57 protein-coding genes and 1 tRNA gene (2 of these 58 only partly in view) are annotated in these 57671 nt (G+C 63.2%); 24 read left to right on the forward strand and 34 right to left on the reverse strand.

The window, feature by feature from the left end; translation table 11 throughout:
* The 4 genes from H351_RS00490 to cspE form a co-directional block, all read right to left on the reverse strand.
* A protein-coding gene (locus H351_RS00490) for a DNA polymerase III subunit delta' (protein ID WP_029254347.1) crosses the window boundary here: on the reverse strand, nt 1-1093 show its 5' portion. Its footprint begins 137 nt before the window's first position; 1093 of the gene's 1230 nt are visible here — the first part of the coding sequence; it begins with the start codon at nt 1091-1093; its stop codon lies off the left edge, out of view.
* Between the two features lie 33 nt (nt 1094-1126).
* A complete protein-coding gene (topA, locus tag H351_RS00495; protein ID WP_019746651.1) occupies nt 1127-4063 on the reverse strand; it encodes a type I DNA topoisomerase in 2937 nt (978 codons plus the stop codon).
* A 215-nt stretch (nt 4064-4278) separates the two neighbouring features.
* Nucleotides 4279-4863 carry a hypothetical protein gene (locus H351_RS00500; protein WP_003946106.1) on the reverse strand — a complete coding sequence of 195 codons (585 nt, stop codon included), beginning with the start codon at nt 4861-4863 and terminating at the stop codon, nt 4279-4281.
* 183 nt (nt 4864-5046) lie between these two features.
* Nucleotides 5047-5250, reverse strand: a complete 204-nt coding sequence (gene cspE, locus H351_RS00505) for a transcription antiterminator/RNA stability regulator CspE (protein WP_003946117.1) — start codon at nt 5248-5250, stop codon at nt 5047-5049.
* A gap of 456 nt (nt 5251-5706) precedes the next feature.
* Between cspE and H351_RS00510 the strand changes: the two genes are divergently transcribed.
* Entirely contained in the window at nt 5707-7995 is a 2289-nt protein-coding gene (locus H351_RS00510; protein WP_029254346.1) for a DEAD/DEAH box helicase, read from the forward strand.
* A gap of 22 nt (nt 7996-8017) precedes the next feature.
* Here the strand turns inward: H351_RS00510 and H351_RS00515 are convergent, their stop codons facing one another.
* From H351_RS00515 to ssd, 7 genes are all read right to left on the reverse strand, one after another.
* Nucleotides 8018-8368, reverse strand: coding sequence for an Rv3654c family TadE-like protein (locus H351_RS00515; protein ID WP_020968275.1), 351 nt, complete (start codon nt 8366-8368; stop codon nt 8018-8020).
* A complete protein-coding gene (locus tag H351_RS00520; RefSeq protein WP_029254345.1) occupies nt 8365-8724 on the reverse strand; it encodes a TadE family type IV pilus minor pilin in 360 nt (119 codons plus the stop codon). The genes H351_RS00515 and H351_RS00520 overlap by 4 nt, the downstream gene beginning before the upstream one ends.
* Nucleotides 8724-8927: a DUF4244 domain-containing protein gene (locus tag H351_RS00525; protein ID WP_029254344.1), complete on the reverse strand. Its 204-nt coding sequence runs from the start codon at nt 8925-8927 to the stop codon at nt 8724-8726. The genes H351_RS00520 and H351_RS00525 overlap by 1 nt, the downstream gene beginning before the upstream one ends.
* 65 nt (nt 8928-8992) lie before the next feature.
* Nucleotides 8993-9577 (reverse strand): type II secretion system F family protein, encoded by a 585-nt coding sequence (locus H351_RS00530; protein WP_029254343.1) that lies wholly within the window; start codon nt 9575-9577, stop codon nt 8993-8995.
* Complete coding sequence (locus H351_RS00535) at nt 9574-10362, reverse strand: type II secretion system F family protein (protein WP_029254342.1); 789 nt, start codon at nt 10360-10362, stop codon at nt 9574-9576. Before H351_RS00535 ends, H351_RS00530 begins: the two co-directional genes overlap by 4 nt.
* Nucleotides 10359-11540, reverse strand: a complete 1182-nt coding sequence (locus H351_RS00540) for a TadA family conjugal transfer-associated ATPase (protein WP_029254341.1) — start codon at nt 11538-11540, stop codon at nt 10359-10361. Before H351_RS00540 ends, H351_RS00535 begins: the two co-directional genes overlap by 4 nt.
* Nucleotides 11537-12631, reverse strand: a complete 1095-nt coding sequence (gene ssd, locus H351_RS00545) for a septum site-determining protein Ssd (RefSeq protein WP_020905980.1) — start codon at nt 12629-12631, stop codon at nt 11537-11539. The genes H351_RS00540 and ssd overlap by 4 nt, the downstream gene beginning before the upstream one ends.
* Nucleotides 12632-12943: 312 nt before the next feature.
* Between ssd and H351_RS00550 the strand changes: the two genes are divergently transcribed.
* Nucleotides 12944-13762, forward strand: a complete 819-nt coding sequence (locus H351_RS00550) for an HAD-IB family hydrolase (protein ID WP_019746641.1) — start codon at nt 12944-12946, stop codon at nt 13760-13762.
* Nucleotides 13763-14152: 390 nt separating this feature from the next.
* Here the strand turns inward: H351_RS00550 and H351_RS00555 are convergent, their stop codons facing one another.
* The 5 genes from H351_RS00555 to H351_RS00575 form a co-directional block, all read right to left on the reverse strand.
* Nucleotides 14153-14902, reverse strand: a complete 750-nt coding sequence (locus H351_RS00555; RefSeq protein WP_020905979.1) for a Fic family protein — start codon at nt 14900-14902, stop codon at nt 14153-14155.
* A gap of 56 nt (nt 14903-14958) precedes the next feature.
* Nucleotides 14959-16683 carry a dipeptide ABC transporter ATP-binding protein gene (locus tag H351_RS00560; protein ID WP_095973517.1) on the reverse strand — a complete coding sequence of 575 codons (1725 nt, stop codon included), beginning with the start codon at nt 16681-16683 and terminating at the stop codon, nt 14959-14961.
* 5 nt (nt 16684-16688) lie between these two features.
* Entirely contained in the window at nt 16689-17645 is a 957-nt protein-coding gene (locus H351_RS00565) for an ABC transporter permease (protein WP_019746638.1), read from the reverse strand.
* Nucleotides 17638-18564 carry an ABC transporter permease gene (locus H351_RS00570; protein WP_019746637.1) on the reverse strand — a complete coding sequence of 309 codons (927 nt, stop codon included), beginning with the start codon at nt 18562-18564 and terminating at the stop codon, nt 17638-17640. The genes H351_RS00565 and H351_RS00570 overlap by 8 nt, the downstream gene beginning before the upstream one ends.
* Before the next feature lie 125 nt (nt 18565-18689).
* A complete protein-coding gene (locus H351_RS00575; protein ID WP_020968269.1) occupies nt 18690-20306 on the reverse strand; it encodes a peptide ABC transporter substrate-binding protein in 1617 nt (538 codons plus the stop codon).
* 364 nt (nt 20307-20670) lie between these two features.
* On the opposite strand from H351_RS00575, the gene acs reads away from it, so the two are divergent.
* A complete protein-coding gene (gene acs, locus H351_RS00580; protein ID WP_029254340.1) occupies nt 20671-22602 on the forward strand; it encodes an acetate--CoA ligase in 1932 nt (643 codons plus the stop codon).
* A 37-nt stretch (nt 22603-22639) separates the two neighbouring features.
* Here acs and H351_RS00585 read toward each other — a convergent pair whose 3' ends face one another.
* The gene (locus H351_RS00585) at nt 22640-23065 is read right to left on the reverse strand and encodes a MarR family transcriptional regulator (protein WP_037120096.1); all 426 of its coding nucleotides are present in this window, start codon (nt 23063-23065) and stop codon (nt 22640-22642) included.
* Nucleotides 23066-23172: 107 nt separating this feature from the next.
* Between H351_RS00585 and H351_RS00590 the strand changes: the two genes are divergently transcribed.
* The 5 genes from H351_RS00590 to H351_RS00610 all read left to right on the forward strand — a co-directional run bounded on the left by H351_RS00590 (nt 23173) and on the right by H351_RS00610 (nt 28934).
* On the forward strand, nt 23173-24252 hold the full coding sequence (locus tag H351_RS00590) for a substrate-binding domain-containing protein (protein WP_029254338.1): 1080 nt from the start codon (nt 23173-23175) through the stop codon (nt 24250-24252).
* Nucleotides 24253-24362: 110 nt separating this feature from the next.
* A complete protein-coding gene (locus tag H351_RS00595) occupies nt 24363-24983 on the forward strand; it encodes an AmiS/UreI family transporter (protein WP_019746631.1) in 621 nt (206 codons plus the stop codon).
* 26 nt (nt 24984-25009) lie between these two features.
* Nucleotides 25010-26047 carry an aliphatic amidase gene (locus H351_RS00600; protein ID WP_029254337.1) on the forward strand — a complete coding sequence of 346 codons (1038 nt, stop codon included), beginning with the start codon at nt 25010-25012 and terminating at the stop codon, nt 26045-26047.
* Nucleotides 26048-26057: 10 nt separating this feature from the next.
* The gene (locus H351_RS00605) at nt 26058-27113 is read left to right on the forward strand and encodes an AAA family ATPase (RefSeq protein ID WP_029254336.1); all 1056 of its coding nucleotides are present in this window, start codon (nt 26058-26060) and stop codon (nt 27111-27113) included.
* A 135-nt stretch (nt 27114-27248) separates the two neighbouring features.
* The gene (locus H351_RS00610) at nt 27249-28934 is read left to right on the forward strand and encodes a purine-cytosine permease family protein (RefSeq protein WP_021342683.1); all 1686 of its coding nucleotides are present in this window, start codon (nt 27249-27251) and stop codon (nt 28932-28934) included.
* A gap of 55 nt (nt 28935-28989) precedes the next feature.
* Here the strand turns inward: H351_RS00610 and H351_RS00615 are convergent, their stop codons facing one another.
* Nucleotides 28990-30381 (reverse strand): MFS transporter, encoded by a 1392-nt coding sequence (locus H351_RS00615; protein ID WP_029254335.1) that lies wholly within the window; start codon nt 30379-30381, stop codon nt 28990-28992.
* Nucleotides 30382-30554: 173 nt separating this feature from the next.
* Between H351_RS00615 and nhaA the strand changes: the two genes are divergently transcribed.
* From nhaA to H351_RS00630, 3 genes are read left to right on the forward strand one after another with little or no spacing between them, the layout of a single operon-like run.
* On the forward strand, nt 30555-31889 hold the full coding sequence (gene nhaA, locus H351_RS00620) for a Na+/H+ antiporter NhaA (RefSeq protein WP_019746626.1): 1335 nt from the start codon (nt 30555-30557) through the stop codon (nt 31887-31889).
* Entirely contained in the window at nt 31886-32395 is a 510-nt protein-coding gene (locus tag H351_RS00625) for a phage holin family protein (protein ID WP_019746625.1), read from the forward strand. The genes nhaA and H351_RS00625 overlap by 4 nt, the downstream gene beginning before the upstream one ends.
* Before the next feature lie 15 nt (nt 32396-32410).
* On the forward strand, nt 32411-33346 hold the full coding sequence (locus H351_RS00630; RefSeq protein WP_019746624.1) for an alpha/beta fold hydrolase: 936 nt from the start codon (nt 32411-32413) through the stop codon (nt 33344-33346).
* A gap of 3 nt (nt 33347-33349) precedes the next feature.
* Here H351_RS00630 and H351_RS00635 read toward each other — a convergent pair whose 3' ends face one another.
* From H351_RS00635 to nth, 4 genes are read right to left on the reverse strand one after another with little or no spacing between them, the layout of a single operon-like run.
* Nucleotides 33350-34540 carry a MarP family serine protease gene (locus tag H351_RS00635; RefSeq protein ID WP_019746623.1) on the reverse strand — a complete coding sequence of 397 codons (1191 nt, stop codon included), beginning with the start codon at nt 34538-34540 and terminating at the stop codon, nt 33350-33352.
* On the reverse strand, nt 34537-35256 hold the full coding sequence (locus H351_RS00640) for an NUDIX hydrolase (protein ID WP_019746622.1): 720 nt from the start codon (nt 35254-35256) through the stop codon (nt 34537-34539). Before H351_RS00640 ends, H351_RS00635 begins: the two co-directional genes overlap by 4 nt.
* A complete protein-coding gene (locus H351_RS00645; RefSeq protein WP_020905971.1) occupies nt 35253-35906 on the reverse strand; it encodes a TlpA family protein disulfide reductase in 654 nt (217 codons plus the stop codon). The genes H351_RS00640 and H351_RS00645 overlap by 4 nt, the downstream gene beginning before the upstream one ends.
* Nucleotides 35907-35912: 6 nt before the next feature.
* Complete coding sequence (gene nth / locus H351_RS00650; RefSeq protein WP_003943471.1) at nt 35913-36698, reverse strand: endonuclease III; 786 nt, start codon at nt 36696-36698, stop codon at nt 35913-35915.
* An 80-nt stretch (nt 36699-36778) separates the two neighbouring features.
* Here nth and H351_RS00655 point away from each other — a divergent pair, with 80 nt between their 5' ends.
* The 6 genes from H351_RS00655 (at nt 36779) to H351_RS00680 (ending at nt 41513) form a co-directional block, all read left to right on the forward strand.
* Nucleotides 36779-37051 carry a hypothetical protein gene (locus tag H351_RS00655; RefSeq protein WP_019746620.1) on the forward strand — a complete coding sequence of 91 codons (273 nt, stop codon included), beginning with the start codon at nt 36779-36781 and terminating at the stop codon, nt 37049-37051.
* A 255-nt stretch (nt 37052-37306) separates the two neighbouring features.
* Entirely contained in the window at nt 37307-37981 is a 675-nt protein-coding gene (locus H351_RS00660) for a Crp/Fnr family transcriptional regulator (protein ID WP_003943506.1), read from the forward strand.
* A gap of 130 nt (nt 37982-38111) precedes the next feature.
* On the forward strand, nt 38112-38582 hold the full coding sequence (locus H351_RS00665; protein WP_019746619.1) for a nuclear transport factor 2 family protein: 471 nt from the start codon (nt 38112-38114) through the stop codon (nt 38580-38582).
* Nucleotides 38583-38597: 15 nt separating this feature from the next.
* Nucleotides 38598-39158 carry a TetR/AcrR family transcriptional regulator gene (locus tag H351_RS00670; protein WP_029254334.1) on the forward strand — a complete coding sequence of 187 codons (561 nt, stop codon included), beginning with the start codon at nt 38598-38600 and terminating at the stop codon, nt 39156-39158.
* 85 nt (nt 39159-39243) lie between these two features.
* Nucleotides 39244-40536, forward strand: a complete 1293-nt coding sequence (locus H351_RS00675) for a carboxylesterase family protein (RefSeq protein ID WP_029254333.1) — start codon at nt 39244-39246, stop codon at nt 40534-40536.
* Between the two features lie 50 nt (nt 40537-40586).
* Complete coding sequence (locus H351_RS00680) at nt 40587-41513, forward strand: LysR substrate-binding domain-containing protein (protein ID WP_019746616.1); 927 nt, start codon at nt 40587-40589, stop codon at nt 41511-41513.
* A gap of 60 nt (nt 41514-41573) precedes the next feature.
* Here the strand turns inward: H351_RS00680 and H351_RS00685 are convergent, their stop codons facing one another.
* The 9 genes from H351_RS00685 to H351_RS32220 all read right to left on the reverse strand — a co-directional run bounded on the left by H351_RS00685 (nt 41574) and on the right by H351_RS32220 (nt 48926).
* Entirely contained in the window at nt 41574-42932 is a 1359-nt protein-coding gene (locus H351_RS00685; protein WP_029254332.1) for an MFS transporter, read from the reverse strand.
* A 184-nt stretch (nt 42933-43116) separates the two neighbouring features.
* Nucleotides 43117-44112 carry an amidohydrolase family protein gene (locus H351_RS00690; protein ID WP_029254331.1) on the reverse strand — a complete coding sequence of 332 codons (996 nt, stop codon included), beginning with the start codon at nt 44110-44112 and terminating at the stop codon, nt 43117-43119.
* A gap of 3 nt (nt 44113-44115) precedes the next feature.
* The gene (locus H351_RS00695) at nt 44116-44637 is read right to left on the reverse strand and encodes a 3-hydroxyanthranilate 3,4-dioxygenase (RefSeq protein ID WP_003943511.1); all 522 of its coding nucleotides are present in this window, start codon (nt 44635-44637) and stop codon (nt 44116-44118) included.
* Nucleotides 44634-45086: a RidA family protein gene (locus H351_RS00700; RefSeq protein ID WP_029254330.1), complete on the reverse strand. Its 453-nt coding sequence runs from the start codon at nt 45084-45086 to the stop codon at nt 44634-44636. The genes H351_RS00695 and H351_RS00700 overlap by 4 nt, the downstream gene beginning before the upstream one ends.
* Nucleotides 45083-45856, reverse strand: coding sequence for a 2-keto-4-pentenoate hydratase (locus tag H351_RS00705; protein WP_042950503.1), 774 nt, complete (start codon nt 45854-45856; stop codon nt 45083-45085). The genes H351_RS00700 and H351_RS00705 overlap by 4 nt, the downstream gene beginning before the upstream one ends.
* A 42-nt stretch (nt 45857-45898) precedes the next feature.
* Entirely contained in the window at nt 45899-47374 is a 1476-nt protein-coding gene (locus H351_RS00710; protein ID WP_020905966.1) for a 2-hydroxymuconic semialdehyde dehydrogenase, read from the reverse strand.
* A gap of 126 nt (nt 47375-47500) precedes the next feature.
* Nucleotides 47501-48286 carry an MBL fold metallo-hydrolase gene (locus tag H351_RS00715; protein ID WP_029254328.1) on the reverse strand — a complete coding sequence of 262 codons (786 nt, stop codon included), beginning with the start codon at nt 48284-48286 and terminating at the stop codon, nt 47501-47503.
* The gene (locus H351_RS00720) at nt 48286-48756 is read right to left on the reverse strand and encodes a RidA family protein (protein ID WP_003943508.1); all 471 of its coding nucleotides are present in this window, start codon (nt 48754-48756) and stop codon (nt 48286-48288) included. Before H351_RS00720 ends, H351_RS00715 begins: the two co-directional genes overlap by 1 nt.
* A gap of 5 nt (nt 48757-48761) precedes the next feature.
* Nucleotides 48762-48926, reverse strand: a complete 165-nt coding sequence (locus tag H351_RS32220; protein WP_003943454.1) for a Sp36 family protein — start codon at nt 48924-48926, stop codon at nt 48762-48764.
* Between the two features lie 53 nt (nt 48927-48979).
* On the opposite strand from H351_RS32220, the gene bagA reads away from it, so the two are divergent.
* Nucleotides 48980-49993 (forward strand): ATPase BagA, encoded by a 1014-nt coding sequence (bagA, locus tag H351_RS00725; protein WP_019746607.1) that lies wholly within the window; start codon nt 48980-48982, stop codon nt 49991-49993.
* Nucleotides 49993-51171 (forward strand): ATPase BagB, encoded by a 1179-nt coding sequence (gene bagB, locus H351_RS00730; RefSeq protein ID WP_029254327.1) that lies wholly within the window; start codon nt 49993-49995, stop codon nt 51169-51171. Before bagA ends, bagB begins: the two co-directional genes overlap by 1 nt.
* 19 nt (nt 51172-51190) lie before the next feature.
* On the opposite strand, the gene H351_RS00735 is transcribed toward bagB, so the two are convergent.
* A complete protein-coding gene (locus H351_RS00735; RefSeq protein WP_019746605.1) occupies nt 51191-51514 on the reverse strand; it encodes a WhiB family transcriptional regulator in 324 nt (107 codons plus the stop codon).
* 293 nt (nt 51515-51807) lie between these two features.
* Between H351_RS00735 and H351_RS00740 the strand changes: the two genes are divergently transcribed.
* Nucleotides 51808-54177, forward strand: coding sequence for a penicillin-binding protein (locus H351_RS00740; RefSeq protein WP_003943525.1), 2370 nt, complete (start codon nt 51808-51810; stop codon nt 54175-54177).
* Between the two features lie 92 nt (nt 54178-54269).
* On the opposite strand, the gene H351_RS00745 is transcribed toward H351_RS00740, so the two are convergent.
* A complete protein-coding gene (locus H351_RS00745; protein WP_003943491.1) occupies nt 54270-54746 on the reverse strand; it encodes a GatB/YqeY domain-containing protein in 477 nt (158 codons plus the stop codon).
* Between the two features lie 132 nt (nt 54747-54878).
* Between H351_RS00745 and H351_RS00750 the strand changes: the two genes are divergently transcribed.
* The 4 genes from H351_RS00750 to H351_RS00765 all read left to right on the forward strand — a co-directional run bounded on the left by H351_RS00750 (nt 54879) and on the right by H351_RS00765 (nt 56803).
* Nucleotides 54879-55847, forward strand: a complete 969-nt coding sequence (locus H351_RS00750; RefSeq protein ID WP_003943461.1) for a metallophosphoesterase — start codon at nt 54879-54881, stop codon at nt 55845-55847.
* Between the two features lie 54 nt (nt 55848-55901).
* Nucleotides 55902-55975: transfer RNA gene (locus tag H351_RS00755), tRNA-Pro, on the forward strand.
* Between the two features lie 74 nt (nt 55976-56049).
* Nucleotides 56050-56373, forward strand: coding sequence for a hypothetical protein (locus H351_RS00760; RefSeq protein ID WP_020968253.1), 324 nt, complete (start codon nt 56050-56052; stop codon nt 56371-56373).
* Nucleotides 56374-56449: 76 nt separating this feature from the next.
* Nucleotides 56450-56803: a VOC family protein gene (locus H351_RS00765; protein WP_029254326.1), complete on the forward strand. Its 354-nt coding sequence runs from the start codon at nt 56450-56452 to the stop codon at nt 56801-56803.
* A gap of 1 nt (nt 56804) precedes the next feature.
* Here the strand turns inward: H351_RS00765 and H351_RS00770 are convergent, their stop codons facing one another.
* Nucleotides 56805-57671, reverse strand: partial view of an acyl-CoA synthetase gene (locus tag H351_RS00770; RefSeq protein ID WP_029254325.1) — the 3' portion only. 690 nt of this gene lie beyond the right edge of the window; 867 of the gene's 1557 nt are visible here — the last part of the coding sequence; its start codon lies beyond the right edge, outside the window; the stop codon is at nt 56805-56807.

A 57671-nucleotide genomic window follows, 5' to 3' on the forward strand; every position in this document is an offset into this window, starting at 1 on the left:
ACCCCTCCGGGGACGTTCGTGCAGCCAACTCGGCAGCCTGCCGAGCCATGTCGGGATGGGTCGCCGTCGACGTCGACCCCAGCGAATAGGAAAGCGCGTCCCGGTACATGCCGGCCAGGTCGATCAGCGTCCGGTCGAGAAGATCGCGGCGGGCCCGGGTGTCGCGCGATTTCTGGCGCGCTTCGAGGTCCTTGATCAGACCAGCCGATCCGCGCAGAGTCCCGGCTGTTCCCTTGCCGGTTCCACCGCCACCCAAGGAGACCTTGAGCTCCTCGAGTTCCTGTTCCTTGAGTTCGGCGTAGAACGCCTTGGTGTCAGCCTCGATCGACTTCACCAAGTTCTCTGCGGCCTTGTACGCCGTCGAAGCACCGATCGCGTCTGCGGCCAGCCGAAGCGAACGCTGACGCTCGCCCCGCGCGCTCTCATCGGTGGCGAGGCGCCGCGCCCGACCGACATGTCCGCCGCTGATCGATGCGGCGATTCTCGCCCGCTCCGGATCCAGCCCGTCGCGGTCGATCAGTACCTGAGCGATCGATTCGACGGACGGCGTCACCAACGGCATGTGCCTACACCGCGAACGGAGGGTGACAGACATGTCTTCCGGATCGGTCGTCGGCGCGCAGAGCAGGATGACCGTGCGGTCCGGTGGCTCCTCGACAACCTTCAGCAGGGCGTTGGCTGCGCCTTCGGTCAAACGATCGGCATCCTCGACCACGATGACCTGCCACCGCCCCGTCGTCGGCCGACGCGAAGCGATGTTGACTATCTCGCGCATGCCTTTGACGCTGATGCTCAGGCCGTCGGGGATGATCCGTCGTACGTCACCGTGGGTTCCACCCATCGTCGTCGTACACGCATGACACTCACCGCACCCTGGTGCACCGTCGGAGGTGCATTGCAGGGCTGCGGCAAAGCAGAGAGCAGCAACCGAACGACCAGAGCCGGGTGGCCCCGTGAAGAGCCACGCGTGGGTCATCTCCGAGCCGCTGGAATCGCCACGAGCCGACAGCGCAGCATCACGCAGGCTCTGCTCGACGTCGTGCTGACCCACCAGCCGACCGAACACACCTCGTTCGGCCACTTCAGTACTCATGCAAAAACCCTAACCGTCGGCACCGACGAAGCCTTACGAATCCTTCTTCGCCGGAGCCTTCTTGGCGGCGGCCTTCTTGGCCGGGGCCTTCTTTGCGGCTGTTTTCTTGGCAGCGGCCTTCTTTGCCGGAGCCTTCTTGGCTGCTGCCTTCTTCTTGACCGGGCCGCGCGCACGACGATCAGCCAGCAACTCCGACGCACGAGCATCGGAAATGGATTCGACGTCGTCATCCTTGCGAAGGCTGGCGTTGGTCTCGCCGTCGGTGACGTACGGACCGAAACGGCCGTCCTTGATCACCATCGGCTTCTCGCTGACCGGATCGACGCCCAACTCACGCAACGGAGGCGTTGCCGACGCCTGACGCCCACGACGCTTCGGCTCGGCGTAGATCTTGAGGGCCTCGTCGAGCGTGACGGTGAACATCTGCTCTTCGTTGGCGAGCGAGCGTGAGTCCGTGCCCTTCTTCAGGTACGGACCGTAACGGCCGTTCTGCGCGGTGATCTCTTCCTTGGATTCGGGGTCGACACCCACCACGCGCGGAAGCGACAGCAGACGAAGCGCATCTTCCAAGGTGATCGTCGCCAAATCCATGGACTTGAGCAGCGATCCCGTCCGCGGCTTGGGGCCCGCGACCTTCTTGGCAGCCTTCTTCGCGGGTGCCTTCTTGGCTGCGGCCTTCTTCACCGCAGTCTTGGTACTGCCCGAACTGATTTCTTCCGGCTCGGGAGCGGAGACGGGAACGATGTCCGGTTCCGGCTCGGCCGGCGGTTCGGGCAGGATCTCGGTCACGTAGGGACCGAAGCGGCCTTCCTTCGCGACGATCTCGTGGCCGGTCAGTGGATCGACGCCCAGCTTGCGGCCCTCTTGAGGCGTCGAGAACAGCTTCTCGGCGTACTCGGGAGTGAGCTCGTCCGGCGGCAGGTCGTCAGGAAGATTTGCCCGCTGCGAGATCAGATCGCCTTCGGGATCGTCCGGGTTCTGAACCATGCGCTCGAGATACGGGCCGAACCGGCCGACGCGGACGTGAACCTCGCGGCCCTCGGCGTCGTCGAAGAGACGGATGGAGTTGACCTCGCGAGCGTCGATCTCCTCGAGGTTGACACCGACCATCTTCTTCAGCCCGCCCTCGCGGGCGACCGAACCCTCTGCGCCTGTCTCGCCGCCGAAGTAGAAGCTGCTCAGCCAGTTGCCACGCTGCTCACGGCCGCCGGCGATCGCGTCGAGATCGTCTTCCATTCCTGCCGTGAAGTCGAAGTCGACCAGCCGGCCGAAGTGCACCTCGAGCAGTCCGATGACGGCAAACGCCACCCAGGACGGAACCAGCGCGCTGCCACGTTTGTAGACGTATCCGCGATCGAGGATGGTCTTGATGATCGACGAGTAGGTCGAAGGACGGCCGATGCCGAGTTCTTCGAGCGTCTTGATCAGGCTGGCTTCTGTGTAGCGAGCGGGCGGGTTGGTGCTGTGCCCGTCCGGATCGAGCTTGGTGGCCGTGACTTCCTGGCCCTTGACCAGTACCGGAAGCCTGGATTCGGCGTCGTCGGACTGACCGCCGGCTTCTTCGTCGACACTTTCGACGTAAGCCTTGAGGAAGCCGGCGAACACGATGGTGCGACCCGAAGCGGAGAACGTGCAGTCCTCGCCGGTGCCTGCCGTGCCGGAGATGCGGAGCGTCAGCGTCGTACCGCGGGCGTCGGCCATCTGTGAAGCGACGGTCCGCTGCCAGATCAGTTCGTACAGCTTGAACTCGTCGGAATCGAGCTTGGAATGCAGCTGACCCGGGGTCTGGAACACGTCGCCGGCGGGGCGGATCGCCTCGTGAGCTTCCTGCGCGTTCTTGACCTTGCGGGTGTACTGACGCGGCGTCGGATGGACGTACTCCGGACCGTACAACTCGGTGGCCTGCGCACGAGCGGCTGCGATCGCCGACTCCGAGAGCGTCGTCGAGTCGGTACGCATGTAGGTGATGTAGCCGTTTTCGTACAGACGCTGCGCGATACGCATGGCGCGCTCGGACGTGAAACGAAGTTTGCGTCCGGCTTCCTGCTGGAGCGTCGACGTCATGAACGGCGGGTAAGGCTTGCGCGTGTACGGCTTGTCCTCGGCGGAGGAAACCGTGAGGTCGACGCCCTGCAACGCTTCCGCGAGACGACGCGCGTACGCCTCGTCGAGCACGGTGACCGCGCTGCCCTTGAGCTTTCCGTCAGCTCCGAAATCGCGACCGGAGGCGACACGCGAACCGTCGACGGAGACCAGGCGAGCACCGAAACTACGCGGGCTGGCCTCTGCACCGGCGTCGAGCGTCGCGGAAATGTCCCAGTACGACGCCGACTTGAACGCCATGCGCTCGCGTTCACGCTGGACGATGACGCGAGTGGCCACCGACTGGACGCGGCCGGCCGAGAGCTTCGGCATGACCTTCTTCCAGAGAACCGGGCTGACCTCGTAACCGTAGAGACGGTCGAGGATGCGGCGGGTTTCCTGAGCATCGACGAGGTCGGTGTCGAGTTCGCGGGTGTCTTCGGCGGCAGCACGGATTGCCGGCTCGGTGATCTCGTGGAAGACCATTCGACGAACCGGAATCTTGGGCTTGAGAGTCTCGAGGAGATGCCAGGCGATTGCCTCGCCCTCGCGGTCGGGGTCAGTTGCGAGGAAGAGCTCGTCGGCGTCCTTCAACAGAGACTTGAGTTCGGCGACCTTGCCCTTCTTTTCCGGGCTCACGACATAGAGCGGCTCGAAGTCGTGATCGACGTTGACGCCGAGACGGGCCCATGACTCGCCCTTGTACTTGGCCGGAACGTCTGCTGCGCCTCGCGGCAGGTCGCGAATGTGACCGACCGATGCCTCTACGACGTAGTCCTTACCGAGGTAGGGAGCGATTTTGCGCGCCTTGGTCGGTGACTCGACGATCACGAGGCGACGAGGGTTACCGGACGCTCCCTGACCGCTGCCGTTGTCCGCTTTAGCCACCTGCTGCCCGAGCCTTCCTTTGGACGTTCACTGCCGTCGGCAGATCTTCAGAACTAGACGTGTGGAGCAAGTTATACCCCGTGTCTCTCTTTACAGAGTGACATACCCGCAAGACATTCGTGCAGATCAGTACAGTATGGGCTCCGTCGGACACGCGGCATGAGCACCGTCGGACACGCGGCATGAGCACCGTCGGACGCGAGGCAAGAGCACTGTCAGACGTGCGGCCAGGCGACCGAAGTGTCGACGTGTTTCGGCGCCTCACCGAGGTATTCGACGAGCTTTGTCAGTCTCTTCTTTCCCGACACACGGAGCCCCGGGCCCGGTGTCCGGTTACCCAGTTGAGTCGGCGCGATACCAACCCGCATCAAGGCCTGAGCCAGCGGTGCGTGCGTCTCCTTGGCATGGGGGTCGAGGCCGAACACGAATCGCTCGCCGCCTTCTTCGAGCCTGCCGGCGGCGACGGCCCACACCCGGAGTTGGCGGGAGTTCGGTACCCAACCGACCGGCACCGCCTTCACAGCTCCCTTGGTCCACTGCACGGACAGCGGAAGGAGTGCGGGCGTCGACTGAGTGCGGACCAATGGGCTGCCTTCTTCACTACGCGTCACCTCGGCCCCGAGTCCGCACTGCGCGATCAACTCGGCAACGGCCTGCGCTCTCCAGTCCCGATCCACGACGATCGAGATCCGGGCACGGTCCTCCGAGGTCACGACCTGACCCGGTCCGGCCAGCATTCCGGCGAGGTCCGTCACGGCAGGTGGAATCGACTCGGCAGAGAAAAAGGACAGTTGGCTCACAGAGTGAAACGTAAGCCACGAAGGTACTGACGGCATAGACGACCGGCCGTGGTCGAACAGCTGCGTGCATTACCTCGGACAGAGAAAGACTGGCTCAGCCCGAAAAGATTTGTCCCCCACCGCACGGATGCGATGGGGGACAAATACTGTCCGAACTAATCGCTCAGCGAGTGAGCGGAAAAATCAGACCGCGCGAACGCCGGTAGCCTGGGGACCCTTGGTGCCCTGGCCGACCTCGAACTCCACACGCTGGTTCTCCTCGAGGGTACGGAAGCCGTTGCCCTGAATTTCGGAGTAGTGAACGAAGACGTCTGCGGAACCGTCTTCGGGAGCGATGAAGCCGAAGCCCTTTTCAGCGTTGAACCACTTCACAGTGCCCTGTGCCATGCTTTTCCTTCTCTTTCTAACACCGGATTCGGTGAACAGCCCTTACAGTCCACCGGGCCGGTTCCGACCGCTGTACGTCTTTATTTCCCCCTCAGGAAAGGCAGAGCACCGCGCCCGCAACAACGATCCTGCGAGCGTGCACTTTCTCAAGCCTACGAACACAGAAGCTGCGACCGATTGTCAGTCAACCATGTTCTCCGCGTGCACAACAGTCGAAAAGGGAACTAAAAACGTTAAAAGTTCGCTACGAGAAAAACGGCCCACGATCGTGGCTTCCCGCTTGCGCGCCGACCACCCGGTTCCACCAAGACCGCCGGCCGTTGCGTATCATCAAAACTGCAGGTAGCGACAGTTTCCGATTGCCGCCACACCCCAACGCCGAGCCCGGAGAGTCACGTGAACGCACCTTCCCCGATCCCCGCCCCGGGAGGGAAGCCTGGCGACACCTACGGGCAGATGCTGCTCGATCGCGTCGTCGCCGGGGTCAGTGGAAGCGAAAAACCACTGATGTTCACCGCGCAGTTGCCTGCTCGCGTAGCCGAGTTCACCGAATGGCCGGAGTGGGTGCACCCCAGCGTCGTACGCGCGCTCGCCGAGCACAGCGTGCGGTCCCCGTGGATCCACCAGAGTGAGGCCGCCGACCTCGCTCACGAGGGAAAACACGTGGTCGTGGCCACGGGTACGGCGTCGGGTAAGTCACTGGCATACCAACTCCCGGTGCTGACGGCCATGGCGACCGATCCGCTCGCAACTGCCCTGTACCTCTCCCCCACCAAAGCGCTGGGCTCGGATCAACTGCGAGCAGTGCTGTCCCTCACCGACTTCGACGTCGAACTTCGCAGTACGAACGCCAGTGCGTACGACGGCGACACCTCGCAGGAACTCCGCACCTGGGCACGCGAGAACTCACGCTGGCTCTTCACCAACCCCGACATGATCCACATTTCGCTGCTCCGCACCCATCAGCGATGGGCGCACTTCTTCCGCAACCTGAAATACGTGATCATCGACGAATGCCACTCCTACAGGGGAGTCTTCGGATCCAACGTCGCGCTCGTGATCCGGCGGCTACGCAGGATTGCAGCGCGTTACGGCGCCGAACCTACCTTCATCCTGGCCAGCGCGACCACGGCAGATCCCGGCGCGGCGGCCTCGCGGCTCATCGGCGCACACTGCACCGAGGTCACGGAAGACGGATCGCCGCACGGCCCACGCACCGTCGCACTGTGGGAGCCTCCGCTACTCGAGGCATTGACCGGCGAAAACGGTAGCCCGGTACGACGTCCCGCGGGCGCGGAAGCAGCGCGGATCATGGCCGACCTCATGATCGAGGGCGCCCGTACTCTCACCTTCGTCCGCTCCCGCCGCGGTGCCGAACTGACCGCGATGGCCACCAAACGTCTACTCGCCGAGGTGGACCCGGACCTCGCCGAGCGAGTCGCGTCGTATCGCGCCGGATATCTGGCCGAGGACCGTCGCGAACTGGAAGCTGCGCTCGCCGACGGCACGCTGCTGGGCGCAGCCACCACCAACGCGCTGGAGCTCGGCGTCGACATCGCAGGCCTCGACGCCGTTGTCGTGGCAGGCTTCCCGGGGACCGTTGCCTCGTTCTGGCAGCAGGCCGGTCGCTCCGGGCGACGCGGCGAGGGTTCACTCGTCGTGTTGATCGCCCGCGACGATCCACTCGACACCTACCTCGTTCACCATCCGTCGGCGGTACTCGACAAACCCGTCGAGGCGACGGTGACAGATCCCGGAAATCCGTACGTCCTGGGACCACAACTTCTCTGCGCTGCAATGGAACTCCCACTTTCCGATGCCGAGGTCGACGCTTTCGGGGCTCTCGAGGTTCTGACCAGGCTGTCGGAGGAAGGCAAGATCCGGCGCCGAAAGCACGGATGGTTCGTCACCGCCGATTCGAACCCCCACGGCTCTTTGGACATTCGCGGCGGTATCGGAACTCAGGTGGCCATTGTCGACGGTGAATCCGGCCGGATGCTGGGTACTGTCGATGCGGGCCGCGCTCCGGCCACAGTTCATCCCGGTGCCGTGCACATTCATCAAGGCGAGACCTATGTCGTCGACGAACTGGACCTCGACGTCGGACTCGCATTGGTGCACACCGAGAATCCGGACTGGACCACCTCGGCCCGCGAGACCACCGAAATCACGATCACCGAACAACTCGAGCACAAGAACTACGGCGACATCGCCGTCGCTCTCGTCCAGGTCGAGGTGACACATCAAGTCGTCGGGTACCTACGACGGTTGACTTCGGGTGAAGTCCTCGACTCGATCGAACTCGACATGCCCGCTCACACTTTGCCCACCAGGGCAGTGATGTACACGGTCACGCCGGAACTTCTCGAATCCATCGGGGTGCCGCCCGAACGGTTCCCCGGATCACTGCATGCCGCCGAACATGCCGCGATCGGCCTGCTGCCACTGGTGGCGATCTGCGACCGCGGAGACATCGGCGGCGTATCGACGGCGATGCACGCGGACACCGGACTCCCGACTGTCTTCGTCTACGACGGTCATGCCGGTGGCGCCGGGTTCGCCGACCGGGGGCACAGCGAACTGTCACGGTGGCTCACCGCGACGCGCGACGCCATACTTTCCTGCGAGTGCGCTCACGGATGCCCGTCCTGCGTCTATTCACCCAAGTGCGGCAACGGAAACGACCCACTCGACAAAGACGGCGCGGTCAAGGTTCTGACCGCCGTCATCGAGACGATCAGCTGAGACACGATCAGCCGAGACACGATCAGCTGACCGGACCCGCACGAGCGTAGGCCTGCGCATCGCCGATCCCGAAGCCCGACAACAACACCGGTGCACGTATCTCGACAACTACATCCCACCCCTGCACCTCACATTCCGCGAGCACCGTACGCATACGCTCCGCGATCGCCGCGGACTTCGCACACGCAGACGCCTCACCTCCGTCCAAGGCGCCCGCACCGCCGAGAGCCGAAAGATCGGCGGCCGACTGAGCAGTGTGCCGGGCCACCACCGCGGACCCGACATGCAGCATCCCACCAGTCACCATCACGATCGCTGCCAAAACGCAGCACGCCAGAACAGTGGCAACACCTTCGTCGTCACGTAGGTTCACCCCTCTTCCACCCCTGACTCCACAGCTGCCACAGCCTCGGAAGAAATGTCGACCAGCGGCAGCAACGTACTCTCGGCGCTGACAACGGCAACGGCAAAGCCGTCAACGATCTCCACCGTGATCGACGCATCTTGGGGTGCGATCCGGCGGGCCGTGGCGACCGCAGACTCACGATCACCACGTGCCACCAACCGCGCGGCCTCACGAGCTGCGTCGACACACCGCACCTGCATCGACACCGCGAGGACGCCACCGATACACAGCACGACCACCGTGACGATCGAAGCCAGAGCAATCGCAGCCTCCACCGTCACGGCGCCGTCGTCGGCTTGCCGAATACCTCTCGTGGACAACATCACACAGCTGTCTTGAGTGCCTTGTCGATGATGCCCGTCAGCGCCGAGACAATGGAGTCGCCGGTGACAACCGTGTACAGGACGGCACCGAATGCGGCGGCCGCAATCGTGCCGATCGCATACTCCGCGGTAGACATACCGTCGTCCTTCGTTACCAACAGCGCAAATCTGGCCGACACCGTCCTGAGCGTCTTCGAAATCATTTCTCCCCCTTCAATCGAAACCTGTGGCAGCATCTCTGCCACAGGAGCTTTCACACGGATCCGGCTCACAACAGGCCGTTACCGAGCACAGTCGTGGCAAGCCCGATCACCACCGGGACGATGCCCAGGGCGATGAACGCCGGCAGGAAACACAGTCCGAGTGGACCGCTGATCAGCACTCCCGCACGTTCGGCCGCGGCAGCAGCCAGATCCTCGGCGTCACCTCGACTGCGCTCGGCGAGTTCGGCCATGGACGAGGACAGCGACGAACCCGAACGGGCGGAACGCCGAGCCATTCTGGCGAGCGCCTCGGTATCGGGATCGAGAGCGGCTTCGCTCCACGCGGCGTCGGGATCAGCACCGAGCGTGAGAAGGTCGGCGACGCGACTGAGCTTGTCGGCCATCGGTTTCGGTGCCGTCGACGCCATCGCTGTGATCGCGGCGGAGACGGGAAGCCCCGCTCGCAGGCAGGCCCCGAGCAGGTCGAGACTTGCGGCAACTGCGAGTGGATCCGGCTTGTCCGGGGCTGAAACCGAATTTTCTGTTGTTGTGTCCGCGAACAGAATTTCTGCCGCCCTGGCCGAAGCGCCGCGGCGAGCGGGAATGATCGCGAGCGCCAACGCGATCATCGCCACGGATGCCCAACTCACGACGTGACCTTCGCAGTTATCCGGTCGGTCCAGAGCAAACCAGCTGAGACACACGCAGTTCCGATCACGAGCAGCACGCCGCCGAGCCCACCCCCGAACAGCACGCGCAGAGGCGACGCCCCCATCAACTGGCCGAGGCCGATCCCCAACAGCGGTAGAAAAGCCAGCACCGCAGCCGTCGCCCGAGCGCCCGCCAACCCGGCCTCGGTGCGCTGACGAAAGCGTCTACGCCCCAACATGTCCGTCCGGACGGCGCCGAGTAGTTCAGCCAGAGCCAGACCGTGTTGGTCTGCGACCCGCCAGACGGATCCGATACGGAAGAACTCACGCTCGATGCACGAATCCGGTACCGCGAAGGCCGCTGCGGCAGAACCACCGAGACGCGCCCTGGCCCCAGCGGACCGGAACACCGCACTTACTTCGCCGCTACATTCCTCGCCTGCAACAGAACTGGCAACTGCGGGATGCGCGCCGACGCTCAGCTCGGCGATCAGCACCTCCAGACCGGAGAGCAGCATCTTCTGTGAGAGGTCCCGGTTTTCGGCCGCCTTCGCGCGGCGCCCACGAAAGATCAAGGTTCCGGCGAGGACGACCGCCGCGCATCCTGCCGACAAGCCTCCGATTACCCATGCGGCCGACACCGCGAAAAATGCGGCGACGAACTCCCACGGAGTGCGCCGGGCGGGCCTGTGGATAGTCGGCCTGTACGTAGCGAGCCGCGCACGTGAATCCCGCACGGGTGCAAGCACGACCGCCAACGCGAGGACCAGGAAGGAAACTGTCACGTCCCGACCTCTCGATTGCGAAGCCGGAACATCCGCTCGAGCCGCTCACGACCCGAACCGCCGTCCGGCCATGCCTGCATGATTTGTACGTATCCGTCCGCACCGCGGTCGATGACGCCGATCTGTTCGAGACGCCTCGATCCGTCGGCCAACCGGTGCACGTGCAGGATCACTTGAACTGCCGCGGCAAGTTGACTGTGCAACGCGTGGCGATCCATACCGCCGAGCGCAGCCAACGCCTCGAGTCTGGCCGGCACCTCTTCGGGCGAATTGGCGTGAACTGTGCCGGCGCCGCCGTCGTGGCCGGTGTTCATCGCCGTGAGCAGATCCGTCACCTCTGCACCGCGGACCTCACCGACGACGATGCGATCGGGACGCATCCGCAGTGCCTGCCGAACCAGATCGCGCACCGTCACCTCTCCGACGCCCTCGACGTTGGGAGCCCTGGCGACGAGGCGGACGACGTGCGGATGCGGCGGCGCTAGTTCGGCCGCGTCCTCGACGCAGACGATTCGCTCGCGCGGGTCGACGGCGCCGAGCATGGCGGACAACAACGTGGTCTTTCCCGCGCCGGTCCCGCCGATCACCAGGAAGGCCAAGCGAGAAGAGATGATGCGATCGAGGAGTTCGCGCGCGTCCGGTTCCACGGCGCCGTGAGCACACAGCGCGTCGAGACCCTGAGTTGCGGGCCGCAGCACTCGCAGTGACACGCAGGTTCCGCCCTGGGCCACCGGTGCGAGTACGGCATGAAGTCGTACCCCGAAGTGCCCGTCGCCGACGCCCCGCAGACGGCCGTCGACCCACGGTTGGGCGTCGTCGAGGCGTCGACCTGCCGACAGTGCCAACCGCTGCGCCAGTCGACGCACCGCTGCCTCGTCGGTGAACCGCACCCCTGACCTTTCGAGGCCGACCCCGCGGTCCACCCAGACCTGATCCGGCGCGGTCACCAGTACGTCGGCGACACCGGGTTCGTGCAGCAGTGGTTCGAGCGGCCCTGCGCCTGTCAGTTCCGTCTGGAGCACCCTGACGACCTCCAACAGATCCGTGTCCGCCAGAACGCCGGAGGACTCGGCTCGCACGGCGTCGGCAACGGTGGCCGCCGTCGGCTCGGCGACCGACGACGCCGTCAGCCGCTCGCGAACTCGGTCGAGCAGTTCTGTCGTGACCAACGCACTCATGCCGCAGCCCTGCGCGGGCGTGCGCCGGATTCGACGGCGTCGAGTACCGCTGTTGCCACCGCACTCAGCGGACAACCTCGGGTCAATTCGAGGCCACCGCGCTCGAGCATCGGCGCCAGCGAGCGGTGGCCGCGCATCACGGCCGTCAGCGGCAGGCCGAGCATGTCTGCCACATCGGCGCCGCGTAGGCCTCCCGGCGCCGGCCCACGCACGACGAGCCCGACATTGGAGTTGTGTCGCACCACCCAGGCTCCGACCTTCTCGGCAGCGACGCACGCAGCCACGGTGGCCGGAACCACCACGAGAACCAAATCCGACATCTCCAACGCGGCCTGACCTACCTCGCTGGGATGACGTGGCACGTCGCAGACCACGAGTCCGCCGGAACTGCGACCTGCGTCCAGCACGGCGCGAACGGCGGTCACTGTCGGACCGTCGATCTCGCGGCGACTGCTCGCCAGAACCCTCAAGAACTTTCCCTTTGCCGGCAGGGCATCGCGCAGCGCATCCGGGGCCAACCGCCCGCCCTCGACGGTCAGTGCACCCCAACGCAATCCGGGGGTCGTCTCGATGCCCAACAGCACATCAGCGCCGGAGCCGAGGGCGTCGACGTCCACCAGTAACGTCGGGACGTGACGTGCCGCCGACGTCAACGCGACAGCCGCCGCAGTTGCCGAGGCTCCGCCGCCGCCACAACCACCCACCACGCTCACGACGGTGCCGTCACCACTCACGTCTACGTGGTCGGCCAGAACTGCGACCAACGCGTTCTCCTCTTCCGGCAGGGACAGAACGCTGTCGGCTCCGATCGCGGTGGCGCTCTTCCAGTCGTCGACGGTCGGTGTGCCGTCGCACACGAGGAACACTCGCGTTCGTTTAGGGGAACGAGTCAGAGCATCCCGCGCAGCCGACGCGTCCAACACGACCGCCGAGGCCCGGTTCCACTGTTGCCGGGAAACGGGATGCTCGGCCTCGTCCAGACAGCGGTCCACCGCGGCAGCGACGCGGCGCACGCTCGCGAGGACCTTCGCGTCGTCGACGAGAACCAGAATGGGAGCCCCGGTTTCCCGAGAGTTGATCGTCGTGTTCATGACTGCAGAGCCTGAACGAGCACCGGCACCGAAAACAGTGGGTCGAGAGAGTCTGTGGACAACTGGGAAGTTGTGGAGAAACAGGCCTGAGACAGAGGACGACCCCCGCCAATGGGGGGAGGAGGCGGGGGCCGTCTGAGTTCAGCCCCGGGGGGTCGGGCTGAACTAGTTCGAACGAATCGAACAGCAACGATCTTACACCCGCCATTGGCGAGAAATGCAAGCCTGAGCTGCACTGAACTGCTGTTTTTCGCCGAAAGAGGACGCTTGCCGAGGAGCACACGAACCGCCTGTCGGACTATCCTCATTCCTGTGACCGACAAGCCTGCGAACGGACTGAATACCGGGCGGACAGCCGCTTTCTTCGATTTGGACAAAACGATCATCGCGAAGTCGAGCACCCTGGCGTTCAGCAAGCCATTCTTCGCCCAGGGTCTGATCAATCGACGCTCGGTTCTCAAGAGCAGCTATGCGCAATTCCTGTTTCTTCTGTCCGGCGCCGATCACGATCAGATGGAGCGCATGCGCGAGCACCTGACTGCGATGTGCGCGGGCTGGGACGTGGAACAGGTGAAGGCCATCGTCGCGGAGACTCTGCACGACATCGTCGACCCACTCGTCTTTGCCGAGGCGGCCGATCTGATCGCCGATCACAAGCTGCGTGGACACGACGTCATCGTGGTGTCGGCGTCGGGCGAGGAGATCGTCGCGCCGATCGCCCGCGCCCTCGGCGCCACCCATTCCGTGGCGACGTCGATGAGGGAAGAAGACGGCCACTACACCGGCGAGGTCGACTTCTACTGCTACGGTCCGGGCAAGGTCGAGGCGATGGAAAAACTCGCCGCGGAATACGGCTACGACCTCGCCGCCAGTTACGCCTACTCCGACTCGGTGACCGATTTGCCCATGCTCGAGGCGGTCGGACATCCCACCGCAGTCAACCCCGATCGTGCATTACGCAAGGAAGCGGCCGTAAACGGTTGGCCCATACTGACTTTCTCGAACCCGGTCTCGCTTCGCGCGCGATTGTCAGCCCAGTCCACGACGACGGTGGCCACTACTGCAGCGGTGGGAATCGCAGCTCTGGTGGCCGGCGCCATGACCTTCGGGCTACTGCGTCGGAAACGCTGAAATCCAATGCCCACAAACAAAAATTGGTACTTGCTGTGAGCCCGGACACAGGGTACAAAGGAGTTACGGAAGAACGGAAGGCCAGGAACGGCTCGGAAGAGAAGGACCGTTTCCCCAACTGAAATTCCTAGCACGGGCACTAGGGCACCCACGCGGAGCACAAGCCACTATAAGGGCAGAAGCGTTGTGGGCCTGCGAGATTCGTTCTATTTGAGCGAGGACCCCGCACCGGTTGCGGGGACGACCTCAGAAAGTGCGATCCCTCGCCGAGGCCACCCACACAACCCACCGAGCACGCTTGGTAACGAGTAGTCCGTGCTGACGGGCGGCGAAGTCGATTTATCGGCAGCGCCGCCCGTTCGTTATGTGCCGGCCCCGCCCTGTTGCAGACTATCCAGTCGCCGCGTCGGCGATCGAAGTCGCTTCTCGCGCACCGGCTTCGAGAGCTCCGCAGCACAAGATCACCCAACTGCCGACACCCGCTGGATTTCCCGAAGCGAATCCAGCCGCGCCGTCCGTGTACGCCTGCGGCCGCCGAAGCCAACTGACCTCGGGGACTCCCAGATTGTGCGGATCCAACCCGGACGAGACCGCAACCAGACGCGAAGCCGCACGTGCAACAATGCCGTCAGCGGTGCCGAACGGGCTCAGCGCCAAGAGTTCTCCGTGCACGACGGCCGCCAGAACCGGCGCCGGTGCACTGGTTCCGCCGGTAACGAGTTGCGCGAGAGCGTCCAACCGCTCCCCCACTCCGCGATCCGAACGTGGCCGCCCCAGTTGATCCGCGTCCTCGACGAGGTCTGCCGCGGCCAGCAGGTGCAGCCGGGCCAAAGCCTGCAGCGGGGCGCGCTTCCACGTCGACTCCATGAGGGGAAGACTGTCGCCGTCCAGAGCCTGAGCCACGCGCAGAGCACCCGCGAGAATCGGATCACCGGCCATGCCCTCGGCCGGCAATTCGGTGGTGCCACCGGCCAGCGATGCGGAAGCTCGCGCAGCGCGAACCGCGGCTTCGGCGGCAGTGGTGGGCCAACCGCGACGGTTGGTCTTGTGCCGATGAACCTCACCCAGAGCGTCGCGCGCATGATCGGCGGCGGCGCGTACGCCTGGAAGATCGACGAGGGGCTGCAAGGGGTCCGTCACGATCAACGACGGTACCCTTGCAGCCCCTCTGCGGACTTGCCTACCTACCTGTTGCGTCAGCTTCCCAGCGTGATGGACCCGCCGGGAATCGCGTCGAGCAACTTGCGGGTGTAGTCCTGTTGCGGATTGCCGAACACGTCGTCGATCGGTGCCGATTCGACGATCGAGCCACGCGACATCACCAACACGTTGTCCGCGATCTGACGAACCACGGCCAGGTCGTGCGTGATGAAGAGGTACGTCAACCCGAACTCTGCCTGCAGGTCGTTGAGCAGGGTCAAGATCTGATCCTGCACGAGCACGTCGAGAGCGGAGACCGCCTCGTCGCAGATCACGACCTCCGGTTGCAGTGCCAACGCTCGCGCAATTGCGACGCGCTGACGCTGTCCGCCGGAGAGCTCGTTCGGGAACCGTCGCATGACCGACTGGGGCAGACCGACCTTGTCGAGAAGTTCGCGGACGCGAGCCTCCCGTTCTGCTTTGGTCCCGACCTTGTGGGTACGCAGCGGCTCTTCGATCGTGCGGTAGATCGAGTACATCGGGTCGAGCGTGCCGTAAGGGTTCTGGAAGATCGGCTGCACTCGACGACGGAACGCAAAGGTTTCCTTCGCTCCGAGTTTCGCCACGTCCTGACCGTCGAAGACCACGTTGCCTGCGGTGGGCTCGAGCAAGCCGAGGACCATCTGCGCGACCGTCGACTTACCGGAACCAGATTCACCGACGATCGCCGTCGTGGTTCCGCGGCGGACCTTGAATGACACGTCGTTCACGGCTGTGAAGTCGGTGGTCTTGCGGAAACCCTTGCGCAGCTTGAACACCTTGGTCAGATGATCGACGACAAGAACGTCGTCGGTCGCCTTGCCGAAGGACTCTGCCGCACTTTCCTCGGCCTTGACCGCTTCGGCGACCTCTTCCGCCTGTTCGCGAATCTCGGCGCGTGCCACTGACGAGCTGAGCCGCTTCGACGCCAACGACGGCGCAGCAGCGACCAGCTTCTGCGTGTACGGATGCTGCGGGCGCTTCAGAATCTCCAGCGCCGGACCGGATTCGACGATACGACCCTTGCTCATCACGATCAGATGCTCGGCGCGCTCGGCGGCCAAGCCCAGATCGTGAGTGATGAGCAGAACGGCGGTGCCGAGTTCCGTTGTCAGACCGTCTAGGTGATCGAGGATCTGACGCTGGACCGTGACGTCGAGCGCCGACGTCGGCTCGTCCGCGATCAGGAGCTTCGGACGAGCGGACAACCCGATCGCGATGAGTGCGCGCTGACGCATACCGCCCGAGAACTCGTGCGGGTACTGCCCCAACCGGCTCTCGGCTTCGGCGAGTCCTGCCTCCTCGAGCAGTTCCGCAGCCCGAACCTTGGCTGCCTTGCCCTTGGCGATCCCGTTGGCGGCCAGTGCTTCCTCGATCTGGAAGCCCACTTTCCACACGGGATTCAGATTCGACATCGGGTCCTGCGGAACCAAACCGATCTGGCTTCCCCGGATGTGGACGAAGTCCTTCTCCGAGACCTTCGAGATGTCCTTGCCGTCGAAGATGATCTCGCCTGCCGTCACCTTGCCGGTGCCGGGAAGCAGATTGATGATCGAGTGGGCGGTGGTGGACTTACCCGAACCCGATTCGCCGACGATCGCGACAGTCTGACCCGGGTAGACGGTCAGGCTGACGCCTCGAACTGCCGGAACCGGACCGGAATTGGACTGGAAAGACACCTCGAGATCACGAATCTCGAGCAACGGAGTTTCCTCCGAGGTGAGAGTTTCCTTGGTGGTCATCGTGCTCACCGCTTCCGCGACTTGGGATCGAGGGCGTCGCGCAGAGCGTCACCCATCATGATGAATCCGAGAACGGTGATCGCCAAAGCCGTTGCCGGGTAGAACAGAATGGTCGAACCCTGACGCAGCGTCACCTGAGCGTTGCTGATGTCGCCGCCCCACGAAACCTCGGTGGACGGAAGACCGATACCGAGGAAGGACAGCGTCGCCTCGGCAACGATGTACGTACCGAGCGAGATGGTGGCGACCACGATGATGGGCGCCAACGAGTTCGGGATGACGTGGCGGATCAGTGTCTTGAGCTTCGAGACACCCAACGCTTCCGAGGCCATGACGTAATCGTTGTTCTTCGCCGAGATCACCGCGCCTCGAGCGATTCTTGCCATCTGCGGCCAGCCGAAGAGCGCCAGCACGCCGACGACGGTCCAGATGGTGCGATCGGTGAACAGCTGCATCAGGACGATGGCAGCCAGGATCAGCGGGATGCCGAAGAAGATGTCGGCGACACGGGAGAGGATCGAATCGGTCCATCCGCCGTAGAAACCGGACAGCGCACCGAAGATCACGCCGATCACCAGCACCGACGCCGTGACACCGACGCCCACGAGTACGGATGCGCGAGCACCGTAGATGGTGCGCGAGTACACGTCACAGCCCTGGCGGTCGAAACCGAACCAGTGCCCTGAGGTCGGCCCCTGCATGCTGTAGGTCAGGTCGCAGAACCGCGGATCGGTGCTCGTGAACAAGCTCGGAAACGCTGCGATGACGATGACCGCGAGGATGATGATCGTCGAGATGATGAACAGGGGGCGCTTGCGTAGGTCGCGCCACGCATCGGTCCACATGCTCGTCGGCGCCTGATCGAGTTTGACGGCGTCCGTCTCCCCCGGTGCCGCAACTTCGGGCGGTGCCACGAAATGACTTTGCCGGACTGCGCGTCCGGTCTTCACGGTCTCAGACATAGCGGATCCTCGGATCGAGCGCGGCGTACAAGAGGTCGACGAGCAGATTCGCGATCAGGTAGATCACGATCAGGATGGTGACGAACGAAACCACCGTCGGCGCTTCACCTCTGGTCACGGCCTGGTAGATCGTGCCACCGACGCCGTTGATGTTGAAGATGCCCTCGGTGACGATGGCGCCGCCCATCAACGTCGCGAGGTCGGCACCCAGGAACGTGACCACGGGGATCAGCGAGTTGCGCAACACGTGCACGCGAACCACTCGTCCACGGGAAAGTCCCTTGGCGGTAGCGGTGCGGACGTAATCGGCAGTCAGATTCTCCGCCACGGACGTTCGGGTCAGTCGCAGTACGTACGCAAACGAGACCGAACCAAGAACCAGGGCAGGGAGCAGGAGATTGGTGAAGCTGGTGTTGCCACCGACCGTCGGCGGGACGATGCCCCATTTGACGCCGATGAAGAACTGAGCCAGGAAGCCGATCACGAAGATCGGGATGGCGATGAGAACGAGGCTGAACAGCAGGACGGTGCTGTCGAAGAATCCGCCCTTACGCAGGCCCGCGATGAGGCCGAAGCCGACACCGAAGACCGTCTCGACGATCAGTGCCATGAAGGCAAGTTTCATCGTGATCGGAAATGCCTGTGCCAGAACTTCACTGACAGGTCGTCCGGAGAACGACGTGCCGAAGTCCAGCGTGAAGATGCCCTTCAGGTACAGCAGGTACTGCTGATAGAAGGGGAGATCGAGGTGGTAGCGCTCCCGAAGCTGTGCTGCCACAGCCGGACTGAGCGCCTTGTCGCCCGCCAACGCGGCAATCGGATCACCGGGAAGCAGGAAGACCATGGCGTAGATCAGAAGAGTGGCCCCGAGAAAAACCGGGATCATTTGAAGCACTCGGCGACCGATGTACCAGAGCATCGGATCACCTCCTTGTCGATGATCGTGTACGTCAGCGGACAGTCCGGTGTGAACACGAGTTCGGGACGGCAGGCAGGGCGCCTGCCGCCCCGAACTCACGTTTCAGATGCGGATCGTTCTACGCGTCAGTTCTTTTCGATGTCTTCGTAGACCGGAACACCGTTCCAGCTGATGGTCACGTTGGAAACGTTCTCCGACCATCCACTGGCAGCGTTGCGGTACCACGTCGGAACTGCGGGCAGGTCCTTGAGCAGGACTTCCTGGGCCTGATCGAGCAGTTCCTGAGCCTTCGCCTGATCGGTCTGGCCGGCCGATTCGCGCAGGAGGCGGTCGAACTCGGGGTTGGAGTAGTCACCGTCGTTGGAGCTGCCGCCGGTCTGGTAGTTCTGCGCCAGGAAGCCGTATTGCTGCGGGTAGTCGCCCTGCCAACCGGAGCGGAAGGAGCTCTGGATGGTGCGGTCGGTGGCTTCGGTGCGGATCTGAGCGAAGGTGGCGTACTGCTTGCCCTTCGCGTCGATACCGAGGGTGTTGCGGATGCTGTTCGCCGTGGCATCGACCCATTCCTGGTGTCCGCCGTCGGAGTTGTAGGCGATCTCGAAGCTGCCGGACCACGGTGCGATGGCGTCGGCCTTGGCCCAAGCAGCCTTGGCCGCCTCGGGATCGAACTTCACGTTGCTGTTACCGGTCAGCGAGTCGTTCCAGCCCTTGATTGCGGGGCTGGTGAAGTCGAGTGCAGGCGTCCTGGTCTTGTTGAAGATCTGCTGGGTGATCTGATCGCGGTTGATCGCCATCGAGATCGCCTGACGGCGGAGCATGCCCTCTTCGCCGCTGAAGTGCGGCAGGCGACCCGGGATCGTGAACGTCTCGATGGTTGCCGACGGCTGGTTGACGGTGCGTCCGGGCAGGTCCGACTCGAAGGTCGTGACGGCGCTCGGCGGAACCTGGTCGAGAACGTCGACGTTGTTGGCCAGGAGATCGGTGTACGCCGTGTCGAGGCTGTTGTACATGATGAAGTCGACGCCGGCGTTCTTCGGCTTACGGTTGCCGTTGTAGTCCGGGTTCACGACGGTGTCGATGCGGACGTTGTGCTGCCACGCGCCGGTTCCGTCGAGCTTGTACGGGCCGTTGCCGATCGGGTTCTCACCGAAGGCGGTCATGTCCTTGAACGCGACCTCGGGCAGCGGGTAGTACGCCGTGAAGCCGAGGCGATCGGGGAACGCCGACTCGGGCTGCTTGAGTTCGATGGTGAAGGTGGAGTCGTCCACAACCTTCAGACCCGACATGGTCTGTGCCGTCGGAACCTCGGCGGCAACTTCGTCGTAGCCCTTGATCGGATCGAAGAACGATGCCTGAAGCTGAGCGTTGGTGGAGAGGGCTCCGTAGTTCCACGCGTCGACGAACGACTTCGCGGTGACGGGGGTGCCGTCCGTGAAGGTCCAACCGTCCTTGAGCTTGACGGTGAAGTTCTGACCGTCGGTGCTCTCGATGGACTCGGCAACCTCGTTCTCCGTACCGCCGTCTGCGGTGTACGAAACGAGACCGGAGAACAGCGAGTCGAGGACGCGGCCGCCCATGTTCTCACTCGTGTTCGTGGGGATCAACGGGTTCTGAGGCTCGCCCGCCCAGGCGTTGACGACGCCACTGGACGATCCGCCCGACGAATCGCCGGACGAACATGCCGTGATCAGCACTGCCGTCATTCCGAGCGCGACCGCGCCGGTCGCTATGCGTGAGATACGCAAAGGAATTCCTTCCACATCTAAGTGACCCCGAGCATGCTCGCGGCCTGCCGACAGCCGTAACTGCCGGCGTCGTGTCGCCTACAACTGAAAGTGAACGTGACTTCGAGTTGCGGTCGAATAATGGTTTGACAATAGACACATCGAACCCGAAGCGCGCACCGCACCCATTGTTGGAAAATTGGGGGTAATTGAATTCGGGCACATTCATTCGTCGGCGGAAGTGACCACCCGTCGCATCGATTCGACCGATCGTCGCAGGACAACGGGTTGCAACGTGATGCAACGGTGCGTTTGAGCGAGCTTGTGACTACCCTCACACGGAGTCAGAAAAGTGTCGATCAATGTGGAAAGAAGGCCGTCAGCCATGACAAGCGCAGCCGAAACAGACGTCCCCCAGGCATATCCGCCGAGCGCAGAGTTCGCTGCGGCCGCCAACGCGGGACCGGAGTTGCAGGCTGCCGCAGATACCGACCGCCTCGCTTTCTGGGCGAATCAGGCTGAGCGCCTTCACTGGCACGAGAAATGGACCGACGTCCTCGACTGGACCGACGCCCCCGTCGCCAAATGGTTCGTCGGCGGAAAACTCAACGTCGCCTACAACTGCGTCGACCGCCACGTCCTCGCCGGCAACGGCGACCGCGTCGCCATCCACTTCGAAGGCGAACCCGGCGACAGCCGCGACCTGACCTACAACGACCTCCTCGCCGAAGTCAGCCGCGCCGCAAACACTTTCACCGACCTCGGACTCGTCGCCGGTGACCGCGTCGCGATCTACATGCCGATGATCCCCGAAGCGATCGTCACCATGCTCGCCTGCGCCCGCCTCGGCCTGACCCACTCGGTCGTCTTCGCCGGATTCTCCGCCACCGCCCTGCGCTCACGCATCGACGACGCCCAAGCCAAGCTCGTCGTCACCGTCGACGGCCAGTGGCGACGCGGCGCCGCAGCACCCATCAAAACAGCGGTCGACGAATCCGTCGCCGGCGCCGACTCCGTCCAGAACGTGTTGGTGGTCAACCGGACCGGCATCGACGTCGAGTGGACCGACGGCCGCGACCTGTGGTGGCACGAGACCGTCGCGCAGGCCTCGCCCGAGCACGAAGCGCAGGCCTTCGACGCCGAACATCCCCTGTTCATCCTCTACACCTCCGGCACCACCGGTAAGCCCAAGGGCATCATCCACACCTCCGGCGGCTACCTCACCCAGGCGTCGTACACCCACCACAACGTCTTCGATCACAAAGCGGGACAAGACGTCTACTGGTGCACCGCCGACATCGGCTGGGTCACCGGACACTCCTACATCGTCTACGGCCCCCTCTCCAACGGTGTCACCCAGGTCGTCTACGAAGGCACCCCCAACTCCCCGAACGAGCACCGCCACTTCGACATCATCGAGAAGTACGGCGTCTCCATCTACTACACCGCACCCACCCTCGTGCGGACGTTCATGAAGTGGGGCCGGGAAATCCCCGACGCCCACGACCTGTCCTCGATCCGCTTGCTCGGATCTGTGGGCGAGCCCATCAACCCCGAAGCGTGGCGCTGGTTCCGCGACGTCATCGGCGGCAACAAGGCTCCCATCGTCGACACCTGGTGGCAGACCGAGACCGGCGCGATCATGATCTCCCCGCTGCCCGGTATCACCGCCACCAAGCCCGGATCCGCGATGGCACCACTGCCGGGCATTTCCGCGAAGATCGTCGACGACGACGCCAAGCCCCTCGGCCCCGGCGGCAACGGTTACCTCGTCCTCGACGAGCCGTGGCCGGCGATGCTCCGCGGCATCTGGGGCGACATGGACCGCTACCGCGACACCTACTGGTCCCGCTACGCCGAGGAAGGCTGGTACTTCGCCGGTGACGGCGCCAAGTACGACGACGACGGCGCCCTCTGGGTCCTCGGCCGCGTCGACGACGTCATGAACGTCTCCGGTCACCGCATCTCCACCTCCGAGGTGGAATCAGCACTGGTCAACCATCACGGAGTCGCCGAAGCCGCCGTCGTCGGTGCCGCGGACGAGACCACCGGACAGGGCATCGTCGCGTTCGTCATCCTGCGCGAAGGCGTCGAAAACACGGGCGAGGTCCTCATCGCCGAGCTCAAGGCTCAGGTCTCCACCGACATCAGCCCCATCGCCAAGCCCCGTCAGATCACGATCGTGCCGGAACTGCCGAAAACCCGATCCGGCAAGATCATGCGCCGCCTCCTGCGCGACGTCGCCGAAGGCCGCGACCTCGGAGACACCTCAACCCTGGTCGATCCCAAGGTATTCGACGCAATCCGCGGTAAGTAGGGCCTTCGGTCCCTCTGCGCCTTTTTGGTAGTCCCCACTACCAGGAAGGCGCACAGGGGCGGAGCCCCTCTCGCAACTTCACTTCCTCTTTCGACGTCAGCCAGGACTCCTCGGCCACGCGAATGTCTGCGGCAACCCGCTTGTGCAGAGACTTTCCGCGCGAGGAGAGAAACACGCGCACCTTCCGGCGATCGTCCTCACCGACCTCGCGATAGATCAGCGCAAGCGAGACCAACTTGTCCGCAACTCGCGTCAGCGTCGGAGCCGGTGTTCCCGTTCGATCACGCAGCTCAGCCATCGTCAGCCCCTCGGTCGACGCCAGGGCTTCGAGCGTCATCCAGTGATCGAGAGTGAGATTCTCAGCCGCCAGCGTCTTCTCCGCCGCTGCCGCGGCCATTCGAGCCGCTCGGACCAGCGCGGTCGTCAGCGAAGCATCAAGAAATCCGGAGTCACTTTTTCCCACTGATCGCTCCCCCGCTGTTGCGTACTTCACACTTCTCGGGCAATACTTTCAAATGAAATGATACTAACCCAGGCCAGGCCGCTGGCTTCCGATTCCGGCGGCGACGCATGAGCGCTACCGGCGCGCTCGAACGCGCGCGCAGCGCCGTGTGGCGCCTGGGCATGGTGCTTCCCCTCCAAGGGCCGGCCGGACTGTTCGGTCCGTCGTGTGAGGCGATCAGCGAATTGGCCGCCCGCGACCTCAACAACTCCGGCGGCGTACTGGGACGCGAAGTCCAGATCGAAGTGATCGACGGCGGCGCCTCGCCGGGCGTCGTTGCAGCCCGCGTGCAACAGCTACTCGACGCAGGTGACATCGACGCCGTCAGCGGTTGGCACATCTCCTCGGTCCGCCACGCACTCGCACCGGTGGTCGCAGGCCGTATTCCGTACTCGTACACCTCGCTCTACGAGGGCGGCGAGGTCAGACCAGGAATCTACTGTTCAGGCGAAACACCACGACAGCAGATCGCGCCGGCACTGAAGTGGCTGCGCGACAACGTCGGAGCGCGCAAGTGGTTCGTCGTCGGCGACGACTACATCTGGCCTCACAGCTCGCTCGGGGCCGTGAGGCAATTCGCCACCGAACTCGACCTCACCCTGGTCGGCGGTTCGTTTGTCGATCTGGGGCGCGGCAACATGAAGCAGTTGGTCGAGACCGTCTCGAACTCCGGTTGCGACGGCGTGATCATGCTCCTCGTCGGACAGGACGCCGTCGACTTCAACCGAGCCTTCGCCCGCCGAGGCCTCGACGAGTCGATGATCCGGTTCAGCCCGTTGATGGAAGAAAACATGCTGCTCGCAAGCGGCCCCCGCGCAACCCGGAACCTGTTTGCCTCGGCAGCGTACTTCCGCTCGATGGTCGACGGTAACTCCATGGACCTGCTTGGGCGCTACATCGCACTGCACGGCGCGCACGCCCCGGCGCTGAACAACGCTGCCGAGTCGTGTTACGAAGGGATACATACCCTTTCGGCCCTGGTTCGACGCGCCGACAGCACCCACCCGCACGCCCTGGACGCCGTCGTCGAAGGCGCCGCGTACGACGGGCCTCGCGGAACCGTCGAGTTTCGCGATCGCGTTGCACGACAGAAGATTCAGCTGGCCGTCGCGGACGGACTCGACTTCTCGATCATCGCCACCCTCTGAAACCTTCCCCTGAGATCCACCTCTTGACTTCTGTGGCGCGCATCACTTAGTTTCATTTGGAATCATTTCATTTGAAAGTAACCCGTCCCGAAAGTAACCGGAGGTGCCCGATGGGCAGTGTTGGTTTGCTTTACGTGGGAGCCGTCCTCTTCGTCAACGGACTGATGCTGCTCGGCACAGTTCCCGTTCGATCCGCCTCGGTCCTCAATCTCTTCGTCGGCGCACTTCAATGCGTCGTCCCCACCGTTTTGTTGATTCAGGCACAGGGAGATTCGAGCGCCGTCCTGGCGGCCTCAGGCCTCTACCTGTTCGGATTCACCTACCTCTACGTGGGAATCAGCAATCTCGCCGGCTTCGAACCGGAAGGAATCGGGTGGTTCTCACTGTTCGTCGCGTGCGCCGCGCTCGTGTACTCCTTCCTCTCGTTCACGGTGAGCAACGACCCCGTCTTCGGGGTCATCTGGCTCGCATGGGCAGCACTGTGGACGCTGTTCTTCCTGGTACTCGGCCTCGGCCGTGAGAACCTCAGCCGCTTCACCGGCTGGGCAGCAGTCCTGCTGAGCCAGCCCACCTGCACAGTTCCCGCCTTTCTGATCCTGACCGACAACTTCCACACCACACCCGCGGTAGCCGCCGGCTGGGCCGGAGCGCTTCTGGTTCTCCTCGGTCTGGCCAAGATCCTCGCCGCACCCAAAGCCGCAGTACCCCAGACTCATCCAGTCTTCAACTGATCCACACAACCAAGGAGTGAAAGACAATGCGACACGGTGACATCTCCTCGAGCAACGACACGGTCGGCGTAGCAGTAGTCAACTACAAGATGCCCCGCCTGCACGATCGCGCCGGAGTTCTCGAGAACGCGCGCAAGATCGCCGACATGATGATCGGCATGAAGACCGGACTCCCCGGAATGGATCTGGTGGTATTCCCCGAATACTCCACGCAGGGAATCATGTACAACGAAGAGGAGATGTATGCGACAGCGGCAACCATCCCCGGTGACGAGACCGCAGTCTTTTCCGCCGCTTGCCGCGAGGCCGATACCTGGGGAATCTTCTCCATCACCGGTGAACAGCACGAAGACCACCCGAACAAGCCGCCGTACAACACGTTGATTCTCATCGACAACAAGGGCGAAATCGTTCAGAAGTACCGAAAGATCCTGCCCTGGTGCCCCATCGAAGGTTGGTACCCCGGCGACACCACGTACGTATCCGAGGGTCCCAAGGGCCTGAAGATCTCGCTCATCATCTGCGACGACGGCAACTACCCGGAGATCTGGCGTGACTGCGCGATGAAGGGTGCAGAACTCATCGTCCGCTGCCAGGGCTACATGTACCCCGCCAAGGACCAGCAGGTGATGATGTCCAAGGCAATGGCCTGGGCCAACAATTGTTATGTGGCAGTTGCCAATGCGGCCGGATTCGACGGCGTCTACTCCTACTTCGGACACTCCGCGATCATCGGATTCGACGGTCGGACGTTGGGTGAAACCGGTGAGGAGGAATACGGAATCCAGTACGCACAGCTGTCCGTTTCCGCCATTCGCGACGCACGCGAGAACGATCAGTCCCAGAACCACATCTTCAAGCTCCTTCACCGCGGATACTCCGGCGTGCACGCTGCAGGTGACGGGGACAAGGGTGTCGCGGACTGCCCGTTCGAGTTCTACAAGCTGTGGGTCACCGATGCCCAGAAGGCTCAGGAACGCGTCGAGGCCATCACCCGAGACACAGTGGGCGTAGCGGACTGCCGCGTCGGAAACCTGCCGGTCGAGAAGACAATCGAAGTTTAAGGATCTCGCTGTGCCGTATATCACCGACATGCTCCATGACCGGAACAGTTCAGCACCACCACCAGCCGAGGAACGATCCGAACCCGTACCGGTCGGGGCCTTCGACGCTCGCAATCTCTCGAAAGCCCTCAGTTCCAAGATCGTCGGACAACAGGCCGCCGTCGACGCAGTGGTTCGGGCGATTTCGATCGCGCATGTCGGTGCCACGGATCCGACGCGTCCGCTCGCCAACATCCTTCTGGTCGGCCCCACCGGCGTCGGCAAGACGGAGTTGGTGCGGCGCGTGGCCGCGGAACTCCGGTCCGGGCCCGACGATCTGTGCCGCATCGACATGAATGCTCTTGCGCAAGAGCATTATGCGGCGTCGTTCTCCGGGGCACCGCCTGGGTATGCCGGCAGCAAGGAGTCCTTCACACTGTTCGACAAGAACACCGTCGAGGGCGATCCGTACACCCCCGGAATCGTCCTGTTCGACGAAGTGGAGAAGGCCGACCCCACCGTTCTACGTGCGCTCCTGCAGGTCCTCGACAACGGCGAACTCCGGTTGGCGAACGGTCAGCAGAAGATCTCGTTCCGCAACAGCTATGTGTTCCTGACCTCGAATCTCGGTTCTGCTGCGGTGGCGGAACGTCGACGGTCCCGGGTGCGGCAGCTCGCCGATCGCGTCCGGATCGATCGACCACACCATGGTCACCACTTGGTGCAGCGCGCTCTCGAGAAGTTCTTCGACCCCGAGTTCTTCAACCGCATCGACGAAACCGTGATCCTCGACGAGTTCGACGAACAGACCGCGGAACAAGTGACCCGGCTCGAGATCGAACTGATCACGACTCGGTTGGCCAGGAGAGGCGTCGACGTCGACGTGGACGACAGCGCCGTCGCTCTGTTGCAACGGCGCGGATTCGATCCGGTGTACGGAGCACGTGGCCTGCGCCGGACCATCCGAAACGTCTTGGCCGACCCGGTGGCCGCCGCCGTTCTCGACCTACGACCAGTCGGGACGCAGCCACTCGCCTTGCAGGCGCGGGCAGTTGGTGATCAGATACAGGTAAAGAAAGTCCCATGAGTGCTCGCTCACGTTGCGGATCGAATCCGCAACGTGGGCGACACATTTCAAACATGTCCGCGTAACGCCACCTCCCTAGGTTGGGTGCCTGCACCACAAAGTGCACATGCACAGGCACCCAGGGGAAGTGACGTCATGACAGCAGTGAACGAGCAGGTGTCCGCCGGCGCACCGGACAGGGCAGATATCGGTGAGAACGCCGCACTGAAGGAGACTCTGGAGGACTACACCCTCCGATTTGCGCCACGCAGCTACCGCAAATGGGGAACCGGCGTCGTCGCGACCTCCGCGCTCGGCGGAATCGCGTATCTCGCAGACTTCTCGATCGGCGCCAACATCGGCATCTCGTACGGCACCGGTAACGCATTGCTGGGCATCGCTGTGTTTGCCGTCGTCATCATGGCCACCGGCTTCCCACTCGCCTACTACGCCGCGCGATACAACATCGACCTCGATTTGATCACGCGCGGAAGCGGTTTCGGCTACTACGGCTCGGTGGTCACCAACGTCATCTTCGCGACGTTCACCTTCATCTTCTTCGCGCTCGAAGGTTCCATCATGGCCCAGGGTTTGAAACTGGGGCTCGGGATCCCACTCTCGATCGGATACGCGGTCTCGACCCTGATGGTCATTCCACTGGTCATCTACGGAATGAAGGCTCTGGCAAAGCTCCAAGTGTGGACGACGCCTCTGTGGCTCGTCATGATGGTGCTGCCGTTCCTGTATCTGCTGTTCAAGCACCCAGATTCGGTGAGCGCGTTCTTCGCCTTCGGCGGTGAGGACGGCGCAAACGGCAAGGGCGTCAACTTCGGATCGGTGATGCTGGCCGCGGGTGTCTGCCTGTCGCTGATCGCACAGATCGCCGAGCAGATCGACTACCTACGCTTCATGCCGCCCAAGACGCCGGAGAACACCCGTCGTTGGTGGGCTGCAGTAATTCTCGCGGGGCCCGGCTGGGTCATCTTCGGCGCGTTCAAGCAGATCGTCGGACTGTTCCTCGCCGTGTACATCATCGCGAACGTCGTCGACGGATCTTCGATCGCCAACCAGCCCGTGCACCAGTTTCTCGAGATCTACCAGGACATGATGCCGCACTGGCTGGCCATGACCCTTGCCGTGATCCTCGTGGTCATCAGCCAGATCAAGATCAACGTCACCAACGCGTACTCCGGCTCACTGGCGTGGACCAACTCGTACACCCGCGTCACCAAGACCTACCCGGGACGCATGATCTTCGTTCTGGTCAACCTGGCGATCGCACTGATCTTGATGGAAGCCAACATGTTCGACTTCCTCAACACGATCCTGGGCTTCTACGCCAACTGCGGTATCGCCTGGGTCGTGGTCGTCGCCTCGGACATCGCGATCAACAAGTACTGGTTGAAGCTCTCCCCGAAGGTCCCCGAGTTCCGACGCGGAATGCTCTACGACGTCAACCCTGTCGGCTTCGTGTCGATGCTGCTGGCCGCGGGCATTTCGATCCTGGTGTTCTTCGGCGCATTCGGTTCGGCGATCAAGCCGTTCTCCCCGATCGTCGCGATCGTCATCGCACTGGTGATGCCGCCGGTCCTCGCCGTCGCCACCAAGGGCAAGTACTACCTGCGGCGCACCGACGACGGCATCGATCTGCCGATGTTCGACGAGTACGGGAACCCCTCGGGTGAAACGCTTCTGTGCTGCGTCAGCGGCATCGAGTTCGAGCGACCCGACATGCTCGCGTCGAACGTTCCCGGCCCGAACGGCGAGAAGCAGTACATCAGTTCCTTGGCCTTGAGCACCGACAAGACCGGTGAGCACGTCCTGCCTGCTCAGCTTCCCTGACAACTGCTGTGCGCCTTTATTAACCGCCGGGGGTTAATAAAGGCGCACAGCAGGGTTATGCCCCTACATCGTCTAGCGACTCACCCTTTGTCTCGCGCATGAACAGCAGCGCAACAAAAGTCAGCGTCGCCGCCACGAGGAGGTAGATGCCGACCCAGCCGACGCCGTAGTTCTTCGCGAGGTAGACGGCGATGAACGGCGCCACCGCAGCGCCCAGAATGCTGGCGGTGTTGTACGCGATTCCCGAGCCCGTGTAGCGGACGTTGGTCGGGAAGAGTTCCGGGAGAACGGCACTCATCGGTCCGAAGGTCAGGCCCATGAGCAGCATGCCCACGATGAGGAACGCCAACATACGACCGTCGTTCATTCCGTCCGGTTCGAGGAACACGCCGAAGGTCAAGCCGAACACCATGATCAGGCCGGTGATGATCAGCAGTGTGATACGACGCCCGTAGCGGTCGGCAAGCCAACCCGAGACCGGCACGGCGGCAGCGAAGAACACGACTGCGATGAGCTGCAGGACAAGGAAATCGGTGTACTTGAAGCCGGCGCCGGTTCCGCCGTCGGCCGCCGTCTTGCCGGTTCCGTGGCTGAGCACCCAGGTGGTCATGATGTAGAAGAGCGTGTACGTCGCGAGCATCACGAACGTACCGATGATCAGCTGACGCCAACTGGTCTTGAATACCTCGGCGACCGGGGTCTTGACCTTCTCGCCGCGCTCGACTGCGCGCGCGAACACCGGGGTCTCTTCGAGCTTGAGCCTGACGTACAGGCCGATCATCACCATGATTGCGCTGAGCAGGAACGGAATTCGCCACCCCCAGCTCAGGAAGGCGCCTTCGAGGTCCGGGCTGGAATTGTCGTGGTTCATGAACAACGTGATGATCAGGAACAGTCCGTTGGCCATGAAGAAGCCGATGGGTGCACCGAGCTGCGGCCACATCGCCGCCCAGGCCCGCTTGCCTTCCTTGGCCGTCTCGGTCGCGAGCAGAGCCGCGCCCGACCATTCGCCGCCGAGTCCGAGGCCCTGACAGAAACGCATGAGCGCCAACAACGCCGGGGCCAGCAGACCGATCTGGTGATAAGTGGGCAGCAGTCCGATGAGGAAGGTCGCGATACCCATCGTCAGCAGCGAGCCGACCAGAGTTGCCTTGCGTCCGACGCGGTCACCGAAATGCCCGAAGAGAATCGAGCCGAGGGGACGGGCGACAAACGCGAGTCCGAACGTCGCCAACGACGCGAGAAGCGCGGTGGTGTCGTTGCCCTTCGGGAAGAACAGGTGCGGGAACACCGATACTGCCGCTGTTGCATAGATGTAGAAGTCGTAGAACTCGATGGACGTACCCACCATGCTGGCAACCACGATTCGGCTGCGCGGCACTCCGGCGACGGTATCTGCGTCGCCGCCCTCCGGCTTGGGTGGGTTCTCACTGACTGACGTGCTCAAAACATGCTCCTGCGCCGTTATACGAAAATTGTCCAATTGGTGGGATGGTGTCCCAATCAGTAGGAATTGAACACCCGCGGGGTTTTCCGGCGCAAATTCGGTTCGCTAATTCGGCTCAGCGAGCAATCCGCGATAAAATCCCGTAAAGGTGAGCCGGGAAGTCTGGTCGGCACGTGCATTCGATGCTTTACAACGTCGATCACGTTCATGTCTGTTGCATCCGAACTCGGGTGCACGAACAAAGGTCGTCCCCACGCGTGATCTCCACTTTGCGTTCCGAACTGTCCCGCTATCTCCGCACCGAAACGGTGGGCGGATCGATACTGCTCATCGCCGCTGCCGTCGCTCTGATCTGGGTGAACTCACCTTTCGGTGAGAGCTACATCGCACTGCGCGACTTCCAGATCGGCCCGTCTGCACTCCATCTAGACCTCAGCCTTGGCACCTGGGCGCAAGACGGACTGCTTGCCGTCTTCTTCTTCGTCGCCGGCCTCGAACTCAAACGCGAACTGGTGGTCGGCGAGCTCGCGGACCGCAAAGCCGCGATGCTCCCGATCATCGCGGCGTGCGGCGGCGTCCTGGTCCCCGCGATCATCGCGGCGTCCATCGGCTTCGGCACTCCAGGTATGGACAAGGGCTGGGCCATTCCCGTCGCGACGGACATCGCTTTTGCCCTCGGCGTGCTCGCTCTCACCGGATCGAAGATCCCCGCAAGCGCCCGAGTCTTCCTGCTCAGCCTGGCCGTCGTCGACGATCTGCTCGCCATCATCCTCATCGCCGTACTGTTCACCGGCTCCCTCGCGATGTTGTGGCTGCTGACCGCGGCCGCAGCCCTCGCTGTCTACGCCTACGCCCAGCACAAGCGCATCACGACGCCGTTCCTCTACGTCCCGCTGGCACTACTGACCTGGTACGCGATGCACGAAGCGGGGATACACGCCACACTCGCGGGCGTCGCGCTCGGCCTACTCACCCGTGTCAGGCGCGATCCGGACGAGGAGTACGCGCCGGGCAGCCGCCTCGAGCACCGCATTCAGCCGTACTCCGCAGGCTTCTGCGTCCCCGTCTTCGCACTGTTCGCCTCCGGTGTTCCGATCAACGCCGCGGTACTCGGCGACATTTTCACCGACCCCGTCGGGCAATCGGTTGTCGTCGGCCTTCTGGTCGGAAAGACCGTCGGAATCTTCGGAATTTCCCTGCTCGCGATCAAATTGGGCATAGCCACCAAGCCCAAGACACTGGAATTGAGAGACATGTTTGCCCTCTCAGTTCTCGGTGGCATCGGGTTCACCGTTAGCCTGCTTGTAGCAGACCTCGCATTGGACGGGGTCGGCGATGGCAGCGAGGCCGAGATAGCGAAGGCCGCAGTTCTCGTGACATCGTTGGTGGCATCGCTGATCGGATCAGCGCTGCTGTGGCGACGTGGACGAGTTCATGCGGCTCGAGACGACGCTTCCACCGCCATTGCCACGGACGCGAGAGAACTACCTGGAGAGGTCGACAAGTGAGCTTGACCAACGGAGAGAGCCAGCGCTTCACCGGAGATGGAGTACCGAACACGGTCTCGTCCATCCCTCTCACCGATGTGGACGCCCGCACGCCGGGTGAGGCCACCATCGGGGCCCTCGTCAAGGACGCGACCGCACAGGTCTCCACCCTCGTGCGCGCCGAGGTTGAACTTGCCAAGGCCGAGGTCACGGGCGAGGTCAAGAAGGGTCTGCAGGGCAGTGTCTTCTTCATCCTGGCCTTCACGGTTCTGCTGTTCAGCTCGTTCTTCTTCTTTTTCTTCCTGGCCGAGATGCTCGATACCTGGGTGCCGCGCTGGCTGGCGTTCCTCATCGTCTTCCTGATCATGGTGGTGACCACCGCGATTCTGGCGCTGCTCGGTTATCTGCGTGTGCGCAAGCTGAGGGCTCCGGAGAAGACGATCGAATCGCTCAAGCAGGCCAAGAACGTCCTTCCCGGCAGCCATGACGACGCAAAGCCGTCTGTCGATTTCAACGCGCGCCGGTAGCGAGTCTGATCGAAAGTGGCAGCCCCAGATCCATCCACCGTCAGGTTCGACGGCCCCTGGATTCACCGGGACATTCACGCCAACGGCATCCGGTTTCACGTCGTCGAGGTAGGCGACGCGGAGCCGGATGCTCCGTTGGTGGTCCTGTTGCACGGATTCGCCGATTTCTGGTGGTCCTGGCGCCATCAGTTGACGGCACTGTCGGAGCAGGGATTCCGCGTCGTCGCCATGGATCTTCGTGGGTACGGCGATTCCGACAAGCCCCCTCGCGGCTACGACGGTTGGACGCTCGCCGGTGACGTAGCCGGTCTCATTCGTGCGATGGGTTACGGCAAGGCCACGCTGATCGGTCATGCCGACGGCGGGTTGGTGTGCTGGGCGACCGCGCTCCTGCATCCACGCCTGGTGCGGTCGATCGCGTTGATCTCGTCGCCACACCCGATGGCACTCAAGAAAGCAGTCGTGCGCGACCCATATCAGCGCCGCGCGCTTTTGCCCTCTTTCCTGGCCTATCAGGTACCGCTACGCCCGGAACGTCGGTTGACGGCCGACAACGGCGCCGAGGTGGAGCGTCTGGTTCGCTCGCGGTCCGGCCCCACCTGGCCGCAGCAACCCGAGTTCGCGGACGTGATGACCAAGATGCGGGCCGCGATCCGGATCCCGGGCGTCGCGCATTCCACGCTGGAGTACCAGCGCTGGGCCTTCCGCAGCCAGCTCCGGCCCGAGGGTCGTCGCTTCATGCGTTTGATGGATCAGGTTCTTCGCATTCCGATCGTCCAGATTCACGGCGAACTCGACCCGTACGTGCTCACCCGTACCGTGCGGCGCGACAAGCATTGGGCTCCCGGCGAGAAACTACGCACCATTGCCGGAGTTGGTCACTACGCGCACCAGGAAGCCCCCGAGCGCGTCAACCGCGAACTCGAGGACTTCCTCCTTACAGAGAAGTGACCGCTACAGAATGCAGGCGCCTGTCGGCACCGGCGTCGACGCCGAGGCAGCCGCGTTCAACTGGCGCGATACTTCCTGGGCGGTGAGGACGAATCCGGTGTCGCTGTCGTCGACGGCAGCACCGAACACGACGCCGAGGACGCGCCCCTGATCGTCGACCATCGGCCCACCAGAGTTGCCCTGCCTGATGGATCCGCGAACCGTGTAGACCTCACGCTGAGTGGTTCCGGCCTTGTAGATGTCCGGTCCGTTCAGGTTCAGGACCTCACGAACGCGGGCTGCGCTGGCCGTGTACGGACCGCCGCCTGGGTAACCGAGCACCAACGCGTTGTCGCCGGTCTGAGCCTGCTCCGGAGCAAACGGCAGCACCGGTGCGTCCAGTCCGGGAACCGCCAGAATCGCGATGTCGACGGCGGAGTCGAAGAGAACCACCTGCGCGGGCAGCGCGCCCTCCATGGTGTCCACCGTGATGCTCTCGGTTCCGGCAACCACGTGTGCGTTGGTCATGACGCGTTCGGGAGCGACGATGAATCCGGATCCCTCGAGCGCGCGCTGGCAACTCGGTGCGACGCCGTTGATGCGTAGAACACTCGGACGCAACTGCGCCGCCAACGGACTGGCCAGAACGCTCGCGTCGGGTGCTTCGACCTCGGTGATGGGCGTACGCCCGAACGGGCCGATGACGTCCGGCAGGCCGGAGGTGTCGAGCAACGCCGAAAACTCCGTCGGGATGCGGCGCAGCCACTGCGGTGCCAGTTCGTCCACACTGGCCAGAACGTCCGAACCACGAACAGCGGCGGCAATATTCGGCTGCGACGAAGAAGTGAGCGGAATCGCGAGCAACCACGCCGCGACCACGACGGCCACCGCCTGTAGACCCGCACCGATGACGCTGTCGACGGATCGTGCCGTCGGACTGTGCATTCCGCTGCGCGCCGCGCGTCCGAGCACCATGCCGGCGACTTCGCCGATGATGACCAACACCACGATCAGCGAGATGCCCGCGAGGATGCGCAGCTTGCCTTCGGTGACGTGCACGAGCAGGTGTGGCGCCAACAGAATTCCGGCGACGGCACCGAGGATCACGCCGACAAACGCCAACGCCGACGCCACCGCACCCTGACGCCATCCGGACGTGGCCGCGATGAGGGCGACCAGAACGATGGCGATGTCCACCCAACGAGAACCTGTCATCGCGGCACCGCCGAATCCTCGACACCTTCACCGAACTCGGACAGCGCTGTGTCCAGGTCTCTCACGTCCTCGTAGTTCCACGGAATCTCCCAGCCCGACACCGTGAACAGCGCCGCGAGGATTCCTGCTGTGAACCCCCAGACCAGCATGCCGTCGGCGCGGAACGCCGGGCCCTGGTATCCGAGGGGATGGCGAACCTGAAACCGGTTGTCGGGGTCGAGCAACGTGCGCAGCGGCACCCTGGCCACCCGTCCGACCTCGCCCTCGTCCTGAATCCCCACCGTCGTCGGCTGCTCCCAGTAGCCGAGCACCGGCGTCACGTCGAAACCCGACGGCGGGATGAAGATCTCCGGCAGCACGGTGAGCGGCTGAACTCCGCTCGGATCGAGCCCGGTCTCCTCCTGCGCTTCACGCAGCGCGGTGCCGATGGGGCCGTCGTCGCCCGGATCGGCGGCGCCGCCCGGGAATGCGACCTGTCCGCTGTGCTGACGCATCGTCGACGCCCGTTGGGTCAGCAACACGTCTGCGCCCTCCGGCAAGCCGCCGACGGCGAGAGGGTCTGCCTCACGCGGTCCGCCGAAGAGCACGAGCACCGCGGCCGGACGCGTCACGGTCCCGCGCGGCGCGCGACGCTCGAGGACGGGGTTGATCCGGTGTGGATCGGTGGGCTCGGTGCTGGCGACAGCTCGCAACCACTCGGGAACCGGTGTGCTCATACGACGACTCCCAGATATTGCGCCGCAGCGGCGGCGATTTCGTCCGCACTGCGGAAAGGTTGAGGCAAGACCTTGGCGACTGTTCCATCCGCGCGCACGAGCACCGACACCGGCAGCACCGGCGGTGCGCCCACTGCGATCCGTACCTTGCCGTCACCGTCCTGGACGCCGGGCAAACGCACCGAGTAGTCGATGAGTCGCGTCAAAGCGTTCTCCTGATTCGGATCCGAATGCACCGTCAGAACGTTGATGCTGCCCTCGGCGCGCTCCGCGAATTCCTGAAGGTACGGAAGCTCTTCGGCGCATGGCGCGCACCAGTACGCCCACAAGTTGAGCAGAGTCGGTTTTCCGCCGACCGCTGCGGCAAGGTCGACGGGCCGACCGTCTGACACGCAGTCGAGGGTGATTCCGGCCAGCGCCGAGCCGGCCGGAGCTTCGCCCGTCGGAGTCGGACAGGGAGCCAGTGAGGCCTGGCTACGGAGTTGATCGAGCGATTCCGACGACGGAGTGAACGTCGGCGGCTGATACGCGGACGACGACGGACCCGTGGACGTGGGCGTCGTGTCGTCTCCCCCGCGCGGCCAGATCGCCACGACGAGAGCCGCGACGACCACGAGCGCAGCGAGAGACCATCTTCCAGCACTTGTCATCGGCGATCACAACCCTGCCAGGGCGAGCAGATGGTCGGTCTCGGGGCCTTTCACCAGGGCCGCGGCCTCGGTTTTGTCGGTCGGGCCGAGTCCGTACGACGGGCAGTCCTTGGCGAGAACGCACACCCCGCACGCGGGCTTGCGCGCGTGGCAGACCCGTCGGCCGTGAAAGATCACGCGGTGCGAGAGCAGTGTCCATTCCTTACGTTCGATCAGTGCCCCGACGGCGTGTTCCACCTTGACGGCATCTTCTTCCTCGGTCCACTTCCACCGACGCACGAGCCGACCGAAGTGGGTGTCGACGGTGATTCCCGGAATGTCGAAGGCATTGCCCAGCACGACGTTCGCGGTCTTGCGTCCGATGCCTGGAAGTTTCACCAGATCTTCGAGCTTGTTCGGGACCTGACCGTCGTGGCGTTCGAGTAGCGCCTGACCGAGTCCGATCAACGACGTCGTCTTGTTCCGGTAGAAGCCGGTGGAGCGGATGTACTCCTCGAGTTCGGTCCGATCGGCTTCCGCGTATGCCTTCGCGTCGGGATAGCGGGCGAAGAGCGCCGGCGTGACCATGTTGACGCGGACGTCGGTGCATTGCGCCGACAGGATTGTCGCCACTGCCAGTTCCAACGGAGTCGTGAAGTCGAGTTCGCAATACACGTGCGGGAAAGCCACAGCGAGCTCGCGATTCATCCGACGCGCCCGGCGTACCAATCCGAGGTGTGATTCTTCCTTCCGCGCACCCCCCGAACGCGGTTTCTTCCGCTGCTCTGAACTGCCTGTCGGGGTGGTCTGCACTCAGACAACTGTACGGATACGACATGAGTGGAGACTCCGTCGTGTCGATTCTGAGACCTTCGACGTGTTTACTTCCCCCTATGCAAGGACTCGCAGTAATTCTCTTTCCGCTACTGCTGATGCTCTTTGCCCTGGCGATGGAACGAGTCGAAGGGCGATTGCGTCGGCTCTCGGTTCAAGAGCACGAAGTAGAAGACTTCCTCGATCAGGCAAGTCACGACGACGTCGCCCGCCTGGCAAGCGATGGGTTTCCCCATGCGTTCGCTCGCTTCCACCGGAAGCGGAAGGGCCGTCAGTCGGAGGCTCCCGAGAGCGCCAGCCTGGGCGAAATCCGGACACAACGGGCAAGTTGACGGCCATACAAAGTAGTCACCGCAGCGGATTCCGGAAGAATTTTCGGCTCTTACGTGGCATCAATCACTCGTCGCGAGCTATCGGGACGTAGACTTCGATGCCGTACCTGTTGCATTGAACACAGATTGCATTGGACACAGTGTCTCACTCATGAGGGCTGAGCCTGTGTACGACGGTTTGTGCGCAGCGCGGGTACAAAGATAGTTAGCGCAAAAATGACACCACAAACGAACAAATCCCAACAAGGAGCGCACGTGGACGACGTCCTGGCAAGAGCCGGCATCTTCCAAGGAGTCGAGCCCTCAGCGGTAGCGGCGCTGACAAAGCAGCTGCAGCCCGTCGACTTCCCCCGTGGACATGTCATCTTCAACGAAGGTGAACCCGGTGACCGCCTGTACATCATCGTGTCCGGCAAGGTGAAGATCGGTCGACGCTCACCCGACGGTCGCGAGAACCTACTGACGATCATGGGCCCGTCCGACATGTTCGGCGAACTGTCCATCTTCGACCCCGGCCCCCGCACCTCGACGGCTACGACCGTCACCGAGGTTCGCGCCGTGAGCATGGACCGCGACGCTCTCAAGGCATGGATCCAGCAGCGCCCCGAGATCGCCGAGCAGCTGCTGCGCGTTCTCGCCCGCCGACTGCGTCGTACCAACAACACCCTGGCCGACCTGATCTTCACGGACGTTCCCGGCCGTGTGGCCAAGGCGCTCCTGCAGCTCGCGCAGCGCTTCGGCACTCAGGAAGGTGGCGCCCTGCGCGTCACTCACGACCTCACGCAGGAAGAGATCGCCCAGCTCGTCGGCGCTTCCCGCGAGACCGTCAACAAGGCGCTCGCCGATTTCGCACACCGCGGATGGCTGCGCCTCGAAGGCAAGAGCGTTCTGATCTCGGATTCCGAGCGTCTGGCTCGTCGCGCCCGCTAGTTTCTTCCTTCTCGACACTTTCGGCCGCTCCCACTTCGGTGGGGGCGGCCGAAGTCATTCCCTGGACTCTTGTTGTACCTATCGGTAAAGTGTGTACCGATAGGTACACATCCGATCGAGAGGCCACGCAATGACCGTCCGAGCACCGATTCCGCCCTTCACCCACGAAACCGCCGTCCAGAAGGTCCGCCTCGCCGAGGACGGATGGAACTCACGCGATCCGCACAAGGTGTCGCTGGCCTACACGCCGGACAGTTGGTGGCGCAATCGGTCGACGTTCGTCACCGGCCGATCCGAAATCGTCGAACTTCTGACCGAGAAGTGGACCCGCGAGCTGGACTACCGGTTGATCAAAGAGTTGTGGGCACACGGCGACGACCGCATCGCCGTGCGATTCGCGTACGAGTGGCACGATCACGACGGGCAGTGGTTCCGCTCCTACGGCAACGAGAACTGGGAATTCGACGCGGACGGCCTCATGCACCACCGTCATGCCAGCATCAACGACGTCCCCATCGCGGAGTCCGAGCGAAAGTTCTTCTGGGATTCGACCGGACCACGCCCGCACGATCATCCGGGCCTGAGCGAGTTGGGTCTGTGATGAAAGGATGAATCCATGGCCAGACAGGTAGCTGAACGCTCGGACACGATCCCCGCCCTCGCGAACGTGTTTCGAACCTACGGGTTCGACGGAGCAAGCCTGGCCGTCATCACCGAACACACCGGTTTGGGCAAAGGCAGTCTCTACAACTTCTTTCCGCGAGGAAAGGAAGAGATGGCCGAGGCCGTACTCGACGAGGTCGACGGATGGTTTCGCACCGAAGTCTTCGAACCGCTTCGAGCAGAGTCGGTTCCACCGCGGCAGCGTATCCAGAGCATGTTCGCTACCGTCGCCGACTACTTTCGGTCAGGGCAACGCATTTGCCTGTTCGGCGCATTTGCACTCGGTGAAGAGCGAAACCGCTTCGGCGCCAAGGTGCGAACCTACTTCGACGAATGGACAGCAGCTCTCGAGGCGGCACTCGTCGGCGCCGAAGATTCCACCGGACTCGCCGAAGAAGCCGTGGCCGGAATCCAAGGCGCAATAGTGATGTCCCGAGCCCTGGACGACGGTGCCGTATACAGCCGAGTGACGACGCGACTCGAAGATCAACTGGTACAGGCACTCACGCCGTAACGCATACCGCACGACCACAAAGGCATTTGTGCCGCGGCATGCACCTGGCATGCTCGAAAAGGTATGCACAAGAGGAAAGGAACCCATGCCCTCGTCCGAGACGGTGATCGCATCCACAGCTTCGGGGAAGATCCGCGGCCTAAAGCGTGACGGTTCCTACTACTTCGGTGCGATCCCCTACGCCCGCGCACCGCGCTTCGAGAAGCCGCGGCCGGCGGGACCGTTCTCCGACATTTTCGACGCCACAGCGCTTGGAACGGTCTTCCCCCAACCACCTTCACGGCTCGAGCGCATCATGGGGCCACCGCTCCCAGAACCGGAGCAGAGCGAGGACAGCTTCACCGTCACCGTCACAACCCCGTCGCTGACCGGTCATCGCCCGGTGATGGTCTGGCTTCACGGTGGCGGTTACTCCAGTGGCGGCGGCTCCCTCCCCTGGTACGACGGCCACGCTTTGTCAGCCGAGGGCGACGTCGTCGTGGTGTCGGTCAACTACCGCGTCGGCGTGCTCGGATACCTCCTCCTCGACGGCGTCAGCGAAGGCAATCTCGGGGTCCACGATCAGATCGCAGCGCTCGAGTGGGTGCGCGAGAACGTCGAGGCATTCGGCGGCGACCCAGACTCGGTCACCGTGTTCGGGCAGTCGGCCGGCGCTCATTCGATTGTGAATCTGTTGAGCAGTAACAACTCTCGAACTCTTTTCCATCGAGCAATTCTGCAGAGCACCCCACGGCCGGACCTCAATTTCACGCAGGCTGCCGCGATCGAGAACGGTGAAGCATTTGCCCGACTGCTCGACGGAGATCCTCGGACCGCGCCACTCTCCCGCATTCTCGACGCATTCCGCAGCACCGCAATCGAGTTCAGCCGGCGGTCCCCCAATGTCGTGCAACCGCCCTTCGCACCGATTTCCGAACTGGATCCGGTGATCCGAACTTTCGAAACAGCGCCGGACGTCATCGTGGGATACACCCGCGACGAGGGATCCGCTTTCGTGCGCGACGTAGCGGGAGTACCCGATCCCGAACGCGTCGCCGAAAAGGCACTGACACAGAACATGTTTGCCGAACCGGCGATGGAGCTGGCCGACGCCTTCACAGCGGCCGGCGCGTCGGTGTACACGTATCGCTTCGACTGGGCACCGACGGACGACGTCTTCGGAGCCACTCACTGCATCGAACTGCCCTTCGTGTTGGGGACCGACCAGTCCTGGAAGAGCTCACCGATGCTGGGCAGCAGCGACTGGCAGAGCATCGACGCACTGGGCCGTCGGATACGCCGGCACTGGACGTCGTTTGCGCACACGGGAAGTCCGGACAGCAGCGAAACCTGGGAGAAGTACACCTCGGCCCAACCGATCGGAATCACCTTCTTCTGAGCAACTTCGGGCGCCTACCCACTCGCGGCAATCCCGTCTAGGATTGCTCCATGGACATGCCCAAGCTCCTCGACGGGCGACTCAAACTCCGCCATCTCCTGCTCGTCGACGCATTGAGCCGTCAGGGCAGCGTGGTCGGCGCCGCTGCCGCACTTCACATCACACAACCCGTCGCGACCCGCAGTCTGCACGACATCGAGTCCATTCTCGGTGTCTCGCTCTTCGACCGCGGCCCACGCGGAATCACCCCGACCATTTTCGGCGAGGCCTTCACAACTCATGCGCGGGCCGTGATCGCGCAGCTGACCGAAGCCGGGCGGCACGTCGTCGAACTTGCCGACGCCAATCGCGGAACCGTCATCGTGGGAACACATCTCGCCGGATCCAACGTGCTGCTTCCCGGCGCTATCGCGCGCCTGAAGGTTCACCACCCGCTGCTCACCGTCATCGTGCGCGAAGGCACGCCCGAACAGTTGCTCACCGATCTGGAAGCGGGCCGAATCGATCTGATCGTCGGCCGGCTCACCTCACCTACCGATGACACCGCGATAAGACGGAACCTCTACGCGGAGTCCGTCGAACTCGTCACCCGCGTGGATCACCCGCTCGCTCACCGCGAGGACGTCCAACTCGAAGAACTACGCGGCTTCCCCTGGATCCTTCCCGGGGTCGAGACAGTGCTCCGCCGCGAGCTCGAGGAGTTCTTCGCCCGCAACAGCCTGCCGTTGCCCGAAAACCGCGTCGAGGCAACCTCTTTCCTCACCGTGCGCCAGCTGCTGGTCGAGACCGACATGATCGCGGTCCTACCGAGCCTCATCCCCCGCGACGACGCGCGCTTGACCACCCTGTCCATCACACTCGATCCGATCGGGCACAGCGTCGGCATCACTTCCTCGGCGACTCGCACGTCGAGCCCGTCCGCACAGGCCCTGATCGCGACGCTGGAGTCCTTTGCAGCTGAGCTCATGCGACCGTGAAACGCCGATCGGCCCGTTCCCCGCGAGGGGGAACGGGCCGATGTCGGATCAATCCAGTACTCAGGCGTTTTCGGAGACGCGAATCTCCTCGTGTTCCAAGCCCCGCGACGAATCGGGGACAATCTTGAACAGTGCGATGGCGCCGACCAGGCTGATTGTGCATATCGAGGCGAGGTACCAGGTGACGCCTACCGAAGACCCGGTGGCGTCCAGCAGTGCGGTGGCGATCATCGGCGCCAGTCCACCGCCGAGAATCGCACCACTCTGAAGGATCAGAGACGAACCGGAGTAGCGGACCTTGGCCGGGAAGGTATCGGCGATGATGCTGCCCTGAACGCAGTGGGTGACCGGCACGATCAGACCCATACCCAGGAACGCGACGACAGCGACCACTTTGTTCTCGGTGTTCAGTAGCGGGAAGAACACGATGCACCACAACAGGATTGCGGCTGATCCGCCGATGAACATGTGTCGACGCCCGTACTTGTCAGCGATCTTGGTCCAGAACGGGATGGAAAGGAACCACAGGACTGCGGCCGCGGTCACGCTGAGCACCAGGAATTGCTTGTCGTAGCCCAGATGTTGAGTTCCGTACGACAGGGTGAACACCATGAAGGCGTACGCCACGGCGGAGTTCGCCAAGCACGCGGCAAGCGTGAGAGACAAACGGGGGAAGCCGACCTTGAGCGACTCACGCAGCGGGAAGCGGACTATTTCGCCCTTCTCCATGATCCCGGCGAATGACGGCGACTCGGTGACGCGCAGGCGAATCACCAGACCGATCGCCACCAGAACGAAGCTGAGCAGGAACGGGATTCGCCAACCCCACGAAGCGAATGCCGAGTCCGACATCACGGCGTTGGTCGTCAGGAAGATGCCGTTGGCGAGAACCAGTCCGGCGGGTGTGCCCATCTGCGGGAAACCTGCATAACGATTCTTCTGCCCTGCCGGCGCGTGCTCCATCGACATGAGTGTCGCACCGGCGCCTTCACCGCCCAGACCGATGCCCTGAACGACGCGCATGGCCACCAGGAGGACGGGCGCCCAGAATCCGATGGAATCGTAGTTCGGGATGAGGCCGATGAGTGTGGACCCGACGCCCATCATCACCAGGGAGACCACGAGTGTGGCCTTGCGCCCGATCCGGTCACCGAAGTGCCCGAACACGAGCCCACCTACCGGCCGTGCGATGAATCCGACGGCGAAGGTGCTGAAGGCAGCCAGCGTGCCGGCCGTGGGGCTCAGGCTCGGAAAGAATTGTTTGTTGAAGATCAGCGCGGCGGCTGTGCCGTAGAGGAAGAAGTCGTACCATTCGAGAGTTGTGCCGGCCAGAGTTGCCATGGCAACTCGGCTACGGGCAGCTTTCTCCGGCAACGGCTTTCCGTCACTCGTTGTGCTGTTGGATATCTTGTCTGACATCGCGGAACCTATCGATTGGATGGGGCAGGCGGACGATGAAATCTGTAGTCACCGACCCCGTCTTCGGGATTGTCGGCATCACGAGCGTCGTCGATCGTTGTGTTTGGAATTGTGCTCGCTCGAGACATGACTCACAAATGCCGAAATCACCGTCCGCCATACCGGAAAGGGTATAGCCGGGGTCTCAGACGAGACCCAGGAAGCGTTCGGCATTCTCCCGCGAAATCAGTTGGCGAGCAATATCATCCAAGAACTCACTCTTGCGAACCACCTCACCGACCGGACGCTCCCCCAAGGGGTACGGGTAATCACTACCCACCATCACACGGTCCACCCCCACCGTGTCCACCAGCAGTCGCAGTGCGCGCTCGTCGAAGACGACAGAATCCACGTAGAACCTACCCAGGTAATGCGAAGGCGGGAACTCCGACGTACCGATGATGTCGTTGCGGCCGTGCCAGGCGTTTTCCATCCGGCCCAACCAGAACGCGAAAGATCCACCGCCGTGCGCAAATCCGATCTTGAGACGATCGTCGATCTTGTCGAACACCCCACCGAGAATCAGCGCGAGTATCGACAGATGCGTTTCGGCCGGCATCGCGGTGAGCCACTGCGCCATCCAGCGATCGAGGCGCGGAGAGTTGGCCATGTCCCACGGGTGCACGAATACCGGCACGTCAAGCGACGCGCAGTGCTGGAGAAACGTCACCACGCCCTCACTGTCGAGGTCCAGATCGCCCACATGATTGCCGATCTCGACACCGCGGTGCCCGTTCGCGATGCACCGCTCGAGCTCACGGCACGCTGCGTCGGTGTCTTGCAGAGGCACCTGGCAGAACGGAATCAACCGATCCTTCGCCGGCTCCACGATCTCGAGCGCGAGGTCGTTGAAGATCCGTGCGATGCGACTTGCCTGCTCGCCGCTTCGGCCGTAATTGAAGAATGCCGGCGTCGGCGAGACGACCTGCGTGTGCACGCCGTCGGCATCCATGTCCCGAAGCCGCACCTCGGCGTCCCAGGCATCGGACTGGATGCGGCGGAACTCCTTGGTGCCCATCATGATCATGGCTTCGGTCTCCGACTCGACCTTCAGCCACGGCGCTTGCGGCCCCGCGTCTTCGGTCAGATCCGGCCACCCGTTGGGCACGTAGTGGGTGTGGATGTCGATCAGGTTGCTCATCACTCAGCCCTTGCCGGGATGGAGCGTGCCGCACTTGTCACACGTGCGGGCTTCTTCGCTCTCGTAGAACTTGACGAACACCGGCGGAAGGTCGGCCACGATGTCGCGCACCTGAAGTTCGACCTCGTGAATCTTGTGATCGCATTCGAGGCAGTACCACTGGAACTTCTCGAGCGTGCCTTCCTTGCGGACGCGTTCGATGACCAGGCCGATGGAGCCCGCAGTGGGACGCTGCGGCGAATGCGGAATGTCTCCCGGCAGCAACCAGGTTTCGCCCTCACGAATGTCGACACGCTGAGGACCGTCCTCGGTCATGACGTTGACGTGGATGTCGCCTTCGAGCTGGTAGAACCACTCCTCGTACGGATCGAGGTGGTAGTCGGTCCGCTGGTTCGGTCCGCCGACGACCTGCACGATGAAGTCGTCTCCGAGCGCCATCGTCTGATTGTTGACAGGCGGCTGCAGCAGGTGGCGGTTGTCGTCGATCCACTTCTTGAAGTCGATGACGGGAGGAATCGTGGTCATGATGCATTCTCCGTATCTTCGGACGCTGAGCGCTTGGAGGCGGGCACGTACGCCACGCCGGAAATTTCGATGAGCAGATGCGGGTGGGGCAGTTGGTGAACAGCCACAGTCGTTCTCGTCGGACCGTTTTCGTCGAACAGTTCGGCGTACACCTCGTTGTATCCACCGAAGTCGTTCATGGACACCAGGTAGGAGGTGACCTGAACCAGATCACTGAGTTCTCCACCCACTTCGGCGAGGATTGCCGCGATGTTTTCGATGACGGCACGCGTCTGCGCCCGAATGTCGAGCGCCGTCGTCCCCATCTCGTCGACCTCGACGCCGACAAACGTGTTGTCGGGTCGACGCGAACTGGTCCCGGAGACATAGACGAAATCGCCGACCACCTTGACGTGGGGGAACTTTCCGCGCGGGTTCGCCAGCTTCTCGATGACCTGCGCCCCACTCATCGCTTCACACCTTTCACCGTGACGGTTCCGAGTCCGTCGATCGTGCACTGTGCGACGCCCTCGTCGAGTCGCACAGCTGCTGTGGCGGCACCGGCCAGAATTACCTGACCGGCGCGCAACGGAATTCGGCGTCGGCGGGCGATGTCGAGCAGGGCATGCAAAGCGCGCGCCGGATCGCCGAGAATGGCCGACGTGGAACCGACTACCGTCTCGCCGCCGACCTCCATACGTACGGAACGGTCTTCGACGTTCTGTAGCGGCAGCCACCGCCCGATCACATACCCGGCAGCGCTGGTGTTGTCAGCGACGACGTCGGTGTAGGTGAAGCGGAAGTCGCGATAGCGCGAGTCGATGATCTCCATAGCGGGAGCCAGCGCGTCGACGCAGGTTTCGATGTCGACATTCGGATCGTCGAGATCGACGTCCTTCGACAGGCGGTATGCCACTTCGGGTTCGATCTTGGGATGAATGAACGTCCTCAGGTCGACTTCGCCGCCGTTGCTCACGCACATCGCGTCGGTCAACTGACCGACGATCACTTCGGAGACACCCATCTGCGCCATCTTCGCTTGGCTTGTGAAGCCGAGCTTGATACCCACAATCGATTCGCCACGGCTGGTTCGTCGTTCGAGGAGTTCGTTCTGGATCCGGTAGGCCTCGTCGATGTCGATGGTGTATTCGTCGGCGAGGCTCGGGGTGTCGGTGCGAGTCTGCGCAGCGTCGTCGAGGCGACGCGCGAGCGCGGATACGGTGTCTTCGGGGGCTGTCATCACGCCTCGCTCATTTCTGGAAAACTTTTGCGGTTTCGATGTTCACAGTTGCACACATACATTCGTCGGTTCGGTGTAGAAGTGCAGCGAGGACTCGCCACCCTCACGTCCGATGCCGGACAGGCCCATACCGCCGAAGGGAGATCGCAGTTCGCGGGTGAACCACGTGTTGACCCAGGAGATTCCGACGTTCATCTTCTGCGCGACGCGGTGTCCGCGGCGCAGGTCGTTGGTCCACACGGAGGCAGCGAGGCCGTACTCGGTGTCGTTTGCCAGGGCGATCGCTTCGGCTTCGGTCTCGAACGGAATGAGTGCTGCAACGGGTCCGAAGATCTCCTCGCGCACGACGCGATCCTTGTTGGTCAAGCCAGTCCACAGGGTGGGTTCGATCCACGATCCGCCCGACAGTTCCTGTCCGAGGTCCGGAATACCGCCGCCGGTCAGCACTTTCGCGCCTTCCTGCTCGGCGATCTCGAAGTAGTCGAGAACCTTCTTCCGGTGCGCCTGCGAAATGAGCGGTCCGGTCGTCGTTGCATCGAGCGTCGGGTCGCCCAGACGCAATCCGGCTGCCCGCTCGACGAGTCCACCGGCGATGTCGTCGAAAATGCTGCGGTGCACGTACACCCGCTCGGTGCACAGGCAGACCTGGCCGGTGTTGGTGAACACCGACTTGGTCAGACCCGTCAACGCTTCGTCGATGTCGACGTCGTCGAAGACGATCGCGGCGTTCTTGCCACCGAGTTCGAACGAGACCGGACGGACTCGCGGCGCAACGGTTTTCATGACATGGGAACCGGTTGCCGAAGATCCGGTGAAGGTGACACCGTCGATGCCGGGGTGCGTGGTGAGGAACTCGCCGGCGGAGTTCGCACCGAACCCGTGGACGACGTTGTAGACACCGGCAGGCAGGCCGACTTCTTCGAGTACCTCGGCAAGCAACGACGCCGTCGCTGGGGTTTCCTCGGAGGGCTTGACCACCACGGAGTTCCCGCACGCGAGCGCGGGCGCAACCTTCCAGGTCAGGAGAAGCAACGGCAGGTTCCAGGGAACGATGACAGCGACCACGCCGAGCGGCTTGCGGATCGCGTAGTTCAACGCCTGCTTGCCACCCGCGAGATCCGTGACAAACGATTCCTGTCCGGCCGCGGCGACGATGTCGGCGAAAGTGCGGAAGTTCGTCAGGGCGCGCGCGACGTCGAGTTCGCGTGCCTGTGTGATCGGCTTGCCGGTGTCCGCCATTTCTGCGGCGACGAACTCTTCGAATCGCTCCTCGATCCGGTCGGCGGCGCGTCGCAGCAGAGCCGTCCGCTCGCGGACCGGCGTATCGGCCCAACCGTTGTCCAGAGCACGTCTGGCAGAGGTCACGGCCCGATCGACCAGGGCCTTGTCGGCCTCGTGGACCCGGGCGAGAACACGGCCCGTTGCTGGGTCGACCTGATCGAAGCTCGACGACTCGTCGGGTTCGACATAGGAGCCGTCCACGTAATTGCGGATCCATCCGTCGCATTGTGAGGTCATGGACTAACTATTGGCCCGTGACCCATATCAAACAAATGCAAAAACTGCCGCCAGCTATACCTCGATCGGCATAGATGGCGGCAGTTCGGCTACACAACTCAACTCTTCATGTCGGCGCCGAGCGCCTCAGCGGCGCAGATACGCCAACTGCACGTTGACGGATTTCTCCGCCACCGGCCACAGCTTCGGGTCCACGTCGGAGTAGACGTGCTCGACAACATCGCGCACCGATGCCGACTCCCCCAACGTCGTCAGAGCGTCCCGCACCTGGGCTAGACGCTCCTCGCGGTGAGCAAGGTACTGCTGCGAAATCGCCTGCAGATCGGGCAGGTCCGGACCGTGCCCGGGAAGAACCGTCAGTCCTTCGCCGAGTGCGGCCAACGACCGCAGTGATGTGAGGTAATCCCCCAGATCGCCGTCGGAGTCGTCCAGAACTGCGGTGCCGCGGCCGAGAATGGTGTCGCCCGTCAGCACGCTCGCATCGTTCTCGATGACTATCGACACCGAGTCAGCGGTGTGTCCCGGAGTCGCGAGGATCCGCAGCTTCAGTCCCGCCACCTCGATCACTTCACCGTCGACAAGCGCCGAAGCACCCCCGCGCAGAAAAGTGGGGTCGACGGAACGCACCGGAGCCGAGGTCAATTCATGGAAACGGTCCACCCCGCCGGTGTGGTCGTAGTGCCGGTGCGTGATCAAGGTCAGCGCAACCGGACCGATACCAGCGACACGTTGCAGGTGTTCCTCGTCGTTGTCGCCTGGGTCGACGACTACACACTCGACGCTACCGGGAGCATGCAGAATCCAGGTGTTCGTACCGTCCAGCGTCATCATGCCCGGATTGTTCTCGAGCAAGACCGAAGCGATGTCGGTGACGCGGCGAAGCTGCGCGTAGGCGGGATGGACCGTCGACATCAGCGAACTTCGACGATCAGTTCCACCTCGACCGGAGAGCCGAGGGGAAGCTCTGCCACGCCGACTGCCGAACGAGCATGGATACCGGCGTCGCCGAGCACCTCACCGAGGAATTCGGAAGCGCCGTTGATCACGCCGGGCTGACCGGTGAATCCTTCGGCGGATGCCACGAAGCCGACAACCTTGACAACGCGAACGACGTTGTCGATGCCGACCAGGGCGTCGATGGCAGCAAGAGCGTTGAGCGCGCAGGTGCGAGCCGCAGCCTTGGCGTCCTCATCCGACACGCCCGCACCGAGCTTGCCGGTCAGCGCCAGTTTTCCGTCGACGAACGGGAGCTGACCCGACGTGTACACGTGGTTGCCGCTGCGAACCGCGGGAACGTACGCAGCAACGGGTGCCGCGACGGCGGGAAGTGCAATGCCCAGTTCGGCGAGACGCTCCGACCAGGTCTGTGTTGCCTCTGCCATGTGATTCAGCCCTTCGGACGCTTCATGTACGCGACGTGCTGCTCGCCCGACGCGCTCGGCAGGACTGCCACGAGTTCCCAGCCGTCGACACCCCAGTTGTCGAGAATTGCCTTCGGATTGTGGACCAGCAACGGAGTCACGGTGTATTCCCAGGAAGTTATTTCGCTCATGCGGTGAGCCTATCCCGCGTACATCTTCGGCCCCAGACTTATAGGCTCGCGGTGTGGTTGCATCCCAAGATGAGCTGAGCAGGACCTGGCCCGAGTCTGCGACGAAGGCCCGCCTGCACTTTGTGTCGGGTAAAGGCGGAACCGGTAAGTCCACGGTTGCCGCCGCGTTGGCGCTCGCGTTGGCCGAGGGCGGCAAGCGCGTTCTCCTCGTGGAGGTCGAGGGCCGCCAGGGAATCGCGCAGCTCTTCGACGTACCGCCGCTTCCACCGCAGGAGACCAAAGTCGCGGCCGCCGAAGGTGGCGGTGAAGTGATGGCTCTGGCCGTCGACATCGAGACCGCGTTCCTCGAATACCTCGAAATGTTCTACAACCTCGGCTTCGCCGGCCGGGCGATGCGTAAGTTCGGCGCCATCGAATTCGCCACCACCATCGCTCCCGGCCTTCGCGACGTTCTGCTCACCGGCAAGATCAAGGAGTGCGTCATCCGCACCGATCGAACCGGCAAGCGCGTGTACGACGCCGTTGTCGTCGACGCTCCCCCGACCGGACGAATCGGCAGCTTCCTCGACGTCACCAAGGCGATGGCCGATCTCGCCAAAGGCGGCCCGGTGCACTCCCAGAGTGAAGGCGTCGTTCGGCTGCTGCACTCGCCGGAGACCGTCGTACATCTTGTTGCACTTCTCGAAGCGCTGCCCGTTCAGGAAACTGCCGACGCCGCCGCAGAACTGGCGCGCGACGACCTCAACCTCGGTGCCATCATCGTCAACCGCGCCAGCCCGAGGTTCTTGCCCGAAGACCAACTCTCCGGTGCCGCTGCCGGCGATATCGACGCGGCTTCGATCCGGTCGACACTCTCGGACGTCGGCATCGATCTGTCCGACGACGACTTCGCAGGCCTGCTCACCGAGACGATCGAGCATGCCTCGGTGCTCGAAGCTCAAGAATCCAGCGCCGAGAAGCTCCGCGAGATCGACGGGGCTCGGGTGCAACTTCCCGCACTCGCCGACGGCGTCGATCTCGGTGGGCTGTACGAGCTTGCCGAATACCTCACGGAACAGGGCGTGTGATGACCGAGACCACCGAGAACGTGACGGTCGGCAGTTCCAGGACCGGCCGACGCGCAGCTCCTGCCCTCGATATTTCGGCGATCATCAAGGACCCGACGGCCCGGATCGTGGTGTGTTGCGGCGCAGGTGGCGTCGGCAAGACCACGACGGCCGCGTCCCTGGCGTTGCGTGCAGCCGAAGAGGGCCGACGCGTAGTCGTCCTCACCATCGATCCGGCCCGCCGCCTCGCACAGGCCCTGGGTGTGGCCGAACTCGACAACACTCCGCAGCCGGTGAAGCTGGGTCCCGAGGCCACGGGCGAACTGCACGCGATGATGCTGAACATGCGTCGGACTTTCGACGAGATGGTCATCGAGCATTCGAGCCCTGAGAAGGCCGAGCAGATCCTGGCGAATCCCTTCTATCAAACCGTTGCCACATCGTTCTCCGGAACGCAGGAGTACATGGCGATGGAGAAGTTGGGGCAGCTGGCGTCGAACGACGCGTGGGATCTGGTGATCGTCGATACCCCGCCGTCGCGCAATGCGCTCGACTTCCTCGACGCCCCGCAGAGGCTCGGCACATTCCTCGACGGACGGATGATCCGGCTGCTCTCCGCACCCGGCCGTGGCCTGACCAGGCTCGTCGCCGGCGCGATGGGATTGGCACTGAAGGGTGTCTCCACCATCGTGGGAAGCCAAATGCTTTCGGATGCATCGGCATTCGTGCAGTCGCTCGACTCGATGTTCGGCGGTTTCCGTGAACGCGCAACGAAGACCTACGAGTTGCTACGTCAGCCGGGGACTCATTTCCTGGTGATCGCAGCGGCCGAACCCGACGCTCTGCGAGAGGCGGCGTTCTTCGTCGATCGCCTTGCGGGCGACTCGATGCCGTTGGCCGGTCTGGTTCTCAACCGCACGCACCCGACATTGACGGCTCTGCCTGCCGATCATGCGGTGACCGCCGCCGACAAACTGGAAGCGAAGGAAAGTGCGACCGAGGCCGAAGCCCTCACCGCAGCCGTTCTCCGCATCCATGCCCATCGGGCAGTGATCGCGAAGCGGGAGATCGCCTTGCTGAGTCGATTCACCGCAGCTCACCCGAGGGTGCCGCTGATCGGTGTTCCGTCGCTACCGTTCGAGGTCTCGGACCTCGAGGCGCTGCGCGCGGTGGGAGATCAGCTCACTCGTAAGGGCTGATCCCCCCGATCGGCCTGGATCAGACTGCTGAGTGATGCTGGCGCTGGTCTTCGAAGAACTCGGACCAGGAGTCGACGTCGGGGTGCTGCTTGAGCAGTGCACGGCGCTGACGCTCGGTCATTCCGCCCCACACACCGAACTCGACACGATTGTCGAGAGCATCTGCTCCGCACTGCATGAGGACCGGGCAGTGACGGCAGATGGTGGCCGCCTTGCGCTGCGCGGCGCCACGAACAAAAAGTTGGTCGGGGTCGACCTCGCGGCATCGTGCCTTAGTTACCCAGGCAATTCGTGCCTCGGCCTGCTCGATGTCCAAACGGCTACTCGGGGTGGCTGTGTACATTCTGGGTCCCCTCTACAAAGTCTGACCGTCGCCATAGGGCGAGCAGCGCACCATCTCAGCCGTCCCCGCGGTAGCACGGTGAAAGCTGAGACACATTCGTGATCGAGTGTTACGTCGATCACACTGATCACAATTTAGGTAAAGAACGGCCCTAACGCAAGACGCTCGGGAGCATTTTTTGGTACGGCAGTACAAAGCGCGTGTTCAGAAGGTTTTGAACACCCCCAAAACACTGAAACCGGTTCCAATGGGTGGGCACACGTACTCTGTAGATCGTGTCGATTGCAAAAACAGTGGCGAAGCTCGCCGGAAGCTCCGCATTGGCGGGTGTCCTGGTCGCAGGGGTGATGTTCCCAGTGGCGGGCGGATTCGGATTTGCGTCCAACCGCGCCGCCGATACCGTCGACAACGTCTCGGCCGAACTGGTCGAAGGCACGGTCCCCGCGGTGTCCACCATGGTCGATGCGGCAGGCAATCCCATTGCCTGGCTCTACGACCAACGACGCTTCGAAGTCCCGAGCGAGAAGATCTCCAACAACATGAAGTTGGCGATCGTCTCCATCGAGGACCGTCGGTTCCCCGACCACAAGGGCGTCGACTGGCAGGGAACGCTGCGTGCCTTCCTCACCAACACGACGACCGGTGAAGTGCAGCAGGGCGCGTCGACACTCGATCAGCAGTATGTGAAGAACTACCAACTGTTGGTCGTGGCCAAGACGGATGCCGAGCGCCGCGCTGCCATCGAGACCACCCCGGCCCGAAAGATCCGCGAGATCCGGATGGCCCTGACGCTGGACAAGGAACTCACGAAAGACGAGATCCTCACCCGGTACCTCAACCTCGTACCGTTCGGCAACGGATCCTTCGGCATCCAGGACGCCGCTCAGACCTACTTCGGCGTCGATGCCGCAGATCTGACCGTTCCCCAGTCGGCGATGCTTGCCGGCATGGTTCAGTCCAGCTCCGCACTGAACCCGTACACGAACGTCGAGGGCGTGACCGAGCGTCGTAACACCGTGCTCGACACCATGATCACGAACATTCCGGATCGTGCCGACGAGTTCCGCGCAGCCAAGGAAGAGCCCCTCGGCGTCCTGGAAACCCCCAACAACTTGCCGCGCGGCTGCATCGCTGCAGGCGATCGCGGATTCTTCTGTGACTACGCACTGAAGTACCTCTCGGACGCCGGAATCACGCGCGACCAGATCAACGAGGGTGGTTACCTCATCAAGACCACTCTCGATCCGCAGGTCCAGGCGTCCACCAAGGCCGGACTGAACGCGAACGCGAGCGCCAACCTCGACGGCATCGCGAACGTGATGAACGTGATCAGGCCGGGCCAGGATTCACACAAGGTCATCGCGATGGCCAGCAGTCGCACGTACGGTCTCAATGCCGACGCCGACGAAACCGTCCAGGCACAGCCGTACTCCCTTGCCGGTGACGGTGCGGGTTCCGTCTTCAAGATCTTCACGACGGCTGCGGCGATGGAGAAGGGCCTCGGTATCAACGCGACGCTCGACGTGCCCAAGCGATTCGAAGCCAAGGGCATGGGTAGCGGTGGTGCGGCCGGTTGCCCGGTGTCGACTTACTGCGTGGAGAACGCCGGCAACTACCCGCCGACGCTGTCCGTGACCGACGCGCTGGCACAGTCCCCCAACACCGCTTTCGTCAAGCTCATCGAGGCAACCGGCGTCACGCCGACCGTCGACATGGCCGTCCGTCTCGGCATGCGCTCGTACGCTGATCCCAACACCTCGGGCTTCGACGAGCGCAGCATGGCCGACTTCCAGAAGGAACAGAACCTCGGTTCGTTCACCCTCGGTCCCACCTGGATCAACCCACTCGAACTCTCCAACGTCGCGGCCACTCTCGCCTCGCACGGCAAGTGGTGCCCGCCGAGTCCCATCGATTCGGTCTTCGACCGCTACGGCAAGCCTGTGGCCGTCACCGAGCAGGGCTGTGAGCAGGTTGTCGAGCCCGGCTTGGCAGACACACTCGCCAACGCCATGAGCCGTGACGACGTCGGCGCCGGTACGTCTGCCGGAGCTGCAAGCAGCGCCGGATGGAGCCTGCCGATGTCGGGCAAGACGGGTACCACCGAGACCCACAAGTCCTCGGCGTTCCTCGGCTTCACCAACAACCTCGCTGCCGCTGTCTACATCTTCGGCGACTCCCCGACGCCGGGAGAGATCTGCTCGAGTCCGCTGCGCCCCTGCTACAGCGGCAACCTGTACGGCGGTACCGAACCGGCGAGATCCTGGTTCGCGGCAATGAACCCGGTCGCCAACAACTTCGGGCCCACCTCACTGCCTCCGATCGACGAGAAGTACGCACGGGGATCGCAGAACGGCCAGGTTCCCGAGGTTGTCGGCCTGAGCCAGTCGGCGGCGACGTCGAGGTTGCAGGCGTCCGGCTTCACGGTCAATTCCGTGACGACGGCGTCCGGAGCACGCGCGGGAACGGTCACCGGAGTTTCGCCGTCCGGGTCCGCGATCCCGGGTTCGACCGTCACGATCTACATCAGTGACGGTTCCGTGAGGGCTCCGGCAGCACCCGCATCCCCGGCAGCTCCAGCAGCTCCGGCACCGGGCGCGACTCCCCCGGATGCGACTCCGCCCGGAGGTGAACCCGCACCGCCCGCGGGGACCCCGCCGAACTGACGGCCCTGAAAACTGACGGCTCTGAAAACAAGAACGGCCGCGATCTCCGAATGACTCGGAGATCGCGGCCGTTTTCGATTCTGGTGGCGCTTCTACAGGCGGGACTTCACTGCTGCAGAGATACGGGCGCCATCGGCCTTGCCCTTGGCCAGCGCGCTGGCGGCCTTGATGACCTGGCCCATCTGACGCATCCCCGGACGCTCACCGAGCTCCTCGGACACCTGAGCGAGGGCGGTGTCGACGACGTCGACAAGCTCGGCGTCGGTCAACGGCGTCGGCAGGTACTCGTCGATGATCTGAGCTTCGGCGCGCTCTTTCGCGGCAAGCTCACCGCGGCCGTTCTCGGTGTAGATCTCGGCCGATTCGCCGCGCTTCTTCGATTCCTTTGCAAGGACTTTGATGATTTCTTCGTCGGTGAGGACTCGTGCTTCCTTACCGGCCACCTCTTCGGTCTGGATGGCTGCCATGAGCATCCGAAGGGTGGCTGTACGTAGCGGATCCTTCGCCTTCATGGATGCAACCATGTCGGTTCGGAGGGTGGCTTTGAGCGATGGTGTCGTGTCGGACATGGTGGAAACGTTACGCGCTCGGCGTTTCGAGCGTGCCGATAGTTACCTCCGCCCGGACACAATTCTCTGTGGAATAGCTGCAAATGGCGGCGAGAGCGACGCAGAAGAACGCCACACCCGTATCCTTGAGAGGTGTCTTCCCAGTTCCGCACCAATCTGACCCGCACCGCACTTGGTGCCGCGGGCGCCGCTGCACTAGGGATCGGGTACGCATCCGGCATCGAACGCAATGCATTTGCACTGCGTGAGGTGACGATGCCAGTCCTGGCGCCCGGTTCGTCGTCGCTGCGGGTCCTCCATCTCAGCGACCTGCACATGATGCCGAACCAACGGTTGAAACAGAATTGGTTGCGTGAGCTCGAAGGCCTCGACCCCGACCTCGTGGTCAACACCGGCGACAACTTGTCGCATCAGCGCAGCGTCCCGGCAGTGGTCCAGGCGCTCGGTGATCTGTTGGCTCGGCCGGGTCTGTTCGTCTTCGGCAGCAACGACTACTTCGCTCCGAAACCGAAGAACCCACTGAGCTACATCTTCAACAAGGACAAGCGCATCACCGGGGATCCCCTCCCCTGGGGCGATCTGCGGGCCGCGTTCACCGAACGTGGATGGCTGGACATGACCCACGTGCGCCGCGAACTCGAAGTGGCCGGTATTCGCATCGCAGCGGCCGGAGTCGACGATCCGCACCTGAAGCGTGATCGCTACGACACCGTCGCCGGAACACCCAATCCCGTCGCCCAGCTCAAGCTTGGTCTGACGCACTCGCCCGAACCTCGAGTTCTCGATCGGTTCGCCGACGACGGTTACGACCTTGTGCTCGCCGGCCACACGCACGGTGGTCAGCTGTGCCTTCCGTTCTACGGCGCGTTGGTCACCAACTGCCAGATCGATCGATCCCGGGTCAAGGGGCCGTCGAAGTGGGGCGCGCACACCCAGCTGCACGTCTCCGCGGGCATCGGCACTTCGCCGTGGGCGCCGGCGCGCTTCTGCTGCCGCCCCGAGGCAACTCTGTTGACTCTGGTTCCGGCCACCAGGCGCGAACCGGAGCACGTCTCCGCACACAGTTCCGCAGAGTCTCCAGCGTCGGTTCTACGCAACTGACCTGCGGATTTAATGTCAGTCGACTCGGTAATGTAAGCTAACCGAGGTTCGACACGGGGTGTGGCGCAGCTTGGTAGCGCGCTTCGTTCGGGACGAAGAGGTCGTGGGTTCAAATCCCGCCACCCCGACAGTGAAGAACAGCAATCGAGGCCCTTCCGCTCACGCGGGAGGGCCTCGATTGCGTTGACGATAAGGTGAAGCCGTGGCATCCCAACCAGACTTTGCGCACAACGACATGGCGAGCCGTAGCCGACGCGAGAAAGCCGTCGGCCTGGCCAAGTTCGCCTGGGATCGCGATATCAGTAGCACAGAGTTGCTAGAGATGCCCGACGATCGACTGCGCAAACTCGCACGTGCGGCCGGCGCCAATCCGCCGAGCACGCGGGAGACCTGGACCATCGCGGCCGGACTGCTCGACGAGAAAGCTGTGTGGGCAGCCGCTAACCCTGACCGTCCCGAAGCTCGGCGTGAGCATCCGGACGAGAAGATCATGTGGGTGAAGAAGCCGATCGAGCCCTGGCTGTGACAGCCGAATTGAGCGCAGCTGTGACAGCCGAATTCAGCACCGTTGTGACAGCCGAATTCAGCGGAGCTGTGAAGCGGTGATCGGGCAGGTTGATGAGGTGGTCGTCGACTGCTCGTCTCCTATCGCACTGGCGAAATTCTGGGCCGGAATCCTCGGCGGACAACCAGTGGAGCGAAACACCGCGTGGGCGTTTGTCGACCCTCCAGGATGGACCCGCCTCGCGTTCCAGCGCGTACCGGAATCCAAGCTGACGAAGAATCGTCTACACATCGACGTCAGCGTGGATGACGTCGTCGCTGCAACCGAGGCCGCCGAGCGCCTCGGCGCAACTCGGGTCGGTACTGTCCAGCAGGACCCGGCCGGTACCTTTCAGGTGCTGCTGGATCCAGAGGGAAACGAGTGGTGCGTCGTCCGAAGTATCGGAAGGTGATTCACACTCCCGCTACGGTTTCGCGAGCCCAACGGTAGTCGGCCTTCCCACTGGGTGAGCGGAGGATGCTGGGTACCAGCACGATCGACCGGGGGATCTTGTACCCAGCCACGTGGGTGCGGCAGTGCTCCGACAATGATTCCGTCGCAACATCTTCGAACCCCGGCCGAACCTGCACGACAGCGGCGACCTTCTCACCGAATCGTGCGTCGGGCGCGCCCGCTACCAAAGCGTCGAAAACTGCCGGGTGAGTTTTGAGCGCCTGCTCCACTTCTTCGGGGTAGACCTTCTCGCCGCCGGAGTTGATGCACATCGAACCGCGCCCGAGCAGCACGATGGTTCCGTCGGCTTCCATCGTGCCCATGTCCCCGAGTACCGCCAGACGCACCCCGTCGACGACAGGAAAAGTTGCAGCAGTCTTGGCGGGGTCGTCGAAGTAGGCCACGGGGACATGGCCGGCCCTGGCGATGAAACCGGTTGTGCCCGAGCCTGGTTCGATGCGACGAAATTCGTCGTCGACAAGAATCATGTTGGGGTTGGATCGAATTCGCTTTGAACCGTCCTCACCGAATTCGACGACGCCGTCGTTGCCGGATTCCGAAGCACCGAAGGCATCCTTGATCACCAGTCCCGGTAATCGGGTTGTCAGTTCTGCCTTCAGGTTCGGGGAGAACAATGCGCCACCCGACCCGATCAGTTTGAGAGTCGAAAGGTCGTAGCGCCCTTCGCTTGCAGCGATGGCGTCGGCGATCGGCCGAGCAATCGCATCGCCGACGACCGTGATTCCGGTGATCTTCTCGGCCTCGACCAGTCGCAGCACTTCCGTCGGATCGAAGCTGCGGGTCAACACTCGGGGCGCTCCCATGAG

Origin of the sequence: Rhodococcus erythropolis R138, assembly GCF_000696675.2 — a bacterium.
Classification (GTDB): Bacteria; Actinomycetota; Actinomycetes; order Mycobacteriales; family Mycobacteriaceae; genus Rhodococcus_F; species Rhodococcus_F erythropolis.

Excerpts from the sequence above, each read along its gene's own strand:
- cspE (WP_003946117.1), bottom strand. The coding sequence starts at position 5,250 with ATGGCACAGGGCACTGTGAAGTGGTTCAACGCTGAAAAGGGCTTCGGC.
- H351_RS00510 (WP_029254346.1), top strand. The coding sequence starts at position 5,707 with ATGCTGCTCGATCGCGTCGTCGCCGGGGTCAGTGGAAGCGAAAAACCA.
- H351_RS00520 (WP_029254345.1), bottom strand. The coding sequence starts at position 8,724 with ATGTTGTCCACGAGAGGTATTCGGCAAGCCGACGACGGCGCCGTGACG.
- H351_RS00525 (WP_029254344.1), bottom strand. The coding sequence starts at position 8,927 with ATGATTTCGAAGACGCTCAGGACGGTGTCGGCCAGATTTGCGCTGTTG.
- H351_RS00540 (WP_029254341.1), bottom strand. The coding sequence starts at position 11,540 with ATGAGTGCGTTGGTCACGACAGAACTGCTCGACCGAGTTCGCGAGCGG.
- ssd (WP_020905980.1), bottom strand. The coding sequence starts at position 12,631 with ATGAACACGACGATCAACTCTCGGGAAACCGGGGCTCCCATTCTGGTT.
- H351_RS00560 (WP_095973517.1), bottom strand. The coding sequence starts at position 16,683 with ATGACCACCAAGGAAACTCTCACCTCGGAGGAAACTCCGTTGCTCGAG.
- H351_RS00565 (WP_019746638.1), bottom strand. The coding sequence starts at position 17,645 with ATGTCTGAGACCGTGAAGACCGGACGCGCAGTCCGGCAAAGTCATTTC.
- H351_RS00570 (WP_019746637.1), bottom strand. The coding sequence starts at position 18,564 with ATGCTCTGGTACATCGGTCGCCGAGTGCTTCAAATGATCCCGGTTTTT.
- acs (WP_029254340.1), top strand. The coding sequence starts at position 20,671 with ATGACAAGCGCAGCCGAAACAGACGTCCCCCAGGCATATCCGCCGAGC.
- H351_RS00590 (WP_029254338.1), top strand. The coding sequence starts at position 23,173 with ATGAGCGCTACCGGCGCGCTCGAACGCGCGCGCAGCGCCGTGTGGCGC.
- H351_RS00595 (WP_019746631.1), top strand. The coding sequence starts at position 24,363 with ATGGGCAGTGTTGGTTTGCTTTACGTGGGAGCCGTCCTCTTCGTCAAC.
- H351_RS00600 (WP_029254337.1), top strand. The coding sequence starts at position 25,010 with ATGCGACACGGTGACATCTCCTCGAGCAACGACACGGTCGGCGTAGCA.
- H351_RS00610 (WP_021342683.1), top strand. The coding sequence starts at position 27,249 with ATGACAGCAGTGAACGAGCAGGTGTCCGCCGGCGCACCGGACAGGGCA.
- H351_RS00635 (WP_019746623.1), bottom strand. The coding sequence starts at position 34,540 with ATGACAGGTTCTCGTTGGGTGGACATCGCCATCGTTCTGGTCGCCCTC.
- H351_RS00640 (WP_019746622.1), bottom strand. The coding sequence starts at position 35,256 with ATGAGCACACCGGTTCCCGAGTGGTTGCGAGCTGTCGCCAGCACCGAG.
- H351_RS00645 (WP_020905971.1), bottom strand. The coding sequence starts at position 35,906 with ATGACAAGTGCTGGAAGATGGTCTCTCGCTGCGCTCGTGGTCGTCGCG.
- H351_RS00655 (WP_019746620.1), top strand. The coding sequence starts at position 36,779 with ATGCAAGGACTCGCAGTAATTCTCTTTCCGCTACTGCTGATGCTCTTT.
- H351_RS00665 (WP_019746619.1), top strand. The coding sequence starts at position 38,112 with ATGACCGTCCGAGCACCGATTCCGCCCTTCACCCACGAAACCGCCGTC.
- H351_RS00670 (WP_029254334.1), top strand. The coding sequence starts at position 38,598 with ATGGCCAGACAGGTAGCTGAACGCTCGGACACGATCCCCGCCCTCGCG.
- H351_RS00675 (WP_029254333.1), top strand. The coding sequence starts at position 39,244 with ATGCCCTCGTCCGAGACGGTGATCGCATCCACAGCTTCGGGGAAGATC.
- H351_RS00680 (WP_019746616.1), top strand. The coding sequence starts at position 40,587 with ATGGACATGCCCAAGCTCCTCGACGGGCGACTCAAACTCCGCCATCTC.
- H351_RS00685 (WP_029254332.1), bottom strand. The coding sequence starts at position 42,932 with ATGTCAGACAAGATATCCAACAGCACAACGAGTGACGGAAAGCCGTTG.
- H351_RS00690 (WP_029254331.1), bottom strand. The coding sequence starts at position 44,112 with ATGAGCAACCTGATCGACATCCACACCCACTACGTGCCCAACGGGTGG.
- H351_RS00695 (WP_003943511.1), bottom strand. The coding sequence starts at position 44,637 with ATGACCACGATTCCTCCCGTCATCGACTTCAAGAAGTGGATCGACGAC.
- H351_RS00700 (WP_029254330.1), bottom strand. The coding sequence starts at position 45,086 with ATGAGTGGGGCGCAGGTCATCGAGAAGCTGGCGAACCCGCGCGGAAAG.
- H351_RS00705 (WP_042950503.1), bottom strand. The coding sequence starts at position 45,856 with ATGACAGCCCCCGAAGACACCGTATCCGCGCTCGCGCGTCGCCTCGAC.
- H351_RS00710 (WP_020905966.1), bottom strand. The coding sequence starts at position 47,374 with ATGACCTCACAATGCGACGGATGGATCCGCAATTACGTGGACGGCTCC.
- H351_RS00715 (WP_029254328.1), bottom strand. The coding sequence starts at position 48,286 with ATGTCGACGGTCCATCCCGCCTACGCGCAGCTTCGCCGCGTCACCGAC.
- H351_RS00720 (WP_003943508.1), bottom strand. The coding sequence starts at position 48,756 with ATGGCAGAGGCAACACAGACCTGGTCGGAGCGTCTCGCCGAACTGGGC.
- H351_RS32220 (WP_003943454.1), bottom strand. The coding sequence starts at position 48,926 with ATGAGCGAAATAACTTCCTGGGAATACACCGTGACTCCGTTGCTGGTC.
- bagB (WP_029254327.1), top strand. The coding sequence starts at position 49,993 with ATGACCGAGACCACCGAGAACGTGACGGTCGGCAGTTCCAGGACCGGC.
- H351_RS00735 (WP_019746605.1), bottom strand. The coding sequence starts at position 51,514 with ATGTACACAGCCACCCCGAGTAGCCGTTTGGACATCGAGCAGGCCGAG.
- H351_RS00745 (WP_003943491.1), bottom strand. The coding sequence starts at position 54,746 with ATGTCCGACACGACACCATCGCTCAAAGCCACCCTCCGAACCGACATG.